This window comes from Roseateles sp., assembly GCF_052436255.1.
Lineage (GTDB): Bacteria > Pseudomonadota > Gammaproteobacteria > Burkholderiales > Burkholderiaceae_C > Pelomonas.
In genome coordinates, this window is sequence record NZ_JBQVNP010000014.1 from 1 (window position 1) to 57,671 (window position 57,671).

40 protein-coding genes and 1 tRNA gene are annotated in these 57,671 nt (G+C 68.4%); 20 read left to right on the forward strand and 21 right to left on the reverse strand.

Going from position 1 to position 57,671, the window contains the following annotated elements:
* The 3 genes from ACT6S0_RS05635 to ACT6S0_RS05645 form a co-directional block, all read right to left on the reverse strand.
* The coding region (locus ACT6S0_RS05635) for a leucine zipper domain-containing protein (protein ID WP_444762914.1) at positions 1 to 188 on the reverse strand (188 nt) is incomplete at its 3' end.
* 86 nt (positions 189 to 274) lie between these two features.
* Positions 275 to 3,673 carry a response regulator gene (locus ACT6S0_RS05640; RefSeq protein WP_444762915.1) on the reverse strand — a complete coding sequence of 1,133 codons (3,399 nt, stop codon included), beginning with the start codon at positions 3,671 to 3,673 and terminating at the stop codon, positions 275 to 277.
* Positions 3,670 to 6,270, reverse strand: coding sequence for a TonB-dependent receptor (locus ACT6S0_RS05645; RefSeq protein ID WP_444762916.1), 2,601 nt, complete (start codon positions 6,268 to 6,270; stop codon positions 3,670 to 3,672). The genes ACT6S0_RS05640 and ACT6S0_RS05645 overlap by 4 nt, the downstream gene beginning before the upstream one ends.
* A gap of 197 nt (positions 6,271 to 6,467) precedes the next feature.
* On the opposite strand from ACT6S0_RS05645, the gene ACT6S0_RS05650 reads away from it, so the two are divergent.
* From ACT6S0_RS05650 to ACT6S0_RS05675, 6 genes are all read left to right on the forward strand, one after another.
* Positions 6,468 to 7,622 carry a serine hydrolase domain-containing protein gene (locus tag ACT6S0_RS05650; protein WP_444762917.1) on the forward strand — a complete coding sequence of 385 codons (1,155 nt, stop codon included), beginning with the start codon at positions 6,468 to 6,470 and terminating at the stop codon, positions 7,620 to 7,622.
* 105 nt (positions 7,623 to 7,727) lie between these two features.
* On the forward strand, positions 7,728 to 8,327 hold the full coding sequence (locus ACT6S0_RS05655; protein ID WP_444762918.1) for a DNA-3-methyladenine glycosylase: 600 nt from the start codon (positions 7,728 to 7,730) through the stop codon (positions 8,325 to 8,327).
* Positions 8,328 to 8,711: 384 nt separating this feature from the next.
* Entirely contained in the window at positions 8,712 to 10,067 is a 1,356-nt protein-coding gene (gene chrA / locus ACT6S0_RS05660) for a chromate efflux transporter (RefSeq protein WP_444762946.1), read from the forward strand.
* Between the two features lie 175 nt (positions 10,068 to 10,242).
* Positions 10,243 to 10,485 (forward strand): hypothetical protein, encoded by a 243-nt coding sequence (locus ACT6S0_RS05665; protein ID WP_444762919.1) that lies wholly within the window; start codon positions 10,243 to 10,245, stop codon positions 10,483 to 10,485.
* Positions 10,486 to 10,582: 97 nt separating this feature from the next.
* A complete protein-coding gene (locus ACT6S0_RS05670) occupies positions 10,583 to 11,584 on the forward strand; it encodes a diacylglycerol/lipid kinase family protein (protein WP_444762920.1) in 1,002 nt (333 codons plus the stop codon).
* Positions 11,581 to 12,375: a metallophosphoesterase family protein gene (locus ACT6S0_RS05675; protein WP_444762921.1), complete on the forward strand. Its 795-nt coding sequence runs from the start codon at positions 11,581 to 11,583 to the stop codon at positions 12,373 to 12,375. The genes ACT6S0_RS05670 and ACT6S0_RS05675 overlap by 4 nt, the downstream gene beginning before the upstream one ends.
* On the opposite strand, the gene ACT6S0_RS05680 is transcribed toward ACT6S0_RS05675, so the two are convergent.
* On the reverse strand, positions 12,376 to 12,642 hold the full coding sequence (locus tag ACT6S0_RS05680) for a hypothetical protein (protein ID WP_444762922.1): 267 nt from the start codon (positions 12,640 to 12,642) through the stop codon (positions 12,376 to 12,378).
* A 116-nt stretch (positions 12,643 to 12,758) separates the two neighbouring features.
* On the opposite strand from ACT6S0_RS05680, the gene gmk reads away from it, so the two are divergent.
* The 5 genes from gmk (at position 12,759) to ACT6S0_RS05705 (ending at position 21,445) form a co-directional block, all read left to right on the forward strand.
* A complete protein-coding gene (gmk, locus tag ACT6S0_RS05685) occupies positions 12,759 to 13,379 on the forward strand; it encodes a guanylate kinase (protein WP_444762923.1) in 621 nt (206 codons plus the stop codon).
* A gap of 23 nt (positions 13,380 to 13,402) precedes the next feature.
* Positions 13,403 to 13,606 (forward strand): DNA-directed RNA polymerase subunit omega, encoded by a 204-nt coding sequence (gene rpoZ / locus ACT6S0_RS05690; protein WP_056264690.1) that lies wholly within the window; start codon positions 13,403 to 13,405, stop codon positions 13,604 to 13,606.
* Positions 13,607 to 13,681: 75 nt separating this feature from the next.
* Positions 13,682 to 15,940 carry a RelA/SpoT family protein gene (locus ACT6S0_RS05695; RefSeq protein WP_444762924.1) on the forward strand — a complete coding sequence of 753 codons (2,259 nt, stop codon included), beginning with the start codon at positions 13,682 to 13,684 and terminating at the stop codon, positions 15,938 to 15,940.
* A gap of 256 nt (positions 15,941 to 16,196) precedes the next feature.
* Positions 16,197 to 19,925 (forward strand): TonB-dependent receptor, encoded by a 3,729-nt coding sequence (locus tag ACT6S0_RS05700; RefSeq protein ID WP_444762925.1) that lies wholly within the window; start codon positions 16,197 to 16,199, stop codon positions 19,923 to 19,925.
* 14 nt (positions 19,926 to 19,939) lie between these two features.
* Complete coding sequence (locus tag ACT6S0_RS05705) at positions 19,940 to 21,445, forward strand: hypothetical protein (protein ID WP_444762926.1); 1,506 nt, start codon at positions 19,940 to 19,942, stop codon at positions 21,443 to 21,445.
* On the opposite strand, the gene greB is transcribed toward ACT6S0_RS05705, so the two are convergent.
* Complete coding sequence (greB, locus tag ACT6S0_RS05710; RefSeq protein ID WP_444762927.1) at positions 21,446 to 22,021, reverse strand: transcription elongation factor GreB; 576 nt, start codon at positions 22,019 to 22,021, stop codon at positions 21,446 to 21,448.
* 14 nt (positions 22,022 to 22,035) lie between these two features.
* On the opposite strand from greB, the gene ACT6S0_RS05715 reads away from it, so the two are divergent.
* Entirely contained in the window at positions 22,036 to 23,079 is a 1,044-nt protein-coding gene (locus ACT6S0_RS05715) for a CaiB/BaiF CoA transferase family protein (RefSeq protein ID WP_444762928.1), read from the forward strand.
* 199 nt (positions 23,080 to 23,278) lie between these two features.
* Here ACT6S0_RS05715 and ACT6S0_RS05720 read toward each other — a convergent pair.
* The 10 genes from ACT6S0_RS05720 to ACT6S0_RS05765 form a co-directional block, all read right to left on the reverse strand.
* Positions 23,279 to 23,355 (reverse strand) — tRNA-Arg (locus tag ACT6S0_RS05720).
* Positions 23,356 to 23,432: 77 nt separating this feature from the next.
* Entirely contained in the window at positions 23,433 to 24,680 is a 1,248-nt protein-coding gene (locus tag ACT6S0_RS05725) for a heme biosynthesis HemY N-terminal domain-containing protein (RefSeq protein WP_444762929.1), read from the reverse strand.
* A 2-nt stretch (positions 24,681 to 24,682) separates the two neighbouring features.
* A complete protein-coding gene (locus tag ACT6S0_RS05730; protein ID WP_444762930.1) occupies positions 24,683 to 25,816 on the reverse strand; it encodes a uroporphyrinogen-III C-methyltransferase in 1,134 nt (377 codons plus the stop codon).
* A 16-nt stretch (positions 25,817 to 25,832) separates the two neighbouring features.
* Positions 25,833 to 26,564: a uroporphyrinogen-III synthase gene (locus tag ACT6S0_RS05735; protein ID WP_444762931.1), complete on the reverse strand. Its 732-nt coding sequence runs from the start codon at positions 26,562 to 26,564 to the stop codon at positions 25,833 to 25,835.
* Between the two features lie 5 nt (positions 26,565 to 26,569).
* Positions 26,570 to 27,496 carry a hydroxymethylbilane synthase gene (hemC, locus tag ACT6S0_RS05740; RefSeq protein WP_444762932.1) on the reverse strand — a complete coding sequence of 309 codons (927 nt, stop codon included), beginning with the start codon at positions 27,494 to 27,496 and terminating at the stop codon, positions 26,570 to 26,572.
* Positions 27,497 to 27,522: 26 nt separating this feature from the next.
* Positions 27,523 to 29,766: a DUF6445 family protein gene (locus ACT6S0_RS05745; RefSeq protein ID WP_444762933.1), complete on the reverse strand. Its 2,244-nt coding sequence runs from the start codon at positions 29,764 to 29,766 to the stop codon at positions 27,523 to 27,525.
* 5 nt (positions 29,767 to 29,771) lie between these two features.
* Positions 29,772 to 30,755 carry a cupin-like domain-containing protein gene (locus tag ACT6S0_RS05750; protein ID WP_444762934.1) on the reverse strand — a complete coding sequence of 328 codons (984 nt, stop codon included), beginning with the start codon at positions 30,753 to 30,755 and terminating at the stop codon, positions 29,772 to 29,774.
* A 4-nt stretch (positions 30,756 to 30,759) separates the two neighbouring features.
* A complete protein-coding gene (locus ACT6S0_RS05755; protein WP_444762935.1) occupies positions 30,760 to 31,455 on the reverse strand; it encodes a SapC family protein in 696 nt (231 codons plus the stop codon).
* A gap of 17 nt (positions 31,456 to 31,472) precedes the next feature.
* A complete protein-coding gene (locus tag ACT6S0_RS05760) occupies positions 31,473 to 33,041 on the reverse strand; it encodes a tryptophan halogenase family protein (RefSeq protein ID WP_444762936.1) in 1,569 nt (522 codons plus the stop codon).
* Positions 33,042 to 33,197: 156 nt separating this feature from the next.
* Positions 33,198 to 36,254: a TonB-dependent receptor gene (locus ACT6S0_RS05765; RefSeq protein ID WP_444762937.1), complete on the reverse strand. Its 3,057-nt coding sequence runs from the start codon at positions 36,252 to 36,254 to the stop codon at positions 33,198 to 33,200.
* An 801-nt stretch (positions 36,255 to 37,055) separates the two neighbouring features.
* Here ACT6S0_RS05765 and ppc point away from each other — a divergent pair.
* Positions 37,056 to 39,854, forward strand: a complete 2,799-nt coding sequence (gene ppc, locus ACT6S0_RS05770) for a phosphoenolpyruvate carboxylase (protein WP_444762938.1) — start codon at positions 37,056 to 37,058, stop codon at positions 39,852 to 39,854.
* Positions 39,855 to 39,871: 17 nt separating this feature from the next.
* Here the strand turns inward: ppc and ACT6S0_RS05775 are convergent, their stop codons facing one another.
* From ACT6S0_RS05775 to ACT6S0_RS05785, 3 genes are all read right to left on the reverse strand, one after another.
* Complete coding sequence (locus ACT6S0_RS05775) at positions 39,872 to 40,948, reverse strand: glycine zipper 2TM domain-containing protein (protein WP_444762939.1); 1,077 nt, start codon at positions 40,946 to 40,948, stop codon at positions 39,872 to 39,874.
* A gap of 171 nt (positions 40,949 to 41,119) precedes the next feature.
* On the reverse strand, positions 41,120 to 41,587 hold the full coding sequence (locus tag ACT6S0_RS05780) for a hypothetical protein (protein ID WP_444762940.1): 468 nt from the start codon (positions 41,585 to 41,587) through the stop codon (positions 41,120 to 41,122).
* Positions 41,584 to 42,099 (reverse strand): hypothetical protein, encoded by a 516-nt coding sequence (locus ACT6S0_RS05785; RefSeq protein WP_444762941.1) that lies wholly within the window; start codon positions 42,097 to 42,099, stop codon positions 41,584 to 41,586. The genes ACT6S0_RS05780 and ACT6S0_RS05785 overlap by 4 nt, the downstream gene beginning before the upstream one ends.
* A gap of 31 nt (positions 42,100 to 42,130) precedes the next feature.
* Between ACT6S0_RS05785 and ACT6S0_RS05790 the strand changes: the two genes are divergently transcribed.
* Complete coding sequence (locus ACT6S0_RS05790; protein ID WP_444762942.1) at positions 42,131 to 42,295, forward strand: hypothetical protein; 165 nt, start codon at positions 42,131 to 42,133, stop codon at positions 42,293 to 42,295.
* 122 nt (positions 42,296 to 42,417) lie between these two features.
* Here the strand turns inward: ACT6S0_RS05790 and ACT6S0_RS05795 are convergent, their stop codons facing one another.
* Together ACT6S0_RS05795 and ACT6S0_RS05800 are read right to left on the reverse strand one after the other, a co-directional pair.
* On the reverse strand, positions 42,418 to 43,242 hold the full coding sequence (locus tag ACT6S0_RS05795) for a LytR/AlgR family response regulator transcription factor (protein ID WP_444762943.1): 825 nt from the start codon (positions 43,240 to 43,242) through the stop codon (positions 42,418 to 42,420).
* Positions 43,239 to 44,300: a sensor histidine kinase gene (locus tag ACT6S0_RS05800; RefSeq protein WP_444762944.1), complete on the reverse strand. Its 1,062-nt coding sequence runs from the start codon at positions 44,298 to 44,300 to the stop codon at positions 43,239 to 43,241. Before ACT6S0_RS05800 ends, ACT6S0_RS05795 begins: the two co-directional genes overlap by 4 nt.
* A gap of 147 nt (positions 44,301 to 44,447) precedes the next feature.
* Between ACT6S0_RS05800 and argH the strand changes: the two genes are divergently transcribed.
* The 6 genes from argH to ACT6S0_RS05830 all read left to right on the forward strand — a co-directional run bounded on the left by argH (position 44,448) and on the right by ACT6S0_RS05830 (position 57,223).
* On the forward strand, positions 44,448 to 45,899 hold the full coding sequence (gene argH, locus ACT6S0_RS05805; RefSeq protein WP_382155055.1) for an argininosuccinate lyase: 1,452 nt from the start codon (positions 44,448 to 44,450) through the stop codon (positions 45,897 to 45,899).
* A 45-nt stretch (positions 45,900 to 45,944) separates the two neighbouring features.
* A complete protein-coding gene (locus ACT6S0_RS05810) occupies positions 45,945 to 51,893 on the forward strand; it encodes an alpha-2-macroglobulin family protein (RefSeq protein ID WP_444687255.1) in 5,949 nt (1,982 codons plus the stop codon).
* A complete protein-coding gene (gene pbpC, locus ACT6S0_RS05815; RefSeq protein WP_444687256.1) occupies positions 51,890 to 54,046 on the forward strand; it encodes a penicillin-binding protein 1C in 2,157 nt (718 codons plus the stop codon). Before ACT6S0_RS05810 ends, pbpC begins: the two co-directional genes overlap by 4 nt.
* A complete protein-coding gene (locus ACT6S0_RS05820; RefSeq protein WP_382321498.1) occupies positions 54,030 to 54,920 on the forward strand; it encodes a LysR substrate-binding domain-containing protein in 891 nt (296 codons plus the stop codon). Before pbpC ends, ACT6S0_RS05820 begins: the two co-directional genes overlap by 17 nt.
* Positions 54,921 to 55,047: 127 nt before the next feature.
* A complete protein-coding gene (locus ACT6S0_RS05825; protein WP_444687257.1) occupies positions 55,048 to 56,202 on the forward strand; it encodes a mandelate racemase/muconate lactonizing enzyme family protein in 1,155 nt (384 codons plus the stop codon).
* Between the two features lie 34 nt (positions 56,203 to 56,236).
* Entirely contained in the window at positions 56,237 to 57,223 is a 987-nt protein-coding gene (locus ACT6S0_RS05830) for a Bug family tripartite tricarboxylate transporter substrate binding protein (protein WP_444687258.1), read from the forward strand.
* A 29-nt stretch (positions 57,224 to 57,252) separates the two neighbouring features.
* Here ACT6S0_RS05830 and ACT6S0_RS05835 read toward each other — a convergent pair whose 3' ends face one another.
* Entirely contained in the window at positions 57,253 to 57,564 is a 312-nt protein-coding gene (locus ACT6S0_RS05835; protein ID WP_382321505.1) for a DUF4124 domain-containing protein, read from the reverse strand.
* Positions 57,565 to 57,671 lie beyond the last annotated feature (107 nt).

The window sequence follows — 57,671 nt, forward strand, 5'->3', positions numbered from 1 at the left end:
TGAGGACGGGAGCTGCGGTCGAGCAGCCCAGTGGGGCCTTCGAGCGCGTGACGCCGATGCCAGCGCGCAGCGGTGCGCCGGCTCACGCCTGCCGCCTCAGCAGCAAGCTTGCAGCCTTGAGTGGCGACGTTCTTAACCAAATGTGCGCGACCTCGCGGCGTCAATGAGGCATTCTTATGGCTGTTCATCCGAGGGTTCCCCGTGTGGCGATGGGTTGGTGTGAGAACCCTCATCTTCCACGGCCTCGGGTGAACAACCTCTTGGGAAACGACAGTTAGGTCACGCCGGGACCGGGCTCCGACAACGCCCGCAGCAGCGGCTGAAGCAGCCGGTTGACGTCGGTCAGCAGCGGCGCGATGACCGCCTCATCAACACCCTGTGCGCACGCTGCCTCAAGCGCCGCCGCTGCCTGCTGCAGGGCTTGCATGCCCAGCGTGCCGGCGACGCTCTTCAGATCGTGGGCACAGCGCAGCGCGGCTCCCGCATCGCCGCGTGCGCAGGCCTCGCGCACGCGCGCCGCGAAGTCGACCTCCCGCTCGCGGAACATGCCCAGCAGCCGCCGGTACAAGGCCTCGTTGCCGTCCACGGCCGCCAGGCCGGCGCTGACGTCCAGGCCCGACACCGACGGCAAGGCCCGGGCTTCGGGCTGTGCCACCACCGGGCGCACCCAGTACGCCAGCGTCTCGAACAGCTCATCCACGCGGAAGGGCTTGGCGACATGATCGTTCATGCCGGCTGCCATCACCTTCTCGCGGTCGCCAGCCATCGCGTTGGCGGTCATCGCGATCACGGGCAGGTCCTTGAGCGCGGGGCGCTGACGCAGCGCGCGTGTGGCCTCGTAGCCATCCATCACCGGCATCTGGCAATCCATCAGCACGGCATCGAAACCCTCGATGTCCAATGCCGCGAGCGCCTCGCGGCCGTGGCCGGCGATGGTGACGACGATGCCCGCGCGTTCCATCAGGCTGCAGGCCAGCTCCTGATTGATCGCGTTGTCTTCAACGAGCAGGATGCGCGCGCCCGCCAGGCTGGCCTGGTGCGCCTGCAGCTTCTCCTGGCGCTGCTCGCTGCGCCGTGGCAGCGCCGCCTTGACGCCGAGGGCCGTGACGCAGGCGTCGAGCAACGCCGACGGCGTGACGGGCTTTGGCAGCAGCGCCGCCACCTGCAGGCCGCGCGCCTGCAGCTGGTGCTCGGCCTGATCGCGGCTGAAGGCGGTGACCATCAGCACCGTCGGCGGCGCATGGCGGCCAATGATGGCGGTCAGCCGCGCCAGGCACTCCACGCCATCCATGCCGGGCATGCGCCAGTCCAGCAGCACCAGCTTGAAGGGGCGGTCTGAGGCATCGGCGTTCGCCACGGCCGCCAGGGCAGCCTCGCCATCGGCCGCCACCTCGGCATTCAGACCCAGCGAGGCCACCAGGGCGCACAGCAGCTCGCGCGCCGCCGGGTGGTCGTCGACGATGAGCAGCCGGGCGCCGCGCAGTTCAGCCGTGTCGAGCACCGGCTGTGCACCGGGCTGCAGTTCAAAGGGCAAGGTGAAGTGGAAACTGCTGCCGCGGCAGGGCTCGCTGTCCACCCAGATCCGGCCGCCCATGCGCTCGACGAGGTGACGGCAGATCGCCAGGCCCAGGCCGGTGCCACCAAAGCGCCGGCTGGTCGAGGCATCGGCCTGCGTGAAGGGCTGAAACAGGCGCTCGCAGGCCTCGGAGCTCAGGCCGATGCCGGTGTCGCGCACCTCGAAGCCCAGCGTCGCGGGGCGGCCGGCGCGCTCCCCCAGCGACACCGCCACCGTCACCTCGCCGCGCTCGGTGAACTTGATGCCGTTGTTGACCAGGTTCAGCAGAATCTGGCCCAGCCGCGAGGGGTCGCCGACGAGCGCGGTGGGCAGCTCGGCCGGCAGCACGAACAGCAACTCCAGACCCTTCTCCTCGGCCGGCATGCCCGCCAGGTTGGCCAGTTGATCGAACACGTCGCCCAGCTGGAAGGGAATGGCCTCCATCTCCAGCTTACCGGCCTCGATCTTCGAGAAGTCCAGGATGTCGTTGATGATGCCCAACAGCGACTCGGCAGCGCGATGCACCTTCTCGACATAGTTGCGCTGCTTGGCGTCCAGGCCCGTCTGCAACGCCAGGTAGGACATGCCAAGGATGGCGCTCATCGGCGTGCGGATCTCGTGGCTCATGTTCGCCAGGAACTCGCTCTTGGCCTGGGTGGCCGCCTCGGCGGCATGCTGGGCGCGCTCCAGCTGCCCGGTGCGCTCTTGCACGCGCTGCTCCAGCGTGTCGGCCAGGCGGCGCACCTCGGCGCGCGAGCGGCGCAGCCGCACGAGGAAGGCGACAGTGCCGCCCAGCGCGAACAGGCTGCCCGCCAGCACCGTCCACAGCCAGCGCTCCTGCAGCCCGCGGGCTTGCAGCTCGGCAGTCTGCTGCTGGCCGCGGCGCTGCAGCTCGGCCAGCTCGCGTCGGCGCGCCTCGTCACGGCGGCGCTGCGCGGCTTCCAGCAGGCGTTCCGCGCTGCGCTCGGTGCTGGCACGCGCCTGCATGTCGGCGGCGTCGATGGCCAGCCGGTAGGCGCGCTTGAAGTCACCGGCCGCCGCCTGCAGCTGCGCGAGCCGGCGCGCGGCGCTGGCAATGTAGAGCGGCTGCCCAAGGGCGAGCGACTCGGCATAGGCGTCCTCGGCCTCTGCAAGCGCCGCCGCCGGATGTCCCAGCGCCTCCTGGATGCGGCTGCGCTGCTGGGCGCCGTGGAAGCGGCCGGTGCGCAGCTGTGTCGTTGCGAGGATGGCGCGCGCGCGTTCGCTCTCGGCCAGCGCTTCCTGCAGCCGCCCCTGGTTGAGCAATTGCTCGGCGTGGTTGTGCAGGGCGTTGGCGAGGTTCACCGGTGTCGCCACCGCAGTGAAGGCGTCGATGGCCTCGGCGACGAGCCTCTCACCCTCGCCATGGTCCTTGCGCCGGTGGGCTTCGTTGGACAGGCCCAGCAGCGCGAAGCCTTCCTGCAGCTTGGAGCCCGCGGCCTGCGCCTGGCGGCGCATCTGCTCCAGCTGCTCGCCCGCCTCGACGAAGCGCTCGCTCTGCATATAGGACACGGCCAGGCCATGGTGGGCATAGGCCAGCGCCAGCGGGTCGCCCGAGCGCTGGGCCGCGTCCATGGACTGCAGTGCCATGGTGGCCGACTCCTCGAACCGACCGACGCGGCGCAGCACCAGCGCGCCGCGGAACAGGGCCTCGGCGAGCAGGTCCGGCCGGTCGACGCCATCAAGCACGGCGATGCTGTGCGAGGTGACCTCGACCAAGCGCTCGACATGGTTGAGGTTGACCGCGCCCAGCGACAGGTTCATGTCGGCCTCGGCCTGGCCGGGGCGATCGTTGGCGGCCGTGGCCTCGCGCATCGCCAGCTCGGCGCGTGCAATGGCTTGCGCCGACCGCCCGAGATGGATCTCGATACGCGCCAACAGGTTCAGAGCGCGGGCGCGGTCTGCCGCCGTTGCGTCTGGTGGCAGCTCGGCCTGCAGGCGCTGCGCCTGCGTATAGGCGGCCGGGGCGTCGTTGTCGGCCAGCTTGCGCACGGCGGTGGCGCGCTGGCGCCAGTCGTCAATGGGCGCGGCCACGGCGAGTGTCAGCCACAGCAGCCAGGCTGCGGCGGCACCCACCCATCGCAAGCCGAGCAACTTCATATGCGCAGGCTCAGGCTGGTGCCGACCTGGCGGTCGTTCACCCAGGCGTTCTGCGGCCGCGTCTGGACGCCGAAATGGGAGCGCCGCAGCGTGCCGAGCAGGTTGCCGCCGTCGAGCGACCAGGTCAGCTGGTCGGTGATGCGCCAGCGCAGCGAGGCGTCCAGCCAGCCATAGGCGCGCGTGGTGGTCTGCAGCGCACCCAGGCCCACGACGCTGACCGTGCCGCTGGGGAAGCTGCTGCGCCAGTTCCAGGCCAGCCGCGCCGACCAGGCGCCGTGCTCATACAGGCCGATGAGATTGGCGCTGCGGCGCGACAGGTTCTGCATCGCCACATTGGCGCGCTGCACGCGGTCGTAGGTGCTGCTGTCGACGAAGGTGGCATTGGCCTGCAGCCCCAGGCCACGCCAGGCGCCCGGCAGGAAATCGAGGAAGCGCTGGTAGGACAGCTCCGCGCCCTGGATGCGGCCAGCATCGGCGTTGTAGGGCCGGTTGACCTGATAGAGCTGGCCATCATGCGTCTCGGCCTCGCTGCGCGTGGCGACGAAGCCGTCCACACGTTTCCAGAACAGCGTCAGTGAGGCGGCGTGGCCGGCGCCGAAGTCGCCTTCCGCGGCCAGGTCGACATTCATCGCCCGCAGCGGCCGCAGCGCCGGGTTGCCGGCCGTGCCCTGGTTGAGTTGCGGGTTGATGCTGTTGGGCGTCAGCGTGATCGACGGCGACAGCAGGTTGAAGTCGGGCCGGGTGATCGTGCGCGATGCCGCAGCACGCCACTGCCAGGGCCCGCTGGCACGCCAGCGCAGGCTGGCATTGGGCAGCCAGTCGGTCGTGGTCGTGTCGATGGCCAGGGGCGCGATCATGCCGGTGGAGGGTACGCTCTGATTGCCGGACAGCGTTGCCCGCGTGCGCACCAGGCGCAGGCCGGCCTGGGCATCAAGAGCCAGTGCGGGCAGCTTCCAGCCCGCCTCGGCATAGGCCGCGTCGGTGGCTTCGCGGATGCGCCACACACCCAGCGGGCCGCCCGCAGTCGGCAGTGGTGTCGTGATGCCAAAGGCCTGGCGCGCCGCCACCGGGTCGCGGGCATCGGCCAGCGTGTCAGTGAGGTACCCCTCGATGCTGCTGGTGCGCGCATCGAGCATGGGCGAGTAGGGGTAGACGGCGGTGCGGCTGCCCTGCGTGGCCGCGGGCGTGCCCGGCAGCGCGATGTCGCCAAAGATCAGGTTGGGCGCGTTGTCGGCCTCGCGGCGCGCATGCCGCCAGCCGATGGCCACGCGCTCCAGCAGGCCGCGCTCCAGCTGCCATTCGGCGTCGACGCGCCCGGCCAGCAGGCTGCCGCGCAGCGGCCTCACCCGGTAGGCCATGGACACATAGCGCAGGTTGGCGGGGTTGGCGAGGTCCGTGCCCAGGACCGACGTGGCTGGCACGTCGCTCGCCAGATCGTGCGTGAAACGCGCCGCCGTGGCGGCCAGCGTGGGGCCGGCAAAGAACAGGTGGTTGAGGCTGCGCGTGTGGCTGAGGTCGGTGCTCAGGCGCAGCTCGCCGGCCGACCAGGCACCGCCGACGGCCAACTGGCGCGTGCGGTCGATGGTGTCGCGCGCGAAGCCGAGGACGGAGACAGGCGCATTCGTCCACGTGATGCGCTGCACGTCCCGCGTGCCGGCGAAGAGCCTGACGCTGGCGGGGTCGAAGCCGCTGCCGGCCGCGAAGTTGGGGCCGATATTGAGCTGCTGCGTGTCCTGCCTCGTCTTCAGTTCCGCGAAGTGGGCTTCGGCGTAGAGGTCCAGGTCCGCGCCCGGCCGCAGGCCCAGCATCAGGCTGGCCGCACTGCGGCGGCGACGGCCGAGGTTGGCGCTCTCGCTGCTGCCGGCGGGCACGACGGTGTCCTCGCCGGGCACCAGGTCCTGCCGGCAGCCCGAGGTGGCGCGGGCGCTGCACAGCATGGGCGAGTTGGTGCTCTTCTGGTCCTCGCGGTAGGCGCGGTCCTGCAGCACCAGGTTCACCAGCAGCGCCGCCTCGCCCACACCGGTGGCAGCGCCGCCGCCGTAGAGCAGCGCGAACTGGCCGGCCCCCCTGCCGACGAGATCGCCGTGCAGATGACGTGCCGTGAGTGCCAGCATGGGCTTGCGGAAGTCGAAGGGGCGGCGCGTGCGCAGGTCCACCGTGCCACCCAGCCCGCCCTCGATGCGCGAGGCCGCCGAGGTCTTGTAGACATCGATGCCGGCCAGCATGTCGCTGGGCAGGTCGGCATAGTCCAGCGCCCGGCCGAAGCCCGCGGTGAACAGCTCGCGGCCGTTCAGCGTGGTCTCGATCTGCCCCAGTCCGCGCACCGTCGCCACCGAGGCCTCACCCCGGTCGCGCGTGATCTGCATGCCGGTGATGCGCTGCACCGCATCCGCCACGCTCAGGTCGGGCAGCCGGTTGATCTCCTCGGCCAGGATGCCGTCAACGATGTCGGCGCTGCTGCGTTTGCGCTCGGCAGCGGACTCGACACTGGCCCGCACCCCCACGACGACGACGGGTTCGAGCTTCTGTGCCAACAACGCGGCGGGCGCCAGCAGAGCAAGGCTGGCGGCTGAAATGACCTGACCAAGCTGCTTCATGTGGTCTCCCTCCGTTGAGTGGTCTCACATATGGCGAGGCCCGACCGCTTGATCGCCGCGTTAGGCGCTAACGCTGCATGACGGACAGGGTCTGAGTCATCTTTTATCCCTATTCCAGCGATCTCGACAGTGCCACCCGCTCATTTCTCAGCGGTCCAGGCAAGCTATTGCAGTGCATCATCTCCGAGAATTTACCGATGAGAAGCTCCGTCGCCCTGTGGCTGCTGGCCCCTGCCCTGCTGAGCGGCTGCGCCATCCGACCTACGTTGGCACCCGCGCCGCTGGCGCAGGCCGACCAGGCCGTCGAGCGCCTCATCGCGCTGCGCCAGTTGCCGGGCGCAGCGGTCTGGATCGAGCGCGTCGGCCACGGCAGCCATCACCGTGCCTATGGCCAGCGCGCCGTCGACCCGCAACCGGAGCCAGTGGACGAGGCCACCGTCTTCGACGCCGCGTCACTGACCAAGCCAGTCGTCACCGCCACGCTGGTGCAGCTGCTGCGCGAGCGCGGCCAGCTCGACATGGAGGCACCGCTGCAGCGCTACCTACCGGGCTGCGGCGGCGGCGACAAGGCCGGCATCACGCTGCGCCACCTACTGACGCACAGCTCCGGCCTGCCGGCCAGCCTGCCGGGCAATGGCGCTGGCGACTGGGCGGGCCCCGACGACGCCGAGCGCATCGCCTGCGGCCTGCCGCTGACCGCGGTGCCGGGGACGCTGTTCCGCTACTCCGACGTCAACTTCATCCTGCTGGGTCGCATCGTCGAGCGCGTCAGTGGCATGCCGTTGGCGCCGTATGCGGCACAGGCCTTGTTCGAACCGCTGGGGATGGAAGACAGCGGTTACGTGCCCCTGCAGCGCATCGACGCGGCGCGCATCGCGCCCACAGAGCGCCTGCCCGACGGCCACTTGTTGCGCGGCGAGGTGCACGACCCGACCGCCCGCAAGATGGGCGGTGTGGCGGGCCATGCCGGCCTGTTCACGACCACGGCCGACCTGGCCCGGTTTGCGCGCATGCTGCTGGCCGGTGGCTTGGCCGAGGGTGGCCGCCGCCTGTTGTCGCCCGAGAGCGTGGCGTTGCTGACGACGCCCCAGTCACCCGCTGCGTTGGCAGAGAAGCGCAGCATGGGCTGGGACATCGCCTCGCCCTTCTCGAGGCCGCGCGGCAGCCTGTATCCGCCTACCAGCTTCGGCCACACCGGCTTCACCGGCTGCGCCTTCTGGCTGGACCCGACCAGCCGCAGCTTCTTCGTGCTGCTGTCCAACCGCGTGCACCCGGGGCTGGGGACGAATGTGTTGCCGCTGTATGGCGAGCTCGGCACGCTCGCGGCGCAGGCGGCGGGAGTGACGCCTTGAGTGCCGAGAAGTGATTCGACGAAGCGCGTCAGCGAACCACCGTCGCCATTCGAGATCCCAGCGCAGCGCTCAAAGCGGGATGGCAAATTGCCCTAGCCTTGGCATATGCGCATCGATTTCAAGGGCGGCCCCGTCGACGTCGCCCGCCAGCTTCTCGGCTGGACGCTACTCGTCGGCGGGGTGGGCGGCGTCATCGTCGAGACCGAGGCCTACGACGCCGACGACCCGGCCTCACACAGTTACCGCGGCCCCACCGTCCGCAACGCCGCCATGTTCGGGCCACCCGGGCATGCCTATGTCTACCTGAGCTACGGGCTGCACTGGTGCCTGAACTTCGTCTGCTGCGGGCCGGGCCATGGCGCGGCCGTGCTGATCCGTGCGCTGCAGCCCACCCATGGACTGGACGTGATGCGGGCACGGCGCGGCGTGGAGGCGCTGCGCTTGCTGGCCGCAGGGCCGGGGCGGGTGGGCCAGGCGCTGGGCATCGACCGGTCCTTCGATGGCCTTCCGCTCGACCGGCCACCCTTCGACCTTCGGCCGCCAGCGGGCCCTGTCGACGTCGCCAGCGGCGCGCGCATCGGCATCACCAAGGCCGCCGAGCAGCCGTGGCGCTTTGCCGTGGCGGGGTCGGCCTTTCTCAGCAAGCGCCTGCAAGCGAGCCCCCAAGAAAAAGCCCCTCGGCCGGCGGGCGGTTCGAAGGGCTGAAACCACCCACGCGGGTGGAGGAGACAAACAAGGGCTCGACGTTAGCGCGGCGGCCACTCGCGAAGCAGTCAACTTGGCGACTGAAACGATGAGGAAATCGCCAAGGCCCATAAGCTGCGGTAAAGCCCACGCCGCGCCGGCCGCTACCGGGCCCTGCGCCAAGACCGCCCCAATCGGGATGAGGCAACGACCTCGCTGGTCGCGACCGGCCGAGCAGCCGGAACCCCTGCGCTGGACCGCCGCCGCCGACCCGCGCGGCTTGGCGGCGGGCTTGGCGCCGCAGAATCGCGGCAGCGGGGCCACTTAGCGCTCACCGCTCAGGCTGAATTGCGCAACGCGCCCACTACATTGCGGCCTGCGCCCATCCACCATGCAGGACCGCTTCTGAACGACGCTGCCACACCGCCCGCCCAGCGCACGCCCGACATCGGCTTCTGGGCCGCCGTGCGTTTCTGGCTCAAGCTGGGCTTCATCAGCTTTGGCGGCCCAGCCGGGCAGATCGCGATCATGCATGCCGAGCTGGTCGAGCGGCGGCGCTGGATCAGCGAGAAGCGCTTCCTGCACGCGTTGAACTACTGCATGCTGCTGCCCGGCCCCGAGGCCCAGCAGCTCGCCACCTACATCGGCTGGCTGATGCACCGCACGCGCGGCGGCCTGGTCGCTGGCGCGCTGTTCGTGCTGCCCTCGCTGTTCATCCTCATCGCGTTGTCCTGGATCTATCTCGCCTGGGGCACGCTGCCGGTCGTGGCCGGGCTGTTCTACGGCCTCAAGCCGGCGGTGACCGCCCTGGTCGTGCACGCCGCCCATCGCATCGGCACGCGGGCGCTGAAGAACGGCTGGCTGTGGGGCATCGCCGCTGCGGCCTTCGTGGCCATCTTTGCGCTGGACGTGCCCTTCCCCGTCATCGTGCTGGCCGCCGCCCTCGTCGGCCACCTCGGCGGGCGCTGGGCGCCGCAGGTCTTTGCCCTGGGGGGCGGCCACGGCACGGCGGCGCGCAGCCATGGCCCGGCGGTGATCGACGACCACACGCCGACACCGCCGCATGCGCGCTTCAGCCGCGCGCGGCTGGCGCGCGTGCTGGCCGTCGGCCTGGGCCTGTGGGGACTGGCCCTGGCCGGCCTGGTCCTGACGCAGGGCCTGGACAGTGCGCTGGCACAGATGGGCTGGTTCTTCACCAAGGCCGCGCTGCTGACATTCGGTGGCGCCTATGCCGTGCTGCCCTATGTCTACCAGGGCGCCGTCGAGCAGCATCAGTGGCTGAGCGGCGCGCAGATGATCGACGGCCTGGCCCTGGGCGAGACGACGCCCGGCCCGCTCATCATGGTGGTGGCCTTCGTCGGCTTTGTCGGTGGCTGGACGAAGCAACTGTTCGGCCCCGATGCCCTCTTCCTCGCCGGCGCCACCGCCGCTGCCGCGGTGACCTTTTTCACCTTCCTGCCGTCCTTCGTGCTGATCTTCGCCGGCGGGCCGCTGATCGAGTCAACCCACGGCAAGCTGAAGTTCACTGCACCGTTGACGGCCATTACCGCCGCCGTGGTCGGCGTCATCCTGAATCTGGCGCTGTTCTTCGCCTATCACGTGATGTGGCCGCAGGGCCTCAATGGACGCTTCGACTGGGTCTCCGCGCTGATCGCCATGGCCGCCGGCGTGGCGCTGTTCCGCTTCAAGCTCGGCGTCATGCCACTGCTGGCACTGTGCGCCGTGGCGGGGCTAGCCGCCTTCCTGCTGCGGGGCTCCTGAAGCGTAGGGCTGCGCCTACCTGACCGCGCGGCGTCGAGGCATGGCGCGCCCGGTGCCCCGGGCTTAAATTGGAACTGTCGCGAGCCGAGTGGCATCTGATGAAGGTGCTCTACAAGCAGACCGACATGGGACCCGGTGCGAAACGCACCGGGTCTTTTCTTTCCAAGGAGCCGCCGTGAGCAACCCGTTGAGCCAGGTGGGACAAACCCCACACCCCGAAGCGTCTGCAAACCCCGACAAGCCTTCCGGTGCAGCGGGCAATCCGGCGCTTCAGCATCCTCAGACCACCAACGAGAATCCTGCCCCTGCGTCTTCCGGACAGCAGCAACCCGCAGCCACCCCGGCCCCGCCGCGGAAGACCGAGATCGTCGACCTGAAGCCTGGCGAGCCGCCGCCGGAATCCAGCGCGGGATCCTGATCCGCTGCGCAGCAGCGCCGCCGCACCGCTGAGTTAGCAGCAGCCGCGCAGGTAGTGGAAGATGCGGCCTCGCCGTTGGCCGCTTGCCGGGGAGTGCATGGAAAGACGCGAAGTTCACAAAGACCTGCCTGCGCCGCTCTTCGTCGTGTTCAACCGAGCCTCTGGGCGCGGCGACCGCGACGAGGTCGGGCCGGCCGTCGAGGCGGCCTGTGCGGCGGCAGGCCGACCTTGCGAGCTGTTCCCTGTCGACAAGCCGGGCCGCCTGGCCGAAACCGCAGGCCGGGCCGTGCAGCGGGCGCGCGAGACCGCCGGCATCGTCGTCGCCGCAGGCGGCGACGGCACGATCAACGGCGTGACCCAGGCTGTGCTGGGCAGCGGCTGCCGCTTCGGTGTGCTGCCGCGCGGCACCTTCAACTACTTCGCGCGGACGCATGGCATACCGGTCGACCTGGAAGGCGCGCTGCAAGTCCTGCTGACCGAGGACGCCGTCGCGGTGCAGGTCGGGCTCGTGAATGGACGCGTATTCCTCGTCAATGCCAGCCTGGGCCTGTACCCGCAACTGCTGGAGGAACGCGAGGCGTGGAAGCAGCAGTTCGGCCGCAGTCGGCTGGTGGCCCTGGGCGCCGGTATCCGCACCCTCATGCGCGGCCATCGCAGCCTGCGGCTGACCATCGAGCAGGGCGGCCAGGCGCGCCAGGTTCGCACGGCGACGCTGTTCGTCGGCAACAACGCGCTGCAAATGGAACAAGTCGGCCTGCCCGAGTCGCAAGCGATCGACGCGGGCTGCCTGGCCGGTGTGATGCTCAAGCCGGTGGGCCGCTGGACCCTGCTGGCATTGCTGGCGCGTGGCGCCTTCGGCCAGCTCGGTGAGGCCGATCAGGTGCAGAACTTCGCATTCCGCCGCCTGACGGTGACGGCGCGCAGCTTCGGCGCCCGTCGCATCAAGGTCGCCACCGATGGCGAGGTGCTGCGCATGTCGATGCCATTGCGCTTTGAGGTGTCGGCACATCCGCTGATGCTGATCCGCCCGGCCGGGCTGGCGCAGGAGCGGCGCGAGGCCCAGGCCGCCGCTGCGGCATCCGCTGAGGCGGGCGCATGACGGTGGTGCTGCAGGTCTCCGACACCCACTTCGGCACCGAGCGGCCAGTCGCCGTGGTCGCGCTGCAGCGGCTCAGCGCCGAGCTGCGGCCCGACCTGCTGCTGGTGACGGGCGACATCACGCAGCGCGCCCGCCCCGCGCAGTTCGCGCGCGCCAAAGTGGTGTTCGACCAACTCGGCGTGCCGGCCCAGCTCATCATCCCGGGCAACCACGACATCCCCCTCTTCAACGTCTTCGCCCGCGCCTTCCACCCCTATGGCCGCTTTGCCGAGGTCTTTGGCAACGCGCTGGAAGGCGAGTACGAGCGCGACGACCTGCTCGTCATCGCCATCAACACCACGCGGCGGTATCGGCACAAACACGGTGAGGTGTCGCCCGAACAGATTGACCGTGTGGCCGAACGCCTGTCCCGTGCCAGACCGGGTCAGCTGCGCCTGGTTGCCGTTCACCAGCCGGTGGCCGTGACGACAGAGTCCGACATCAACAACCTGCTGCGCGGCCATGAACGCGCGGTGCGCCGCTGGGCCGTGGCCGGCGTCGACGCCGTCATCGGCGGCCACATCCACCTGCCCTATGTGCTGCCGCTCAAGCAGACCTGGCCCGACCTGCCGCGCGCCGTGTCGGCAATTCAGGCGGGCACGGCCGTCAGCCACCGCCTGCGCGGCGGCATCTCCAACTCGGTCAACGTGATCCGCACCGGCCCCGGCGCCGTCGTGGAGCGCTGGGACCTGGACGAGGGGACAGGCAGATTCAGGTTGGTGCAGTCGACGCCGCTGGACGTCGAGCGCTGATCAGTAGCCGCGCGTCCGCCCCTCGGCGGAGGTGGACTGCGGCAGCACCAGGCGCGGCTTGAGCATCTCCTCGCTGGCGTCCAGCATGCGATCAGCCTCGCCAGCGCCTGTTCGCTCAATGGCTCCGCTCTGCATGTCCACCGTCGTCAGCGTGGGCGTGCTGAAGCGGACGAAGGGGATGTCGCCGAAGCCCGCGACCGAAACCGACGCCTGCGCCATCGCGACGATGCACACATCAAGGCCCATCAGATGGCGGACATGACCCACCGCCTCTCCCAGCGCTGAACTGCGTCACGTTCGGGGCAGTTTCGGCAGCCGCTGCGACGGCCGCTGCACCAAGACGCAAGATAAAGTCCGGCCGCTTCGCCCACCCTCGCGTCCCCATGGAATATCCCGGCAATCTCTTCGTCGTCGCCGCACCCAGCGGGGCGGGCAAGTCCAGCCTCGTCAAGGCACTGCTGGAGCTGGACGCCAAGCTGGCCGTCTCCATCTCGCACACCTCGCGCGCACCGCGAGGCCAGGAACAGCATGGCCGCGAGTACTGGTTCATCACGCCGGATGAGTTCCGCGCGATGGCCGAGCGCGGCGACTTCTTTGAGTGGGCCGAGGTGCACGGCAACCTCTACGGCACCTCGCGCGCGGCCATCGAGGCGCGCATGCAGCATGGCGACGATGTCGTGCTGGAGATCGACTTCCAGGGCGCGCTGCAGATCAAGCAGCTGTTCCCCTATGCCGTGCTGATCTTCATCCTGCCGCCGAGCTGGGACGAGCTGCAGTCGCGCCTGAACCGACGTGGCGACACCCACCCCGAGGTCATCGCCAGGCGCATGGCCAATGCGCGCGTCGAGGTGGCGCAGGCGCAAAACTTCGATTTCGTCGTCGTCAACGCGGTGTTTGACACCGCCGTCTTCGACCTCAAGGCCATCGTGCACGCGCAGCGGCTAAAATACGCGGCTCAGCGCCGTAACCGCTCGGCCGTCTTTCAGGCGCTCGATCTGCCCTGATCACCGAAATACCTAGGAACACCATGGCCCGCATCACCGTCGAAGACTGCCTGACCAAGATCCCGAACCGCTTCCAGCTCGTGCTGGCCGCGACCTACCGCGCGCGCATGCTGAGCCAGGGCCACAGCGCCCGTATCGAGAGCAAGAACAAGCCGGGCGTGACCGCGCTGCGCGAGATCGCCGCCGGTGAAGTCGGCATCGAGATGCTGCGCAAGGTGCCGGTCTAATTCGGCCTCTGCTGAACATGAAACGGGCGTCCTTGGACGCCCGTTGCCATTTTTCCTTCGGCTAAATTCGGGCGTATGGCTCAACGCTCCCTCACCGCCTGGTTCACGCTGCCTGGATTGCGCCAGCCAGCGCCTCCCACGCCGGCGGAGGCCGCCTCCTTCGATGCCCTTGCGCCCAAGCTCGGCTACTTGAGCAAGGCCGAGGTCAAGCGCGTGCGCGAGGCCTACAAGTTCGCCGATGAGGCCCACCTGGGCCAGAAACGTGCCACCGGCGAGCCCTACATCACCCACCCCATCGCCGTGGCGGGCATCTGCGCCGAGTGGCGGCTGGACGCCCAGGCGTTGATGGCGGCGCTGATGCACGACGTCGTGGAAGACTGTGGCGTCTCTAAGACCGAGCTGATCGAGAAGTTCGACGCAACGACCGCCGACCTGGTCGATGGCCTGACCAAGCTGGACAAGCTGCAGTTCTCCACCAAGGAGGAATCGCAGGCCGAGTCCTTCCGCAAGATGCTGCTGGCCATGGCGCGGGACCTGCGCGTCATCCTCATCAAGCTGGCCGACCGCCTGCACAACATGCGCACCATGGGCGCGATGGCGCCGCAGAAGTCGCGGCGCATCGCGCGCGAGACCTTCGACATCTATGCGCCCATCGCCCATCGCCTGGGCCTGAACCAGACCTTCCGCGAGCTGCAGGACCTGTCCTTCCAGTATTTCCACCCCTGGCGCTATTCGGCGCTGAGCAAGGCGGTAGGAAAGGCGCGCGGCAACCGGCGTGACCTGGTGTCGCGCATCGAGGGCGAGATCCGCGCCGCCTTTGCCAAGGCCAGCCTGCGCGTGCAGGTGCAGGGCCGCGAGAAGACCGTGTATTCGATCTACAAGAAGATGCGCGAGAAGGGCGGCCTGTCCTTCGCCCAGGTCAGCGACATTTTCGGCTTTCGCATCATCACGGAGGAGCCACTGCAGTGCTACACGGCTGTCGGCGTGCTGCACCAGCTCTACAAGCCGCAGGCCGGGCGCTTCAAGGACTACATCGCCACGCCCAAGGACAACGGCTACCAGTCCCTGCATACGACGCTGATGGGGCCGCTGGCCACGCCGCTGGAGTTCCAGCTGCGCACCGAGGGTATGCACCAGATCGCTGAACAAGGCGTGGCGGCGCACTGGATCTACAAGAGCCGCGGCAAGCAGACCTCGGCGCTGGTGGCCCAGCAGGCCAATGCGCGCTGGCTGCAGAGCCTCATCGACATCCAGGACGAGACGCGCGACGCCAACGAGTTCCTGGAGCACGTCAAGATCGACCTCTTCCCCGACGCGATCTACGTCTTCACGCCCAAGTCCAAGATCATGGCCCTGCCCAAGGGTGCGACGCCGGTGGACTTCGCCTACGCCATCCACTCCGACGTTGGCGACCACTGCGTGGCCGCCCAGGTCAACGGCGAGGCCGTGCCGCTGCGCGCGGAGCTGCGCAGCGGCGACATCGTCGAGATCATCACCGCCCCCGGCGCCAGCCCCAACCCGGCCTGGCTGAGCTTCGTGCGCACCGGCCGGGCGCGCTCCAAGATCCGCCACTACCTCAAGGACCTGGAGCATGAGGAGTCACGCGAGCTGGGTGAAAAGATGCTCGCCCAGGCCATGCGCGTTGAGGGCCTGGGCCTGCCCAGCCTGGAGCTGGACGACCCGGCGGCCAAGATCTGGCGCGAGCTGGCCGCCTGGGCCGGCAGCGCCGGCACCGAGCAACTGCTCGTCGACATCGGCGCCGGCCGCAAGATCGCCACCATCCTCGCCAAGAAGATGGCCCGTCTGATGGCCGAGCTGGGGCAAAGGCCCGATGCGCTGTCGCTGACGCTGGGTCGCTTCACCGAGGCGCCGGCCGACCAGGGCAGCGTGACCATTGATGGCAGCGAAGGCGCCTCGGTACAGCTGGCCAACTGCTGCCGCCCCATCCCGGGCGACGCCGTGCATGGCTATCTCGGACGCGGCGAGGGCCTGGTCGTGCACACCCACGACTGCCAGGTCGGCAAGCGCCTGTTCCAGCGCGACAGCGAACACTGGATTCGCGTCGAGTGGGCGGAGGAGCCGGGCCGCAGCTTCGAGGCGGCCATCACGCTGCTATTGAGCAACGGCAAGGGTGTGCTGGCCCGCGTGGCCCAGGCGGTCGCCCAGGCCGAGGCGGACATCACCCACATCTCGATGAGCGATGACGCGCCGCTGCGGGAGACGGCGGAAATGACGCTGCTCATCGCCGTGCGCGACCGCCTGCACCTGGCTGACGTGCTGCGCGTGCTGCGGCGCACCTCGCCCGTGCAGCGTGTTTGGCGCGTCAAACCCTAGCCACCACGCCCCTTGAGGACGCTGCGGCCGATCACGGCCGTGAGTGTTTCCATTCGCGCCCCCGGGTTAACCATTGTTTCTGGGCCCGGTATTTCTTTTCGGGATAGCAAACCGGGGAAAACGAATTTCACCGAGTTACGGCCGCTGCTTAACGTCGCGCCGCCGCCAGCAAAGAGGGCCAGCAGCCTGACCTTCTTTGCTCGGCGAGACGACCAACAACAAGCCCGGTGCCCTCGACCGGAACGCGGAGACAGACGTGGACAAGTTCAGCAAACCGGCGGTGGTGACCGCCGTTTCCCTGGCTCTGGCCTTGATGGCCCAGCAGTCGGCCCAAGCCCAACAGGCCGACGCCGGCAAGCCCCAGGACGCCCAGCCAGCCGCACGCAAGCCCGAGGCGCCGGTGCAGGAACTCGAGACCGTCCTGGTCGTCGGCACGAGGCAGTCGCAGCAGTCGGCCATCAGCCGCAAGAAGAACGCCGCCACGGTCCAGGATTCCATCGTGGCCGAAGATGTTGGCGCCTTCCCGGACCGCAACATCGGCGAGGCCATCTCCCGCATCGCCGGTGTCGCACTGGACCGCGGCGATTACGGCGAAGGCGTGAGCGTGAATATCCGCGGCAACGGCCCCGAATCGACCCGCGTGGAAATGGACGGCGTGGGCGTGTCCTCGGGCGCCGGCACCAACCTGCTGGGCGGTGGCGATGGCCGCGGCACGGAGTTCCGTGAGCTGTCGTCCGACCTGATCAAGAGCGTGGACATCGTCAAGGGCGCCACCGCCTCGATGACCCAGGGCTCCCTGGGCGCCAGCGTCATCATCGAGACGCGCAACGGCCTGGACTTCGACAAGCCCTACTACTCGTTCAGGCTGGCCGCCAGCAAGAGCGACCTGGCCAAGAAGACGACGCCGGACGCCAACCTGATCTGGACGGACAAGTTCTTCGACAACAAGCTGGGCGTCATGGTCAACCTCAACCGTGCCAGCACTCTGCGCGAGAACCACTCGATCAGCCAGGGCGGCGCGAACGGCCAGCAAGGCCTGGTGCGCCTGGCCGACTTCGACAACTCGCCGGAGAAGACCTTCTCCTACGCAAACAGCCTGGCCGCACTGCTGCCCAGCATGGCTGATACGCCGCACACCACCAACGGCACATGGCAGTCGCTGACGCACAGGCAGCTCCTCGAAGGCGCCGCAAAGGCAAGCACCAAGGCCGAGTGCCTTGCGACCTTCCCCACGCTGACCCCCGCGCAGGTGGCAGCGATTCCGTCCGCAAGCCGCACGGCAGCTTATGGCGCACGGCTGAACGAGCAACTCTCCTGCCTGAACCAGTGGAACGACTACACGCCGTCGCACACGGTCGGGCCGCGCTACAACTTCCGGTCCAACGACGACACCCGCACCGGCGGTGACATCCGCCTCGACTTCAAGGTCAACAGCCAGCTCTCCGTCTACGGCAAGTGGATTCAGAACCGCCGCCATGTGGACGACACGGTCGGCTTCCTGAGCATGGGCGGCGCCCCGGTGTTCAACGGCGCCGGGACATTCACGGACAACCTGGTCGCCAACACCCGCTCACTGACGCCCGGCGCCTCGGGCTCCGCGCTGCCTGCGAGCTATGCCTTTCGCGCCAACAACCAGCCGCTGATCCAGGGCGCCACCACCAACCTCCTGCCGGGCTACCAGGTGGACGGCAGCCACCACGTGACGAGCTACTCGACGGATGGCAACTTCCTCGGCACCGACACCATCTTCTCCAGCATCGACACCACGAACAAGACCATGCAAGCCGGCGGCGAGTACCGCGACGACCGACTGCGTGCCAAGTTCATGGCGAGCTACAACAAGGGCACCGGCCTGCGCTATGACCGCCGGGCGTCGTTCAGCTCTGCCTACGGCGTGGGCAACTTCGAGCTGCAACCCAACGGGCTCTGGGACTTCACGCGGCCGGGCGGCGCGGCGATCGACCAGCTGGGCAACCTGGCCGGCTACGCGTCGCTGAACCCTGCCGTGGCCAGCACGGCCATCAACGTCGACAACCTCAACCCGGTGTTCACGCCGGCCTACACGGCCGCGCAGCGCGCCCGGTACACCAACAACACCCAGCTCAACGTCATCCGCTCGTTTGACAACGAGAACACCGAGAAGCAGGCGAAGCTCGACCTGACCTACAACGTGGTCGACAAGCTGCCGTTCCTGACCGCGCTGAAGACCGGCCTGCAATTGATCGACTACGGCGCCACCACCTGGAGTGGTGGCGGCGGCGAGATCAAGTCGCCGCTGGGCACGGCTGGCCAGCCGGGCTTCCAGCCCGGCGTGTACCTGCCGTCGGTCAACGGCCGCTGGAATCTGATCGGCTGCGAGGACACGGCAGGCTCCCTGGCCACGGGCGGCCAGCCCTGCGCCTACGGCGTCGTGAAGAACCCGCGCTACGACGCTGGCGTGGGCGCCGTCGTGGGCGGCACCACCACACTGACCCCGGTCCAGTACCAGGAGCTCGTGCGCCAGACCATGACCCTTGCACCGAGCAGCCAGTTTTACGGCGGCGCCAAGGACCGGCCGGCCACGTTGCTGAATGGCTGGAGCCAGATTGACATCGACAAGCTGTTCCAGCAGGTCGGCTTCAACGTGCCGCTGGACTGCTTCCGCTCCTGCACAGCCAGCGACGGCAAGGTCTATGAGCAGCCCAGGACCGGGCTGCAGGACAAGCAGACGGCGGGCTACCTGCAGACCGACTTCGAGATCGACCGGCTGCCGTTCACGGACCGCCCCCTGCCCTTCGGCCTGGAGCTGGCCGGCAACATCGGCGTGCGCGTGGTGCGCACCGACATGAGCAGCACGGGCTTCATGGTGTTCCGCTCCATTCGCAAGAACGCCAACTGGGTCGATGGCAACGGCGATACGACCAATGTGACGACCGCCCAGGTCAGCCAGAACGTCGACTTCAAGGGCAGCCGGACCGATGTGAGCCCCTCGCTGAACCTGGCCCTGTGGCCGGTGCCGGACAAGCTGGTGACCCGCTACTCCTGGAGCAAGCAGATCGCCCGCCTGCCGATGAGCCGGGTCGCGCCGGTTGCGGATGGCACCATCACCTGCACCTTGAGCGAGATCATCGAAGACCGCCCGCTCGAGGATGACGGCTCGGTCGCCGACCAGGGCTGCAACCGCATCTTCGGCAACCCGGCCATGAAGCCGCAGACCAGCATCAACCAGAACCTGTCGCTGGAGTGGTACGTCAACCGCGACACCTCGCTGTCGGTCTCGACCTTCCTGCAGCGTGACCTCGTGGGCGCACCCAACCTGCGCGTCGGCCGCTCGGACGTCCGCCTGTTCGAAGGCAGCAATCTGCTGGACCCGCTGACCGGCTTGCCGCTGCGTGACCTGGAGTTCTCGTTCGCCCAGTGGGACAACACCACGCCGTCCAAGCGACGCGGTGTCGAGTTCGGCTCCAAGACGGCCTTCACCTTCCTGCCGTCCGTGCTGCGCTACACCGGCTTCGACGCCAACTACAGCCGCCTGCGCAACTCGGCTGGCGCGCCGGCCATCGACCAGATCAGCGGCGAGACCCTGCCGCTGTCCGGCCAGCCCAAGTACTCGTACAACGCCTCGCTGTGGTACGACGACGGCGCCCTGCAGGTCCGGCTCGCGCAGCAGGTGGTGTCCTCGCGCTACCAGACCTTCTCGCCGAACACGAACACGAACGTGGGCGTCAACAACTTCCCCGGCGAAGGCATCTCAAGCTGGCGCGTGCCCTACAACCCCGGCGCGCCCATCTTCAGCAAACGCACCGCGTTCGTGGATGTCAAGGCGTCCTACCGCTTCAAGAGCGGCATCGAGCTGTTTGCCGACGTACGCAACCTGACCGGCGAGCGCAATCAGGCCAGCACGGGCGGCTACCAGAGCTATGAAGGCGGCATCCCGAGCATCTACACCGACAACTACTACGGCCGTACCTACTATGTGGGCCTGACGTACCGCAGCCCGCGCTAATTCAGGGAGACACCATGACGCAGGCCGTCCGGCGCAGCTCAACCTTGAGCCGGACGGCTTTTGCCGTCCTGGCTCTGTCTTCAACGCTCGCTGCCGCGCCATTGCAGGCCCAGCAGACACCCGCACCCGCCCCGGCACCCGCCGAGATGCAGTCCCTGGGCGCGGTCGAGGTCACCGGCCAACGCCGCCGCTCCATCGATCCCAGCGCCGTCATTGCGGCCAAGAACAAGGTGCTGTCGAGCCAGTTCGCCTCGTCCTGCGGCTTCATGGGCGGCTACAGCGCCGCCGATGACGACGTGACGCTGGCCTACCTGCGCGACTTTGGCTCGATCGATGAGGACTTCAGCGACCTGTCGCCCGACGGCGGTGCCGCAACGCCGTCGGCATCTGCGTCGAGCCCTGCGGCCGGGGAATTTTCGCCGACACCCTCGGTCGCCTGCTCGGGCTCGGACCGCCGCTTTGCGGCGGGTCGCAACTGGATCGCCCGCAAGGACAAGTCCCTGATGCAGGCCTTTGATGCCTACGAGGCGGGCAACTACGTCGAGGCTCGCGCCCGCTTTGAGGAAGGCTGGAAGAAGCTGGGTTACGAAGAGGCCGCCCTGATGCTCGGGCGCCTGCACCTGCTGGGCCTGGGCACGCCCGCCAACACGCCGAAGGCGATCGAGTGGCTCAACGAGGTCATCGGCGCCCGCTATCACCCGGTCAATGACCGGCTGCGCTACGACCCCAGGAAGCCCGACCAGATCAACACCCGCATCGAGGCAACGCTGCTCATGGCACGCGTACAGCTGAGCGGCCAAGGCATGAAGCGCAACCCCCAGGAAGCACTGCGCCTGTGGCGCAAGGCGCTGGACTTCGGCTTCGAACCCGCCAACACGCTCATCGGCCAGGCTTATCTCAGTGGCGTGGGAACCCCTGTGGATGGTCCCAAGGCGGTCGAGGCGCTCACCGCCGCCGCCGCCGCCGGCCACACGCCGGCCATGACGCTGCTGGGTCAGCTCTACCACCACCGCGTTCCCAAGCAGCCGGCCGGGATTCCGCTGGACCTGGAGAAGGCCGGCGCCTACTACGGCGCCGCGGCCCGCGCCGGCAACCTGGAGGCCACCTACGCGTTCGCCCGCATGCTGGACCTGGGCGAAGGCACCCCGAAGGCGCCCGAGAAGGCCGTGGTGCTTTACAAGGAGGCTGCCGTGAAGGGCCACGTCGAAGCGCAGAATGCGCTCGCCACCTTCTTCTACAGCGGCGAGGTGGTGCCGCAGAACCACGCCACCGCGCGCCAGCTCTTCCAGGCCGCTGCCCGAGGCCGGCAGCCGGATGCGATGTTCAACCTGGCGGTCATGCTGGCCCAGGGCCAGGGCGGCGACAAGGACATGGCCGCCGCCTACGCCTGGTGCACGCTGGCCAAGGCCCAGGGCCACGAGCAGGCCGCCGCCGCCCTGCCCGTGCTGGCCGCCAAGCTGAGCCCCGAAGAGAAGGCCCGTGCCGACGCCATGCTCAAGCCCTCGCCGAAGAAGTCCTGATCAGTCTTTGGACGACGACGGAGCGGGGTACTGCACCTCCACCACCTCGATTTTCTCCACGCCCACCGGCGTGACGAGCTGCAGCTCGTCACCCACGCGAGCCTTCAGCAGGGTGCGCGCGATGGGCGACACCCAGCTGACCTCGCCGGCCAGGCTGTCGGCCTCGTCGATGCCGATGATGGTGATGGTCTTCTCGTCGCCGCGCGCGTTGGCATAGGTCACCGTCGCGCCAAAGAAGACCTGCTCAGAGCCATGGTGCACGCTCGGGTCGACGACCTCGGCGATGTCCAGCCGCTTGGTCAGCAAGCGCAGCCGGCGGTCGATCTCGCGCAGCCGCTTTTTGCCGTAGAGGTAGTCGCCGTTCTCCGAGCGGTCGCCGTTTTTGGCCGCCCAGGACACCGTCTCCACCATCTTGGGCCGCTCGACGTCGATGAGCGCCATGAACTCGGCGCGCAACCGCGCATAGCCGGCCGGCGTCATGTAGTTGCGCGTGCCGGCCGGCAGGGCCGGCAGCGCGGGGCCGTCGCCGTCATCGTCATCGGCCGCATCGGTTTCCTTGGTGAAGGCCTTGCTCATGCCAACATTGTGCGATGCAAGCCCCCTCCCCCATCGGCCCCTTGGCCGGACTGCGTGTCGTCGAAATGGACGGCATCGGCCCCTGCCCGCTGGCCGGCATGCTGCTGGCCGACCATGGCGCGGAGGTCATCGTCATCGAACGCCCCGGCGGCCAGGTCCTGGACACCGGCACCGCACTGGACCGGCGGAAGCGGCGCGTCTGCATTGACCTCAAGTGCCCCGAGGGCCTGGCCGAAGCGCGGGCGCTGATCGAGGCATCTGACGCCCTGATCGAAGGCTTCCGCCCCGGTGTCATGGAGCGCCTGGGGCTCGGCCCCGACACCTTTGAAGCCAGCCACCCTCGTCTCGTCTACGGCCGCGTCACCGGCTGGGGCCAGACCGGCCCGCTGGCGCAGGCGCCGGGCCATGACATCAACTATGTCGCGCTGACCGGCGTGCTGTCCGTCGCCGGCCGTGGGGGCGTGGTGCCCAGCATCCCGGCGACGCTGATCGGCGACATGGGCGGCGGCGCGATGTTCCTGGCCTTCGGACTCATGGCCGCGTTGTGGGAGGCGCGGTGCAGTGGGCGCGGCCAAGTGGTCGACGCCGCGATGGTCGACGGCGTCGGCCTGCTGTCCAGCCTGCTGCACTCCATGCGCGCGGCAGGCCGCTGGAGCGACGCGCCGACCCAGAACTTCTTTCTGCACAGCTCGCCGTTCTACGACTGCTTCGAATGCGCCGATGGGCGGTTCGTGTCGCTGGGGGCGCTAGAACCGCAGTTTTATGCCGAACTGCTGCAGCGCCTCGGCCTGGGCGATGTCGAGCCCGGCAGCCAGCACGACCAGGCGCTGTGGCCGGCGCTGCGCGAGCGTGTCGCAGCACGCCTGCGTGAAAAGACACGCGATGAGTGGACAGCGCTGTTGGAAGGCACAAATGCCTGCTTCGCTCCGGTGCTGACCTTGGCGGAGGCCCCCCTGCATCCCCATGCCCAGGCGCGCGGCAGCTTTATCAAGAATGCAGACGGCCAATGGCAACCCGCTGCCGCACCGCGGTTCTCCCGAGGCAGTGACGTCATGTGACGCCTGGCTCATCGGAGCTGGACTCAGAGGGCTTCCTGCCGTCGTGCAGACAACGCCGTCCGCAATAGCGAGCTTGGAAGGCGCCTCTCGACAGTGCCTCGCATAGACCACCAAGAGTGGCACATCGCGTAGGCGCGACCGCAAAAGGAAAACGGGTTAGCACCATGCGGTGCTAACCCGTTGTTTCTCTTCTTATTTTTGGTGCGGCTGGCAGGATTCGAACCCACGACCCCTTGGTTCGTAGCCAAGTACTCTATCCAACTGAGCTACAGCCGCTGAAGCCTCACAGTATAACCAGCTTTTTCAGCCTTCATCAAGAGTTGGCACGGTTTCTAAAAAATATCGCGCCGACGTCAAGGCAGCCGGGCGGCGGCCTCGTAGCAACGCGCACGCCGGACTTCGTCGCCCTCCTGCTCCGCCAGTGCGGCCAGGGCCAACCAGCTTCGCCGGCGCGGCGGGCTGGGCATCGTGGCGTCTTCAGCCACCGTTTCCAGCATCAGCCTTGCCTTGCCCCAGAGCTGACGTTCAGCCAACCCATGGCCCAGTGCATAGGCCAGCGACCGCTCCCGCGGAAAGCGCGACTGCGCAGACTCCAGTCGTTGTAGCCAGTCCGGCCCGCAGCCGGCCAGCACCGGCACAAGGGCGGTGGCCAGCGCGGCGCGCTCGTCAGATTGGAGCTCGGCCAGATCATCGAAGAACGGACGTAGCCAGCCGCGGCCATCATCAGGCGCACCAAGCTGGCCGGCGCACTGCGCAGCTCGGGCAGCGACGAGCGGGTCTCGGCGGTCGGCCGGGTCGAGCTGATGCCAGATCGACCGCAGCTGGTCGACATCACGTGCGCCGTCAAGCGCCTCGAAGGCCAACGAGCGCAGCAGGCCCTGGGCGGCGACTTTGGAGAAGGCCTGGTGCTTGGCCAGCAGACGGGCGGTGCGCAGCGCATCCAGGGGTTGCTGAGCGAGGCGCGACGCCTGCAAGCGCAGTCGCAGCGCCTGCGTGCGACGAGCGACGCCGGGAGCGAGTTCACCCAGGACACTCAGCGCGCGCGCGGCATCGCGATCATCCAGTGCCCATTCAGCCGCCAGCAGCCGGGCGCCGTCCTCCTGGGCGCGGGCGCCCCCTGCGCGGCGGGCCAGCTCCAGCGCGCGTGTCAGCTGTTCGTCACGATGGCGGCGGTCCTGCAGCCGGTGAGCGCTGGCCGCGGCAAGAAGATGAGCCAATGCCATGAAGGACTGGTCGGCCGCCAGCTCGGGCGTCGCGGATTGAATGTTGAGCGCCTTCTGTGCCGCCTTCTGCGCGCGGCTGAAGCGCGCACCGAAAAGCTCGGCCAAGGCTTCCCGCAGGGCCAACTGAGCGCTGCGCTCACGCTGGGACAACCGCCATTCGCGGGCGCGCTTGGGCAAGGTGGTCAGCGCCTCGATGGCCTGGATGGCCGTGACCAGGGCGAAGCAGCTGGCGACCAGCAGCAGCAAGAAGAGGTTGAGCGAGATGTCGACCCGCCAACCGGCCCAGTAGAAACTGGCGAGGCCGTCGTTGTTGCCCAGGGTCAGCGCTGCGACGACCGCGGCGATGAACAGCAGAACCAGCCAGATCACCAAGCGCATGATCAGCGTCCGGCAGCGGCCGCAGTCAAGGCAGCCAGCGTGTCATCCGGCCGCGGCACACTGACCTGGCGCGCCTGGCCAGCGACCTGGCGCAGCAGTTCGGTCACGCTGCTGACCTTGCGCGAGCGCGTGTCGAAGTAGCGGTTCAACATCTCCTGGCAGTCACGCAGATCGGCCTGGACGGTGTCGAACTGGCGGCTCAGCAGCGCAAGGCGGGCGTTGAGCAGCCGCAACTTCAGGTTCTCCCGCAGGAAGAAGCTCTGGTCGGGCGAAACCAGGGCGGCTTCAGGGTGCTCGATGCGGGTGACACGCAGCAGCGTGCGGGCCTCGCCCCAGATCACGCCCGTCCAGTTCGACAGTTGCTGCGTAGCCTGCCACCACCACAGCGACACCTTGCCATCGCCTGCCGCAGCGGCTTGCTCGCGTTGCAGTTTCAGCGCGCGCTCGCGCTCCTTCGCGGCGTCAGCATGGCGCTCGTCGCGCGGCCGGGGCGCAGCGTCACTGCTGGACACCAGCGGCAGTTCGTCCGCCATGCGCACGACTTCGTCGAGCTTGATGGTCAGTGTGGACACATCGACGACGGAGACGGCCTTGACGCGATCAAGATCGCGGGCCACGGCGCGGCGCACGCCTTCCATGCGCGGCTGCTTGTAGCGCAGCAGGCGCTCGTCGGCCTGCTTGAGCGTCGCGACCAGCGGCTCGGCGCTGCCGGTGATCTGCGTTTGCTGCATGGCCACGCGGATGGCGGCCTCGATGTCGCCGACGACGTTCTCGTCGCGCGAGCGGGACATGGACTGGATCAGCTCCTCCAACTGGCCGCGCTGCAGAGCCACCTCGGCAAGCCGGGCCTCCAGCAGCGAAACCTTGGCGGCCGTGTCGCGCACCAGCTCGGTCGACTGCTTGGCTGCCAGTCGGGCTTCGGTGGCCTCGGCCTGGCTGGCCTCCTGACGGCGCACCAGTTCCTGCTCCAGAGACTGCTGGCGCGACAGGCTTTGCCAGGCCAGCACGATGCACAGCAGTACCGCCGCCCCCAGCAGGGCGAGCAGCCACGGCAGCCAGGCCGGCAGGATGGGGGCGTTAGGGGGCGGCGCGGCCGCAGGCTCGGTGGCGGGTACGACGGGAAGCGGCTCAATCACAGTGCGCCAGATTCTGTCAGAGCGCCCGGAAGGCCCGAGTCACCGCTTCAGGGTCCGGTCGCGCCAAAACCACAGGCGCAAAGCCGGCGGTACGTGCGGCCTCAGCGATGCGAGGGTGTGTGGCCACCGCGCGCTGGCCGTTCAGCGCCATGCCCTGCAGATGACTCACCGCCTCGGCGCTGCTGAACAGCCAGACAAAGCCCTGCGGATCCGCCAGCGCCTGGGTGAGCAGGGCACGCTCTCCAGCGTCGAAGCGCGGGCTGCTGCGGTGATAGACGGTGACCGCCTCGACGCTGGCCCCGGCTTCGGTCAAACGCTCGGCCAGCCACTCGCGACCACCGTCACCACGCAGCAGCAGGACGCGTGCGCCGGCCCAGTCACGATGCGATGACAGCCGCTCCCAAAGGTGTTCGGAATCCAGGCTGGCGGCGTCAGCGGCCGGCTGGACGACCTGCGCAGCAGGCACGCCTCGCTCGACCAATGCCTGCGCACTGCCGGGGCCGACGCAGGCGGCAAGCGTATGCGCCGGCCAGTCGCCGCGGTGGGCGAAAAACTGCTCGACCGCATTCGGGCTGACGAAGACGGCCAGGTTCACCGCCGGCAGGCTGGCCCAAGCGGCCCGTACCGGGCCGGGGTCGCGCGCCGGCAGGATCTCGATCAGCGGCAGCGCGGCGGCATTGACGCCGAGCGCTTCAAGCCGCGCCAGCCATGCGGCGCATTGCGGCCGCGGCCGCGTGACCAGCAGCATGGGGCTCATCCGGGCAGGTAGGAGCTGGCGCCCAGCTCGCGCAGGCATGTGGCGGCTTGCTGGCCAAGGCTTTGCGCCGCGGTAACGTCGCCCACATCGGCCGTGACGCTCGCCCGCAGCAACGGCGAGGCATGGATCTCGGCATGGCCGATGGCCGCGTCGAGACAGAGCGTCGCGCCCTCCCAGTGGGCGTGAGCAGCCAACGGCAAGCTGCAGCTGCCGCCCAGCGCGCGCGACACGGCACGTTCGGCTTCACAGGCCAGCAATGTCGGCATGTGGGTCAGCCTGGTCAGTGCGGCAGACAGCGCCGCGTCGTCGGCACGGATCTCGATGCCGAGCGCGCCCTGCCCTGCGCAGGGGAGCATCTGGTCGATCTCGAACACCCCCCGCACGCGGCTGGCGAGGCCAAGCCGCTTGAGGCCGGCGGCGGCCAGCACGATGGCGTCATAGCCACCTTCGTCGAGCTTGCGCAGGCGCGTGTCGAGGTTGCCGCGCAGCGGCTCCACCCGCAGATCCGGGCGCCGGCTCAGCAGCTGGGTCACACGGCGCAAGCTGGAGCTACCGACCACGGCGCCCTCGGGCAGGTCCGCCAGGCTGGCGTGGAGGTTGGAGACAAAGGCATCGCGCGGGTCTTCGCGCTCCAGCACCGCGGCGAGCGTGAAGCCGTCCGGCAGCTCCATTGGCACGTCCTTGAGCGAATGCACGGCGATGTGGGCGCGACCTTCGGCGAGCGCAGTCTCCAGCTCCTTCACGAACAGACCCTTGCCGCCGATCTTGGACAATGTGCGGTCGAGGATCTGGTCGCCACGCGTCGTCATGCCAAACAACGTCGCGGCGATGCCAAGTTCCTTGGCCAGGCGCGCCTGCACATGCTCGGCCTGCCATAGCGCCAGACGGCTCTCGCGCGTGGCGATGATGAGGTGAGTGGTCATAAGGCCCCGATTATCGAGGCTGGTTCTCAGGCGCCCGGCCGGTGGCTCTTGAAGAAGGCGTTGATGGTCAGCCGGCCCAGCCCTTCCAGGTAGCCCGCCTTGTGGCCCGCCCATTGAATGTCGCCGGAGTGGAAGATGCCGCCGCTGTAGAAGATGGCGCGGTTCCATTTGGCGGGCACGCGGCCGATGACTTCGAAGTAGCGGTTGCTCTCGGTCATGTAGCCCGGGGGGAGGCCGTACTTGTCAGTGAACACGCTGGCATCGAGCGTGTTGGCATCGCGGCGGAACGCCGCCGTGTCGGCCTCGGACATGAGCGAGCGGAAGAACACGGTGCCCCCGAGCTGTTCGTCGGTGAACAGGTAGTGCACGCAGGCCGACATCAGGTGCTCGGGGTCGAGGCCGGAGTCGTCACGGTGGCAGATGCGCTGGCGGGCATCGAGCGTCGCCGGGTCCTGCACGACACGCGAGAAGCGGCCGAACATGCCCAGCGGCGCGCCAAGCCGCAGCGGTGCGGCCAGATGCTGGCGAAAGAAGCGGTCCAGTTCGGCGGCCAGGCCGTCGGGGAAATTGAGCTGCGGGCCAGGGTAAGGATGTCCGACCGGCGTCTCGAACTTGTCCGCGTTCGCCTGCACGAGCGCGACGAGGGCGTTGGGGTCCTGCACGAAGTCGTCGACGACGTAGACCTTCGCGCCGTCGGCGAGTTCGACGACATCCAGCTTGGCCTGCGGATTGATGTGCAGTGCCGGGCCGCCCATCGGCTCGGCGCTGACCATGTCGATCCTGGGCGCGGGGCAGAACTGGCTGATGAATTGCTGGTGCTTGGGCAGCTTCATCAGCGTGCGCGCCACATCCTTGCGGATCTCTCCCAGGAAGTCCGCCAGGTTGCGGTTGTCCATGTTGCGCGTGATGGGGTGGTGGCTGGCGGGCTGGATGCCCTGCCCCATCATGACCTGCACCCACGAGTTCTCGGCGAACAGCTCCCCCTGGCGCAGCATGACGCGTGCGGTGTCGCGGAAATGCTGGATGCGGTGCTTGAGCAGCGGCGGCACCTCCATCTCACGGCAGCCACGCCAGAAGGCCGAGTCGTCGCGGTTGGTGACGTGGTAGTGCAGGATGATGAAATCGCGAATGATCTCAATCTGCTCGCGCGTCTGCAGGTTGTATTCGTCGATATCGCTCTGGCGGACGCCGTCGGTCGGGAAGAGTTCCACCAAGCGGGTCAGGCTCTTCTGGATCAGGTGGATGCTGGTCGACTCCAGCGGCTCCAGGAAACCGCTGGCCAGGCCGATGGCGACACAGTTCTTCTTCCAGACCTGCTCGCGCTGGCCCGGCGTGAACTTGATGACGCGCGGCTGGCGCAGCACCTCGCCATCAACATTGGCGAGCAGCGCGGCCTTGGCCTCGTCTTCGCTGATGTGCTTGCTGCTGAACACGACGCCATTGCCGACGCGGTGCTGCAGCGGGATGCGCCACTGCCAGCCCCAGGGATGGGCGATGGAGCGGGTGTAGGGCACGGGCTCGCCGGCGAGCGTGGTCTGCACGGCCAGCGCGCTGTCGCAGGGCAGCCAGTGCGACCAGCTTTCATAGGGTACGCCCAGCGTCTGGCCGACAAGCAACGCGCGCATACCCGTGCAGTCGATGAAGAAATCGCCTTCGACCAGCGCGCCGCCATCGAGCTGCAGGCCGGTGATGTCGCCACTCGTGGCGTCGGTGTGGACCTTGGCGATTTTGCCCTCGATGCGCCGCACGCCGAGGTTCTCGGAGAAGCGGCGCAGGTGCTGGCCGTACAGCGTCGCGTCGAAGTGGTAGGCGTAGTTGATGCCGTTGTCGGGCAGCAGCGCGAAGCGGTTGTCCATCGCGGCGCGCAGCTCCAGGCAGTAGTCGCCATAGCTGCTGGCCAGGCCGCGCTTGCGGGCCTCCAGCCAGAAATGGTGGAAGCCGGCCGTCCAGTGGCCCTTGCCGGTCTTGCCGAAGGAGTGGAAATAGTCTTCCCCGACATCGCGCCAGTTCTCGAAGTTGATGCCGAGCTTGAAGGTGGCTTGCGTCGCCTGGATGAACTCTTTCTCGTCCAGGTCCAGGATTTCATGCAGCAGGTGCAAGGTCGGAATGGTCGCCTCGCCGACGCCGACGGTGCCGATCTCTTCGGATTCGACCAGGCGGATGTCGATCTGCTTGCCCAGGCACTTGGACAGCCCGGCGGCCACCATCCAGCCGGCCGTGCCGCCGCCGGCGATGACGACGCGTCGAACGGGTTTGGAAGCAGTGTTCATGAGCGTTATCGGTTGAGTCTGTTGCGCAGTGCCGCGCGGAGCTGGCGGGCGCTGTGGTCATCCATCGGCGCGAGGATGCCGCGCGCAGCGGCTGGAATGTGCGCCGCCGTCTGCTCGTTGGCGTCGAAGACGTAATGGTCGAACAGCGCACGCCAGGCATCGCGCTGGGCCGGCGGCAGGTCGCGCAGCGATAGCAGCGCCATCATCAGCGTGTTGAGCGGCGTGTCCATGAACGACGGAGATTGCCGCCACCAGAAATTGACGAGCGCGTTGATGGGCTCGAGAGAGTGCACGCCATGCCACCACTGGCTGGGAATGTAAAGGGCATCGCCCGGCTGCAGCTCGAAGACCAGCGCCCGCTCCAAGGCCTGCGCGTAGCGCGGGAAGCGCGCCAGGTCAGGCTGCGTCACATCGACCAGGCTGATCGGCTGGCCGGCCGGGGTCAGGTCCAGCGGGCCGACGTAGAGGTTGGCGACCTGCTCCGGCGGAAAGAGCGTGAAGCGACGCCGGCCCGCGACCACGCAGGCGATGTTGTCGGGCAGGTCGAAATGGGGCGCCACCTGGGTGCGGTTGCCCAGCCACAGGCTGACGAGCGGGTCGAACCGGGCCAGAACCGGCAAGTCGTTCTGCTGGCGCAGGCCGGGGAAAGCGGTGTCGAGCTCCGTCGAGCCAAGATAGAGCGCGTCAGGCGAACCGGCCAGCAACTCATCCAGCAAAGCGCCGAAGGCGTTGACCTGACGCTCGAAGTTGAAGCCCGTGAAGTCCGCGTCGTAGAAGAAGCGCCCGTTGATCTGCGGCGCGCCGCGCCACAGGGCCAGGCGGGTTTGCGGACCGAACGCGCGCAGGTAGTCGCAAAAGTCAGCGTTGGAGCGCCGCGCCGCCTGCACCAGCGGCCAGTGGCGCACCAGGCCGCGTAGCAGCACGGGCTCGGTCGACCGGAGCACGTCCGCCGGGATGGCTTCGGCGTTCACATCGCTGCGCTCCACCATGGGCTCAGGCTTCGCGGGCGAGGTGGCGGCGGATCAGCTTCGGAAAGTTGGATAGCGACGCAATCGCCATGTAGATCGGTTGCAGGTAGTCGGCCTGATGCAACAGGCTGACGGTGCCGGCGTCCAGGGCCGCCAGGCGCTCCTCGTGGATCATGTAGAAGCCCACCAACTCGCCATGCGAGCCGTCGGGCCGCTGCACGTCCAGCACGAAAGACTCCAGCAGCTCGTGCGCCATCAGCGTCTGGATGAACTCCGGCGTGGCCTGTAGCCCTTCGTGCAGCGTATGCAACACCGAGTTGGCGTGCTCAGTGAAATCAGTCGTGCCGCCGTGCGGCAGGAACACCGCCTCGCCCTCGGCGCCATCGCTGATGCGCTTGCTGGACATGTCGACCATCATGCGCAGTTCGTCGTCGGCCACGCCGATTGAAAACGGGATGCGCTGCACCGACAGCGGCAGATAGTCGGCGTCCCAGCCGTCCTCGGTCAGGTAAAGGTTCTCGCCTTCCCGCAGGCCGAACAACACCGTCGGCAGGAAGCTGCCCTTGCCGTCGGGCTGGAAGACGATGGGGTAGTGCGCCTGGAGCTTGCGGAACTCGTCGGGCGTGGCGGGGGCCGACATGACATCGTCGCCCCACTTCGCGCCGCGCTGGGTGACGATGCGCAGGTCCTTGTGCTGAATGTTGTTGAGCAGTTGAAGCATGGGTGTCGGTCTGAAGGTCACGCGGCAGCGGCCATGCCGTGGGCGTGGATGTGTTGGATGAGATCGCGATGGCGAGGCATGGCGCCCAGCAAACGTCGGGTGATTGTCGGCACGTCTTTCAAGCCGGCCTCGGCTGCGGCGAGCTGAGGCGGGCGCAGCGGCCGCAAAGCCGGTTTGAATTGCATGCCGTAAAGCACGTACTGGTAGCTTGCCGCCGGGAAGACTTCATCGTGGCGGTAGAAGTCGTTGCGCGATGGGGCGCGGTGTGCCCAGAGTTGCAGCAGCTCGCGCAGTGACTCGGGCTGCGTGCTGGCCTGCCGATGCGCACGCCAATAGTCGCCATCGTCACGCCGGCTCAGCACGTAATGCAGCTTGAGGAAGTCGATGACGCGAGACCAGCGGTAGGCAAAGGCATCGTTGAATCGCCTGGCCACCAGGTCCATGTCGGCCCGGTTGGCGGGCATCTCGTCGCGGATGAAGGCGCCCGACAGCTCCACCAGCGCCAGTGCCGACGCTTCAAGCGGCTCAATGAAGCCAGCGGCCAGGCCGACGGCCACGCAGTTGCGATGCCAGAAGCTTTCGCGATAGCCCGGGCTGAAGCGGATGCAGCGCGGCGGCGCGGCGGCGTCGGCCTGGGACAACCCGCTGCGCTCAAGGTAGTCCGACAAGACACGCTCGGCGGACGCATCGTCCGTTTGGCTGCTCGAATAGACGAAACCGATGCCGCGGCGCGTCGGCAGGCCGATGTCCCAGGTCCAGCCTTCGGCGTGGGCTGTGGCAATCGTGGCGGACGCCAATGGCGCCTGCGCATGGGCATGCGGCACCTGGATAGCCAACGCACTGTCGTTGAACAGCACGCCCTTCTCGGAGCGGAAGCGGACGCCGTAATGCTGGCCCAGCAGCAAACACGCCAGACCCGAGCAATCGATGAAGAGGTCGCCTTCCACGTCCCCATGCTGACGGGTGACGAGTGCGGCGATGTCCCCGTTTTCGTGGGATCGCACAGCCGCGAAATGGTCAGCAACATGGCGCACGCCGAGCAGGGTCGTGGCATGCCGGCGCAGCAGCAGCCCAAGCTTGACTGCGTCGAAGTGATAGCCGTAGTTCAGAACACCACCGAAGCCCGGCGTCGTCGTCTGCTTGGGTGCAAGTTGGGCGTCGCACAGATGCGGCTGCACGCTCACGCTTTCGGCGAAGGCTTGCGACCGCCCGCCCTGCAGCCAGGCGCCGGTGAGGTCCACCTCGCCGAAGTGGTGCGGCAGCGTGAACGGGTGGTAGTAGCGGTCATCCGAACCGCCACGCAGCCAACCGTCGAAACGAGAACCCTGCTTGAACGAAGCGTCGCATTCGCGGATCAGATCGAGTTCGCTGAGCCCGATGCGACGCAGCGTGCCGCGCATCGTCGGCCACGTGCCTTCGCCGACGCCGATGGAGGGCACGTCGGGCGACTCAATGAGGGTGATCCGCAATGCGTCGGGGCCATCGCCACCCAATTCGGCGGCCAGCGTCGCGGCAGTCAACCAGCCAGCGGAGCCACCCCCCAGCACCACGATTCGTCGAACTGCTCTCGTCACCTCGGGACTCATCTTGGAAAGTATGGGCCGTGCGCGTGCCATCCACGTCGCCTGGCCAATGGCTACGGCAAAGAAATATGGCCGAGGTGGGCGTTGCGCGCCCACCTCGGCCAATCACCCGGTGAAACACCCCTGCGAAGGCGAATCGCCGAGCGCAGCGCCTATCGCTCAGAAGCGGTAGCGGGCACCGATCAGGTAGCGACGGCCCGTCTGCTGGGCTGAGACCAGCATTTCCTTCGTGCGGCTGTGCTGACGGATGTAGCCATCATTCAGATTCAGCAGGTCAGCCTGAAGGGTCAGGTTCTTGCCGATCTTGTACCCGATGGACACGTCCACCTGACCATAGGCCTCGGTGTAGACCGGGTCGTTGGAGTTGTCGTACGTACGCTTTGCAAGGAACTGATCGCGCCAGTTGTATGCGCCGCGGATAGACCACGACTCGTTTTCGTAGAAACCAACCAAGTTGGCCGAATCGCTGAGTCCGATCAGCGGAGCTTGCGTACCCGTGCTGGTGTTATCGAACTTCAGGCCGCTCTTGACGTAGGTGTAGTTACCCGAGACACCAAAGCCGCTGTTGCCGAACATGTGCTGGAAGTTGAACTCCAAGCCCTTGATGTTGTCGCCAGCACCATTGGCATAGCTGTTGATCCGGAAAACCATCGGCTGCGCGCCGGCAACCGCCCCGGAGATATTGCCAATGATGAAGTTCGGATTGGTGCCGTTGGTGACGGTCACCCCAGGCTGACCCGCGTAATTGTTGAAGATGTAATTACGAATGGCGATCGCCGACGTCAAACCCGCCGCCTGAGCAGCGTTGTAGTAGGTTCCGCTGGCAGGCTGATTCAACCCGGCAACTGTCGTGGTGACAGTCGTCGCACCGATGAAGTCGGAAATCTTCTTGTAGAAGGCACCGACAGCAGCGTAGCTGGACTTGGCGTAGTAATACTCGGCGGACAGATCGAGATTCTTGGACTTCAGCGGCTTCAGCGCCGGGTCGCCCGTCGAACCGTTACCGCCGGTCGAGCGGTTGGCGACATTGTTCAGTTGCACGCCACCGAGCATTTGATCCCAACCCGGGCGACCAATATTGACGCCGTAACTGGCGCGGACCTTGATGTTGTCAGCCAGGTCAGCATCCCAATCGATGCTGGGCAGCCAGTACGAGTACTTACCGTCCTTGCTACCGAAACTGCTGGCGCCGCCGGTGAGAATCACCTCATTCTCGGCGTTCCAGTTCGTACCCGAGTAAGCGGTAACCTTGGACGAAGATTGAACCTTGGTGGTTTCATAGCGCAAACCGACCGACAGGTTCATCGGAATGGCGGTATCAAACGAATGGTCCCACTGGCCATAGGCCGACGTGGTCTTTTCCGTGGTACGCCAGTCTCTGGCGTCAGGGCCGCTGTAGTCCGGCTGCGCGCGGAAGTAGGCTTCAGCCTGCGCCCGCGTGAAAGGCACATTGTTGGTGCTCTGAGTGCCAGAAATTTGCGAGTTGGCAATCGACTGCTTCAGCACCGCATCGAAGTCAGGCGTGAAGAAGTGCGGGAACAGCCGGGGATCATCATGACCTGGAATGCGATTGAAGAAACCGCCTAGGCTGTCGATGGCCACCGGGACGTTCTTGAACGAGCCTTGAGGACCGACACCGCTCCAGTCGCCATGGAAGTTATTCACGCTGGCCGAGCGATTCTTCAACTTGGCAAAACCAAGGCCTGCAATCAACTTGTCATCGGCGCTCAACCGATAAACACCACGCAGCTGGACTTGATCGACAGCTTGATCGCTCAAGTTGCTGTTGAACTGAGAACCCGTCACCGTGGTCTTGTTGGGGTCGTATGTCAGACCCGGCGAGCTCATGATCGGCAGGTCCTTGTCATAGTATGCGGTCGTATTACCCTGGTTAAACAAGGCGAGGTCGAGAATCGCATACGTACCGTAAGGACTGTCCGGCGACGTCTTGGCTTTTGACTTGTGCACATCGAGGTCAAACCTGAGCGCATCATTGACCTTCCAGTCCACGTTGAAGCCCGTGGAATTCAGCTTGCTCTTTTGGGCAAACTGACCAATGTTCATCCCGTAGTCGTGCGTTCCATTCCAAATCACGGTTTGGACGATGGGCGCCTGGACCGGACCTGTCGTGAACTTGGTTACCGGGCTATTTCCCAAGGCACCGGAAAACTCATTGTTGAACCAAGCCGAATTCTCTGAATTCTTTGCGCCGACCGTATTGACGGCCATGGTGTGATCGACCGTGAATTTCAGGTCCTTCGTCGGCGCGAACTGCAGCGTCGCCTGACCGTTCATCCGCTCTCGGTCCAGCGCCGTGATCGAGTAGCGCATGTCGTTCGTCGTCGCATACAGACTCGTCGGCTTGACCGGAATATTGCTGGACGGCGTGACAGTCATGACGCGGGCGTCATTGGTGTGCCAGCCGTTTTGCGTGTAGGCATTGTTGGAGCCGGAAACACGCTTGGAGTAGCTGCCGCTGATGGCGATGCCAAGGGTGCGATTGCCGAAGGTGTCGCTGTAGATACCGGAGATTTCCGGCGTCACCTTGTCACCCTTGAACGACTCGGGCAGGCGGTTGTTGGAGTCGTCGTAATTGGCCTTGATGCCGATGCTGGCGACTCGCTCGCGCAAATCAAGAGGACGCGCGGTCTTCACATTGATCGTGGCACCGATGCCGCCCGTCGGGGTTTCAGCGCGGGCGGTCTTGTAGACCTCCAGCGCCGAAATCGAGTCGGAAGACAGGTTGGCGAAGTCGAACGCGCGCGAACCGCTGGCACCTTCGTTCAACGGGTTAATGGCGGCAGTCGGCATCTGGCGGCCGTTCAACATCACCATGTTGAAGTCCGGGCCGACACCACGCACCGTCACCTTCGAGCCTTCGCCGCTGGAATTGCGGTCAATGGATACGCCTGCGATGCGCTGCATCGATTCGGCAAGGTTGGTGTCGGGGAACTTGCCGATGTCTTCTGCAACGATGCCGTCGACAAGACCACGCGACTCCCGCTTCAAGGTGACAGCGCTGTCAAGCGACCTGCGGATGCCGGTGACGATGACCGTCTCCAGTGCTGTTGCAGTAGGGGTCGCTGCACCGGCTTCCTGCGCTTGCGCAGCGGCTGCGCCAGTGAACAGCGCGATCGTCGACGCCCAAGCGACCGGATGGAGTCGGCCAGGCGTTCGCGCCTTGTGACGCGTGATGGAAATCTGGGAATGTTTCATTTGTCTCCTTGCTTGCTCTGACGGCTCATGATTGAGCCGATTGACGAACTTGTATGGTCGGGGTCGCCAAAATGTTAGCGATACCAGACCGCCATGAAAAAGCACCACCACAACGCCGACCTGACTGTATTTTTTGACGGGCGCCTTTTGATCTAGGGTTTACGCCCGCAAGCTGTGACATTTGCGCAACCGTCAAACCCCAGTCATAAAACCAGGGTCGGGCACCCACGCACACAGCAATAAACAACCCCGACTGGTAGCGATCTCACCAGCCACGCCATCGGGGCCCCTAGGCTCTACGAAAGTGGAATTGACAACGTTGTCTACGTTAAGCGATTCGGCGTCTGGTTTCAACACTTAGTCGTCTGTGGTTTTCCCGCACACGGTGCGCGTGCACCAACAGGGCTTTGTCAACTGCCGCCCGTGGTGCGCTCCACGCTGATGGGCACCGGACCATGGCTGCCGACGCAGCACTGTTCAGATCTACGCCCTGTGCCGCTACGAGCATTGCGACCGCTCGGAGTGCGGCTTTGCAGCGAGCGCCGCACCGATGACCTTGCGTTCGGTATCGAGCACGAAGGGGCAGCGAGCGCCATCAGACACCGGCCTTCGCACGCGAACCAGTGTCGGATTCCGTAGCAAGAAGACGCACCCCCGTCGAGTAGCTCGCACGCACAACAAGCGACATCGAGATGAGGCGCCCGGCCCCGGCGGTGAGGCGTTTCCACGAAGAAACTGCTAGAGTCACATTCAAGTAACTTGGTTACCTTTTCAATCGCGCATTTCTTCGGACGCCCCGTCATGCCCTCACGAGCCGCTACCGCACGCCCTGAAATCGACAAGAAGGCCGACAAGAACGAGCCTCTGCTGGCCGACATTCGGCTGCTTGGGCGCATCCTCGGAGACGTCATTCGCGAACAGGAGGGCCGCACGGCTTATGAGCTGGTCGAGCGCATCCGGCAGCTGTCGGTGGCCTACCGTCACAAGCATGACAAGGAGGCTGGCAAGCGCTTCGACAAGCTGTTGAAAGGGCTGTCGGGCGAGCAAGCGGTCAGCGTCATCCGCGCTTTCAGCTACTTCTCGCACCTGGCCAACATCGCCGAGGACCGCCATCACATCCGCCGCCGCGATGTGCACGAGCGTGCCGGCAGCCTGCAGCCGGGGTCGCTCGCCTTTTGCCTTGAGCATCTGCACGAGGCCGGCATCCGCCCGACCGAGATCGCCGAAGTGCTGCAGCGCGGCTTCATCTCGCCGGTGCTCACGGCTCACCCGACCGAAGTGCAACGCAAGAGCATCCTGGATGCAGAGCGCGCCGTCGCCGGCCTGCTCGAAGCGCGCGACCGCGCCAGCACCGAACGCGAGCTGCGCGATACCGAAGCCCTGCTGCGCGCCCGCATCACCCAGTTGTGGCAGACGCGCATGCTGCGCTATTCGAAACTGACGGTGGCCGATGAGATCGAGAACGCGCTGTCGTACTACCAGTCGACCTTTCTGCGCCAGATTCCCAAGCTCTATGCCGAGCTGGAGGAGCATCTGCCCGGCGAGACGTTGCCCAGCTTCCTGCGCATGGGCCACTGGATAGGTGGCGACCGCGACGGCAACCCCAACGTCGGTGCGGCCACGCTGAAGCGCGCGATGCAGCGGCAAAGCGAAGTGGCGCTGCGCCACTACCTGACCGAGCTGCACGAACTGGGCGCCGAACTCTCCATCTCGCTGCGGCTGACCGGTGTCTCCCCGGCCATGCAGGCCTTGGCGGAGCGCAGCCCCGACCAGAACGCCCACCGGATGGACGAGCCCTACCGCCGCGCGCTGACCGGCATGTACGCGCGGCTGGCCGCCACACTGCAGGCACTGACCGGCACGGAGGCGCTGCGCCACGCCATTGCGCCCCAGGATCCCTACGGCTCACCCGACGACCTGCTGACCGACCTGCGCACCATCGAGGCGTCCTTGAAGAGCCATCACGCCGAGGCCCTGATCGCACCGCGGCTGAACCCGCTGATCCGCGCCGTGCAGGTCTTCGGCTTTCACCTCGCAACCCTGGACCTGCGCCAGAGCAGCGACCAGCATGAACTGGTGCTGGCCGAACTGCTGGCCACCGCGCGCATCGAAGCCGACTATTCGGCGCTCGATGAAGACGCCAAGCGAACGCTGCTGTTGAGGCTGCTCAACGACGCCCGCCCGCTGCGCGTCATTGGCGCGAGCTACACCGACAAGACGCTGTTCGAACTCGCCACCTTCGAGGCCGCCCGCGAGGCGCTGGCCCGCTTCGGTCGCGAGGCCCTGCGCCACTACATCATTTCGCACACTGAGTCGGTGTCCGACCTGCTGGAAGTCGCCCTGCTGCTGAAGGAGACCGGCCTGCTGCGCGGCGTGCTGTCCGAGTTCGCGGTCAGCGACCTCATCATCGTGCCGCTGTTCGAGACCATCGGCGACTTGCGGGTGGCGCCGGACATCATGCGCGAGTTCTATGCCCTGCCGGGCGTGCGCGGCCTCGTCGACCGAAGCGGCGGCGAGCAGGACATCATGCTGGGCTATTCGGACAGCAACAAGGACGGCGGCATGTTCACGTCGTCGTGGGAGCTCTACCGCGCCGAGATCGCGCTGGTCGAGCTGTTCGATGAGTTGAAGCGCGTCGGCCCCATCACCCTGCGTCTCTTCCACGGCCGCGGTGGCACGGTCGGCCGTGGTGGCGGCCCGAGCTACCAGGCCATCCTGGCCCAGCCCCCGGGCACCGTGAACGGCCAGATCCGCCTCACCGAGCAGGGCGAGGTCATCGCCTCCAAATACGCCCACCCGGAGATCGGCCGGCGCAACCTGGAGACGCTGGTGGCAGCCACGCTGGAGGCCACCCTGCTGCACCCGACGCAGAGCGCGCCCAAGGGATTCTTGCAGGCCGCACAAGCGTTGTCGGATGCGAGCTTCGCCGCCTACCGCGGCCTGGTCTACGGCACACCCGGCTTTGCCGACTACTTCTTCGCGTCGACGCCGATCCGCGAGATAGCTGAACTCAACATCGGCTCGCGCCCGGCCTCGCGCAAGGCCACCCGCGCCATCGAAGACCTGCGCGCCATCCCCTGGGGCTTCTCCTGGGGCCAGGCCCGCGTGGCGCTGCCGGGTTGGTGCGGCTTCGGTTCGGGCGTCGAGGCCTTCCTCGGCGAAGACCCCATCCAGCGTGCCAAGAACCTGGCCCTGCTCAAGCGCATGCTCAAGGGCTGGCCGTTCTTCCGCGCCGTGCTGAGCAACCTCGACATGGTGCTGGCCAAGACCGACCTGGCCCTGGCCGAGCGCTATGTCGAACTGGTCGAAGACAAGAAGCTCGGCAAGCGCATCTTCACGGCCATCAGCGCCGAGTTCGAGCGCACGCAAGCCGCGCTGAGCCTGATCACCGGCGACGACAAGCGCCTGGCAGCCAACCCCTCGCTGGCCCGCTCCATCGAGCACCGCTTTCCCTATATCGACCCGCTCAACCACCTGCAGGTCGAGCTGATGCGCCGCTACCGCCGCATCTCGGCGGACGACCCGGCGATGGAGCGCGTGCAGCGCGGCATCCACCTGTCCATCAACGGCATCGCGGCGGGGCTGCGGAACACGGGTTGAGCGGCACGCGCAGCTGATCAGCGCTGCAGCTCCAGCGTCTCGCCGACCAGCCGCACGCGGTCGCCGGCGCGCAAGTTGGGCGGCTCCGCATAAATGACGGTGCGCTGCTGCCCATCGTTCATGCGCACGACAACCTCGTACTGCGTGCGTTCGTTGTGGCGCTTCTGGATCTCGCGTCCCAGCAGCGCGCCGCCGACCGCCCCGGCCACGCCGGCCGCCGTGCGCCCATCGCCCTTGCCGAACTGGCTGCCGACCACGGCGCCCAGCACGCCACCGGCCACCGTGCCCAGCACCCGCCCTTCGCCGTCGACCGTGACCTGGTTGACCGCCTGCACCGTCGCGCAGTCGTAGCAGGTCGCCTCGGGCCCGCGCGAGTTCAGGTTCACGCGCGCGTAAGCGTCCGGCACGCTGCTGCGCACGCTGCGGTCACCGATGCGCAGCTGCGCGACCAGCGGCTGCTGGGTGTCGACCCAGGCGCGCTGCGGCAGCACGTAGGTGCCGACATATTCACCGCGGCGCACTTCGTCCAGCACCAGGTTGCGGGACTCGCTGCCCTGCAGCAGCACCGACGCCTGGCCCCCCGGCGTGCCGCGCACCGTGTAGCGCAGCGCCTCGGCACGATCCCGGCCGGGCTCGCGCACGACAGCGACGGATTGGATCTCAGGCATCAGCGCCGTGTCGCCCGGTATCGGCCAGCCCACCTGCAGCGCCTCGCCCAGCAGGGCGGTCGCCACGCGGTTGTCGCGGCGCAGGTTGGCGTGCACGCGCGACTCCGGCCCGACGCGGTCCGAGCGCCCGATGACATAGGCACCCTGGTAGCGGCCCGGCTGGGTCTCTTCCAGGCGCACCGTGCGGCGGCTGCCGTCGATCTGCAGCAGCACCGTCGCACCGGCCGTGCCCCAGACGGTGAAGTTCAGTTCGGCCCCAGGCTCGAGCCGGTCCACCTGCTCGACGTCGAAGCCCGTCACGCGCAAGGGCGTGGCCGCGATACGGCTGCTGCCGGCCTGCGCCACGGCCGGGACGGCCATGAACGGCGAGCCGGCCAGCAATGCGCAAGCCAGTGCCGCCGTTGAAAGACGTTGGGAGTGCTTCATGCGCCTCTCCTGGAGTTTGAGGTGCACAACAGCCTAGGGGGTCGGGGCCGGGCGTTGGGTCGGCTATCGGCCTGCCCAGGGGTAGGCACAGGCCTACTCCGGCAGGCGTGAAACTGCAGCCAAGCCGGAACGCGACCACCCCAGTGTCGGCCGCATGGGCAAGCCGTCGCGTCAACGCGGTGGCGCCGATGCCAGCCCGGCCTGTTTCAAATAAGCCCTCACCCAGGCCAACTCGCCCTCGCGTCCCAGCGCAACGGTCTGGCGTCCCATGCGGCTGATGTTGGCGCAACTGGGTTCCGCGAGCAGGCGCACTCTGTCCTCGGCGAGGGCCGTCAGTGCACGCGAGACCTCCTCCTGGGACAAGGCCTCGGGACTCTGCGGCAGGCCCAGGCGCCGCTCCAGCATGTGCAGCGCGGACGCATCCAGCGCCTCGTTCAGCATGCCCGGCATGCGGCGCACCACCTGCTCGCACAACTGGCGCCGGTTCGCGTCCCGCAACGAGGCCTCGCGGCACGGACGTCCGACTGCGACGAGCGAGGCATCGATCTGCGCCATGTCCGTGCCGAGCGCCGTGATCAGGGCCATGACGCCCCCCGGCGTCGGCTCGTCGCCAACCACTTCGGCCACCACATTGCTCAACGCCGCCGATTGGCGGAGAGTCTGTTGCGCTGCGCGATCTGGTACAGCGCCTGCGAGATGCCCGCTTCGTCGCGGCGCGAGATGCTGTCGTTCAGGCGCGCCAGCCACGGCCAGGCATCATCCGGTGCCAGCTGCTCCAGCCGCTCCAGACTCAGCGCGGCGCAGGCATGCGGCACCGGTCCGAGCGCCGGCATCTCCGGCAGCACGAAGCCGCTGGCCGCCGAGGCGGGGGGCATCGCGCGAACGCCGGCATGGGCCCGCCGGGCGCCGGCGTCCTTGCGGCAGGCGCGCAGCGCCATGCGATAGACGCCGGCGTCGTCGGTCCCCATCGCCATCAGGGCCGCGGCGTCGGCGTCGCCGCGCAGGGCCGCTGCAGCCACGCGCTGCTTCAGCGAACCGGCCGCCAGGCGTTGCTGCACGGCGGCCATCTCCTGCTCGCTCTGTGCCTCCAGCGTCTGGAGCCAGGCCGGTGGCGGCTGGCCCTCCTTGATCTCCAGTTCGCTCCGCTTCACCTGGCCCACACCGCAGACTTCGACGGAATCCGTGGGCGGCCCGCATGGTGGCGATGCGCAGGCCGATACCGCAGGCATCGTCATGGCGGCAGCGGCCATCGAGACCGCTTCGCGCGCAGCCGGCATCGACGCGGAAGCCGGTTCGGAAGAGGACGAAGCCAGCGGCACTGCTTCAGCGGCGGGTGGGACTGGCTGATAGGCGCGCCAACTCCACAAGCCGGCAGTCGTGGCCGCCAACACCACTGCTACCAGCAGCACCCGACGCAGCCCTCGCCTCAACGCAAGCACCTCCTCACTGGGCCGCGCCGATGATGGCTCTCACCGCCCCAACCCCGCCAGCGCCTCCCGCACCGCCGCCACCTGCCGGCGCGACACGGCCAGCCATTCGTCGACGTGGACGATGCGCACCGCCCAGCTGTCGGCCGCCTCGGCAGCGTCGCCGCCATCCAGGTCGCCAAATGACGTCGGCGCATGACGCTCCAGTTCGCGCACCGCCCAGCGCGCCACCAGCGCATTGCGATGCACGCGCAGGAAGCGTGCGCCCAGGCGCTGCTCCAGGTCGGACAGCGCGCCGTCCATCACATGGCTTTCGCTGGCAGTGCGCAGCGTCAGGTACTTGAGCTCGGCCTTGAAGTACAGCACCTCGCCGACGGGGATGCGCAACAGGCGGCCTCGGTCGGTCAGCGTGATGAAGTCGGCATGGTCGGGCGTCCCCGGCGCATCGGGCGGCAGCGCGGCCTGCACGGCAGCGCGCTCGGACAGGCGCTGGGCGGCGCGGGCCAGTGCGGCCTGCAGGCGCTCGCGGCGCACTGGCTTGGTCAGGTAGTCCAGCGCATCAAGCTCGAAAGCGCGCAGCGCATGCATGGCGTGCGCGGTGACGAAGATGACCAGCGGCACCGGCAGGCCCTGCTGGCGCTGCGCCAGGCCGTCGGCGAACTGCAGACCGTCGGCGCCGGGCATCTGCACGTCCAGCAGCACGATGTCGCAGCCATGCTCGCGCAGCCAGCTCGCGGCCTGCGAGCCGGTGGCCGCTTCGGCGATGACCTCGCAGCGCGGCTCCTGGATGGCGCCCACGAGGCCGCGCAGGCGCAGCCGGGCCAGGGGTTCATCGTCGACGACAAGGACACGCAATGCACTGCTCATAACGGCACCAGGATGCGCAGCGCAAAGCGCTGCTCGGTGGATTCCAGCTCGAAGCGAGCGGCGACATCGTGCATCAGCTTCAGGCGCTGGCGCACATTGCGCAGCGCCAGGCCGTGCCCGGCGGTGCGGGCCGGCGCACCCACCGTGTTGACAATGCGGATCTCGACTTCGGCGCCGCGCCGCATCGTGCTGACCTCGAGTTCACCGCCCTCCTCGTTCGGCTCGACACCATGGCGGACCGCGTTCTCCACCAGCGGCTGCAGCAGCAGCGGCGGCACGCGCGCAGCGTCGGCCTCGGGGTCCAGATGCCAGACGATGCGCAGCCGCTTGCCGAAGCGGATCTGCTCGATGGCGAGGTAACGCCGCGCCAGCTCGACCTCCTCGGTCAACGTGACCGAGGCGCTGGCGTCGGCGAGTGCCACGCGAAACAGCTCGGCCAGGTCCTCGAGCACGCTCTCGGCCCGCGCCGGGTCCACCTGCACCAGGGCGATGGCGCTGTTCAGCGTGTTGAACAGGAAATGCGGCCGGATGCGCGCCTGCAGCTCGGCCAGGCGGGCCGTGGCGCCGGCCGGTCCGCGCGCCTTGGAACGCCACATCAGCGCGGCCACCAGCACCGCCGACACCAGCGCCCCCGAGGCGGCGCTGGCCAGCCAGGGCGAGGGCTCCACCAGGCCCATCCAGACCAGCAGGCCGCAACCGTAGAGCCCCGAAAGCGCACCAAACCCGACCGCCGCCGCCCATTGGCCCGGAATCGGCAGCAGGCCCAGCTGGCGTTTGAGGCCGCACACGGTCAGCAGCCAGGCCAGCACGGCGGGCAAGGCCGCGCCGGTGTAGATGGCCAGTTGCGTGACCCAGGCAATGAAGGTCTGGGCGCCGAACAGGGCCGCCACCGCCACGATGGCCTGCACGAACAGCACCGCGCGCAGCACCGTGCCGACCTGGCAGGTGTCGAACACCTGCACCCGCGCGCGCAGGTCCTCGGGCATGTCCGCGATCGGGCGCGCACCCGCGGCATGCGCCAGTTCCTGGAAGCTCGATAAAATTCTGGAATCTTTCATGGGAAGCACATCCGTCTTCGGGTCGGCCCCGTGAGGGCCTCTACAGGGGTCTGCCGCGCCGCCAACCGGCCCAGGGCCCACTGCCCCAAGCCCCATCCCTGGCGCACTCGCGCTCCTTCCTTTTTCCATCCAGCCGCTGGTAACACCATGTCCACCAACCAACTCGACAAAAAATCCGAAGCCTGGTCCGCCCTATTCTCGGAGCCCATGAGCGAGTTGGTCAAGCGCTACACCGCCAGCGTCTTCTTTGACAAACGCCTGTGGCAAGCCGACATCACCGGCAGCCTCGCCCACGCCGAGATGCTGGCGCACCAGGCCATCATCGGTGCCGCCGACCTCGAGGCCATCCAGCGCGGCATGGCCCAGATCACGGCCGAGATCGAGTCCGGCGAGTTCGAGTGGAAGCTCGACCTGGAGGACGTGCACCTCAACATCGAGGCCCGCCTGACCCAGCTCGTGGGCGACGCCGGCAAGCGCCTGCACACCGGCCGCAGCCGCAACGACCAGGTCGCCACCGACGTGCGCCTGTGGCTGCGCGGCGAGATCGACCTCATCGTCCCGCTGCTCGACGAGCTGCAGACCGCGCTGGTGGCGGTGGCCGAGAAGAACGTGGACGTGATCCTGCCCGGCTTCACCCACCTGCAGGTGGCGCAGCCGGTGAGCTTCGCGCACCACCTGCTGGCCTACGTGGAAATGTTCTCGCGCGATGCCGAGCGTTTCGCCGACGTGCGCCGCCGCACCAACCGCCTGCCGCTGGGCAGCGCCGCGCTGGCCGGCACCACCTACCCGCTGGACCGCGAGCGCGTGGCGCGCACCCTGGGCATGGTGGACGAGCGCGGCGAGCCGCAGGTGTGCCAGAACAGCCTGGACGGCGTGAGCGACCGCGACTTCGCGATCGAGTTCACCGCCGCGGCCAGCCTGTGCATGGTGCACATCAGCCGCTTCAGCGAGGAACTCATTCTCTGGATGAGCCAGAACTTCGGCTTCGTGAAGATCGCCGACCGCTTCACGACCGGCAGTTCCATCATGCCGCAGAAGAAGAACCCCGACGTGCCCGAGCTCGCGCGCGGCAAGACCGGCCGCGTGGTCGGCCACCTCATGGGACTGATCACGCTCATGAAGGGCCAGCCGCTGGCCTACAACAAGGACAACCAGGAAGACAAGGAGCCGCTGTTCGACACCGTGGACACGCTCAAGGACACGCTGCGCATCTTCGGCGAGATGGTGGGCGGCCAGCTGAACCCGGCCACGGGCACCAAGGAAGGCGGCATCACCGTCAACGCCGTGGCGATGGAAGAAGCCGCCAAGAAGGGCTACGCCACGGCGACCGACCTGGCCGACTACCTGGTGAAGAAGGGCCTGCCCTTCCGCGACGCGCACGAAACGGTGGCGCACGCCGTCAAGGCCGCCGTCTCGCACAACTGCGACCTGTCCGAGCTGCCGCTGACCGTGCTGCAAGGCTTCAACGCCTCGATCGAGAAAGACGTGTACGAGTGCCTGAGCCTGCGCGGCAGCCTGAACGCGCGCAACACCCTGGGCGGTACCGCGCCGGCCCAGGTGCTGGCGCAGATCGCGCGCCACCGCAAGCGCCTGGGCTGAGGCCCCCGAAGAGCGGCGAGGTTTCCGCTACCCTTGGCGTCTGCCATGGAGGAAGCCTTGAAAAACAACATCCCGCTCCGCTTTGCCGCCACCGCGTGGCTGGCCATCGCCCTGCCCGCGTCCGCGCTGCAGATCACCAGCGTTTCACCCCAGGGCGAAGTGGCCCGGGTGCGCCAGGTGGTCGTCAAGTTCAACGACAGCGCCGTCAACTTCGGCGACGCCAAGGCCCCCGCTCCCGTGTCGCTCAGTTGCAGCGACGCCCAGGCCACCCGGGGCAACGGCCGCTGGACCAGCGACCGCGAATGGGCCTTCGAGTTCGAGAACGACCTGCCGCCCGGCGTGAACTGCACAGTGCAGGTGAAAAGCGGCTTCAAGTCGCCCAAGGGCTTGGAACTGCCCGTGACCCGCACCGGCTTCAACACCGGCGGCCCGTTCGTGCAGCAGGTGCGCCCGGGCCCCTCGTCGCGCATCGACGAAGAACAGTATTTCGTGCTGCGGCTCAACGGCGCGGCGACGGCGGCCAGCCTGCAGTCCCAGGTGTGGTGCGCGGTCGAGGGCCTGGGCGAGCGGGTGCCGATCCGGCTCATCGAAGGCAAGGACCGCGGCGAGCTGCTGAAAGCCAACGGCTGGGACAAGCTGGCGGACAAGGAGCCGCAGCGTTATGTGACGCTCTCGTGCAACCGCCGCTTCACGCCCGACACCAAGGTCTCCCTCGTGTACGGCAAGGGCGTGGCCACACCCTCGGGCATCGCGAACACCGTGGAGAAGCGCTTCGACTTCCAGGTGCGCGAGGCCCTGACGGTCGGCTTCAGCTGCGAGCGCGAGAACGCTCAGGCCGCCTGCCTGCCGATCCGGCCGATGACGCTCAACTTCAGCGCGCCCGTGCCGCGCAAGCAGGCCGAGGGCATCCGCCTGAAGTCGGCCCAGCAGACGCACAAGCCGGTGTTCGAAGAAGAGAACGCCGACGGCGACAGCGTGGTCACCGAGTTGACGTTCAAGCCGCCTTTCGCCGAGCAGACCGCGTTCACCATCGAACTGCCCAAGAACTTCAAGGACGACGCGGGCCGCACGCCGGCCAACGCCGACAGTTTTCCGTTGCCGGTGGCCACGGGCGCCATGCCCCCGCTGGCCAAGTTCGCCGCCTCGCCCTTCGGCATCGTCGAGCGTTTCGCCGAACCCGGCGGCACCCCGCTGCTGCCCGTGACCCTGCGCAACGTCGAGGCCGCGCTGCAGGTGCAAGGCCTCAGCCCCGGCCAGGTGAACGACCTGCAGCCCAAAACCGACGCGGAGATCATTGCCTGGTTCCGCAAGCTGCAGCGCTACGACCAGTTCAACGTCTCGCGCAAACAGGCGCAGGCCGACACGGTGGGCCCGCTGCCCAAGGTGCTGGAAGACCGGGACAAGCGCTGGGTCGAGTCGCGCGCCGTGTCGCTGCTCAAGGGCCAGGCCGGCGTGAAGGCGATGAGCCTGCCCCAACCCGCCGCCAGCGACCCGCGCCCCTTCGAGGTGGTCGGCATCCCACTCACGCCGGGCTTCCACGTCGTGGAGATCGCCTCGCCTGCCCTGGGTGGCGCCCTGCTGGACGCGCGCTATGGCGGCTCGCGCACGATGTACGTGCGCACCTCCGCCTTGGTGACCAACCTGGGCGTGCACTTCAAGCTGGGCCGCGAAAACGCGCTGGCCTGGGTGACGACGCTGGACAAGGGCAAACCCGCCGCGGGCGCCCTGGTGCGCGTGTCCGACTGCGCCGGCAAGGAAGTGGCCACGGCCACCACCAACGCCCAGGGTGTGGCCGAGCTCAAGGGCGTGCCGCCGCAAGCACCGCGCTGCAACAGCGGAGACGGTGAAAGCACGCAGGCCTATTTCGTCAGCGCGCGGCTCAAGGACGGCGCCACGGAGGACATGGCCTTCACCTGGAGCGACTGGTACCGGGGCATCGAGCCCTGGCGCTTCAACGTGCCGACCAGCCGCGATCCGCGCCCGGACGCGCGCGCCCACACGGTGTTCGACCGCACGCTGCTGCGCGCCGGCGAGACGGTGTCGATGAAGCACCTGATCCGCACCGAAACCAGCCAGGGCTTCGGCCTGCCGGAAACCCTGCCCGACACCCTGGTGATCACGCACACCGGCAGCGGCCAGCAGTTCACGCAGCCCGTGGCCTGGCGCAAGACGGCCACGGGCGGCCAGAGCGCGGAAAACAGCTTTGCCGTGCCGGCCGGAGCCAAGCTGGGCAACTACGAGGTCGTGCTCAAAAGCGCCGACGAGCGCCAGCGCCAGTACAGCAGCGGCGAGTTCCGCGTGGAGGAGTTCCGGCTGCCGGTGCTCGAAGGCCGCATCGCGCCGCAGGCGAGCCAGGCGCTGGTCAACGTGAAGACCGTGCCGACCCGGCTGCAGGTCAGCTACGTCTCGGGCGGCGGCGCGGCCAACCTGCCGGTGCGCGTATCGGCCCTGGTGCGCGACAAGGCCCTGAGCTTCCGCGACTTCGACGGCTTCAGCTTCCAGCCGCCCCGCGCGGACGGCGCGCCGGGGCATGAAGACGGCGAGGAAGAAGCCGCCGCCTCGCAGGACCAGCGCGTCATCGCGGACAAACTGCCCGTCACGCTGGACCGCAATGGCGCGGGCGCGCTCACCATCGAGCAGATGCCCACCGCCCCTCAACCGCAGGAACTGCTGCTGGAGGCCACCTACGCCGACCCGAACGGCGAGGTGCAGACGCTGCGCAGCGTGTCCACCGTGTGGCCGGCGAACGTGGTGGCGGGCATCAAGACCGAAGGCTGGGTGTCGGCCAGCCAGAAGATCAAGTTCCAGGCGCTGGCGCTGGACCTGGCGGGCAAGCCCGCGGCCAAGGTCGCGCTGAGCGTGAAGGCCGTGGCCCACATCACCACCACCAGCCGCAAGCGCATGGTGGGCGGCTTCTACACCTACGACAACCAGACGCAGACCAAGGACCTCGGTACGGTCTGCAGCGGCCAGAGCGACGCGCGCGGCCTGCTGCTGTGCGAAACCAAGCTCGACGAACCGGGCGAGGTGGAACTCATCGTGACCGCGCAGGACGCGGCGGGCCTGAGCATCCAGGCCGCCAGCTCGGTGTGGGTGACGCGCCAGGGCGAGCTCTGGTTCGGCGGCGAGAACCACGACCGCATCGACCTGCTGCCCGAGAAGAAGAGCTACCAGCCCGGCGAGACCGCGAAGTTCCAGGTGCGCATGCCGTTCCGCTTCGCCACCGCGCTGCTGACGGTGGAGCGCGAAGGCATTCTCGAATCGCAGGTGGTCCAGCTCAACGGGCAGGACCCGACGGTGCAACTGAAGATCCAGGAAGGCTGGGGCCCCAACGTGTACGTGAGCGTGCTGGCCCTGCGCGGCCGGCTGCGCGAGGTGCCGTGGTACTCGTTCTTCACCTGGGGCTACAAGGCCCCGCGCGAGTGGTGGACCTCGTTCTGGTACGAGGGCCGCGAGTATGTGGCGCCGACCGCGCTGGTGGACCTGAGCAAGCCGGCGTTCCGCCTGGGCCTGGCCGAGATCCGCGTCGGCACGCGGGCGCACCAGCTCGATGTGAGCGTCAAGGCCGACCAGGAGACCTACCCGGTGCGCGGGCAGGCGAAGGTGACCATCAGCGCGAAGCTGCCCAACGGCCAGCCGGCGGCGAACGCGGAAGTGGCGCTCGCGGCGGTGGACCAGGCCCTGCTGGAACTCCTGCCCAACCGCAGCTGGAACCTGCTCGACGCCATGCTGCAGCAACGCGCCTGGGGCGTGGAGACGTCCACCGCGCAGATGGAGATCATCGGCCGGCGGCACTACGGCCGCAAGGCGGTGCCGGCCGGTGGCGGCGGCGGCAAGAGCGGCGCGCGCGAACTGCTCGACACCCTGCTGCTCTGGAACCCCAGGGTGACGCTGGACGCGAAGGGCCAGGCCGTCGTCACGGTGCCGCTCAACGACGCGCTCACCACCTTCCAGATCGTCGCCGTGGCCGACCTGGGCACCGGCCTCTTCGGCACCGGTCAGACCAGCGTGCGCGCCACGCAGGACCTGCAGATCATCAGCGGCCTGCCGCCGCTGGTGCGCGAGGACGACCAGTTCCGCGCGCAGCTCACCCTGCGCAACACCACCCAGAAGGCGATGAAGGTGGCCGTGTCGCCGCGCGCCACGCTGCTCGAGCTCGCGCCGCAGACGGTGGACATCCCGGCCGGTGAGGCGCGCGAGGTCGCCTGGACGGTGACCGCGCCCGCACAGCTCACGCAGACGCGCGCCGAGGCCATCCTGTGGGAGATCGAAGCGAAGGACACGCTGGGTGGCGCGAAGGACGCGCTCAAGGCCCGGCAGCGCATCGTGCCCGCCGTGCCGCTGGCGGTGCAACAGGCCACGCTGGTGCAGGTCGATGGCGCGTTCAACCTCGACGTGGCGCCGCCAGCCGGCGCGCTGCCGGGCCGGGGCGGCCTGAAGCTCGCGCTGCAGCCCAAGCTGGCCGAAGGCCTGCCCGGCGTGCGCGACTGGTTCGCCAACTACCCCTTCGTCTGCCTGGAGCAGAAGACCAGCAAGGCCGTGGGCCTGCGCGACGCCAGGCTCTGGCAGGGCGTGGTGGCGCAGCTGCCCAACTACCTCGACGCCGACGGCCTGGCCAACTACTTCCCGCCGCGCGAAGGCGATGCCAACCGCGGCAGCGACATCCTCACGGCCTACCTGCTGGCGGCCACGCACGAGGCGGCCACCATCGACCCGGCCTTCGGCCTGCCGGACGAGGTCCGCGCGCCGATGGAGCGCGGCCTGATCGCGTTTGTCGAAGGCCGCATCTCGCGCGAGTTCTGGAGCCCGCGCAAGGACCTGGACGTGCGCAAACTCGCCGCCATCGAGGCCCTCTCGCGCTACGGCAAGGCGCGCGGCCGCATGCTGGGCAGCGTCACCCTCGCGCCCAACCAGTGGCCCACCAGCGCGGTGATCGACTGGGTCAACATCCTCCAGCGCGTGAGCGACGTGCCGCAGCGCGAGCAGCGCCTGGCCGAGGCCATGCAGGTGCTGCGCGCGCGCCTGAGCTTCCAGGGCACGAAGCTGGTGTTCAGCACCGAGCAGGACGACTACTGGTGGTGGCTCATGGCCAACGGCGACGTGAACACCGCGCGCCTGATGCTCACCGTCATGAACGACCCGGCCTGGCAGGACGACATGGGCCGGCTGGCCAGCGGCTTCATCGGCCGCCAGCAAAGCGGCGCCTGGCACACGACGACCGCCAACCTCTGGGGCGGCCTGGCGCTGGAGAAGTTCTCGGCCAGGTTCGAGGCCACCCCCGTCGCGGGCACGACGCGCGCCACCCTGGGCACGGGTGCCGCCGCGATCGACTGGGCCAAGGTCGATCGGGTGAAAACCACCGATGCACTCGGCGCACCGAACCAGACGACCTGGTTCGGCGCCCCCGCCGGCCCGGGCAACCTGAAGAACAACACCGGTTTCCTGCCCTGGTTGGCCGACGGTGGCAAGGGCACCCTGAGCGTGGCCCACCAGGGCAGCGGCAAGCCCTGGCTCACGCTGCAGTCCCTCGCCGCCGTCCCGCTCAAGGCGCCGTTCAGCGCGGGCTACACGATCAAGAAGAGCATCACGCCGGTGGAACAGGCCGTGAGCGGCACGCACACGCGCGGCGACGTGTGGCGCGTGGCGCTGGAGGTCAACGCCTCCGCCGACATGACCTGGGTGGTGGTCACCGACCCGATCCCGGGCGGCGCGACCATCCTCGGCGGCGGGCTGGGCCGCGATTCGCAGATCGCGACCTCGGGCCAGAAGAGCCCGACCGGCAACGCCTGGCCGGCCTTCGAGGAACGCAGCTTCGAGGCCTACCGCAGCTATTACGAGTACGTGCCCAAGGGCGTGTTCAAGATGGAATACACCGTGCGCCTGAACAACGTCGGCGAGTTCTCGCTGCCGCCCAGCCGCGTGGAGGCGATGTACGCGCCCGAGATGTTCGGCGAAACGCCGAACGCCCGCGTGAAGGTGGAGGCCGTGCGGTGAACCTGCGCCACGCGCTCGCGGCGACCGCGCTCGGCCTGGGCCTGGCGCTGCCGGCACAGGCCTTGCCAAGCTTCGCCGAGGTGCACGCCGGCTGGCGCTCGTCCGAGGCGCGGGTGCTCGATCGCCAGGGCGAGCTGCTGCAGCGCGTGCGCATCGACCACCAGGTGCGCCGGGGCGAGTGGATCGCGCTGGCCGACGTGTCGCCCGCGCTGCGCACGGCCCTGGTGCTCAGCGAGGACAAGCGCTTCCACGAACACAGCGGCGTGGACTGGCGCGCCGTCTCGGCCGCGGCCTGGGGCAACCTCTGGAACAGCCGCACGCGCGGCGCCTCGACCATCACCATGCAGCTGGCGGCCCTGCTCGACGAGCCCGATGGCGAGCTGCAGCGCGGCGCGGGCGGGCGCCGCCTGACGCAGAAGCTCGGCCAGGCGGTGGCCGCGCAGCAGCTGGAGCGGCGCTGGCGCAAGGACCAGATCCTGGAGGCCTACCTCAACCTCGTGCCGTTCCGGGGCGAACTGGTCGGCATCGATGCGCTCTCGCGCACGCTGTTCGGCAAGGCCGCCCACGGTCTGGACGAGCGCGAAGCCGCCGTGGCCGCCGCCCTGGTGCGCGCACCCAACGCGAAACCCGCGCAGGTCGCGCAGCGCGCCTGCGGCGTGCTCCAGCTCATGCAGGCCGGCACGCCGGTGGACTGCGGCGAAATGAAGATCCTGACCACCATTGCCCTGCAAGGCCGCGAATTCACCGCCAGCGAAGGCATCGCGCCCCACCACGCCCGGCGCGTGCTGGCGGCCGGGCCCGCGCAGACGGTGCGCTCCACCGTGTCCGCCCCGCTGCAGCGCTTCGCCGTGCAGACGCTGCAGCGCCACCTGCGCGAGCTCAAGGGCCGCCACGTGCAGGACGGTGCGCTGGTCGTGCTCGACAACGCCAGCGGCGAGGTGCTGGCCTGGGTCGGCTCCTCGGGCGAGCTGAGCGCCGCGTCGGAGGTGGACGGCGTGACGGCGCCGCGCCAGCCCGGCTCCACGCTCAAGCCCTTCCTCTACGCCCAGGCCATCGCCGAGCGGCGCATGACGGCCGCGTCCCTGCTGGAGGACTCGCCCGCCGCCATCCCCACCACCAGCGGCCTCTACATCCCGCAGAACTACGACCGCCGCTTCAAAGGCTGGGTGTCCGCGCGCACCGCGCTGGCCTCGTCGCTCAACGTGCCGGCGGTGCGCGCGCTGGTCATGGTCTCGCCCGACGCGTTTCACCACCAGCTTGGCGCGCTCGGCCTGCCCCTGCGCGAGCCCGCCGGCTACTACGGCTACAGCCTGGCCCTGGGCAGCGCCGAGGTGCCGCTGCTCGCGCTGACGAACGCCTTCCGCACGCTGGCCAACGGCGGGCGCTACGGCCCCGTGGGTTCGCCGCCGCAGGCCGCGCCGGCCATCGACCCGCGCGCCGCCTTCATCGTGGGCGACATCCTGAGCGACAGCAACGCGCGCGCGCGCACCTTCGGCACGGACAGCATCCTGGCCACGCGCTTCTGGGCCGCCGTGAAGACCGGCACCAGCAAGGACATGCGCGACAACTGGGCGGTGGGCTGGTCCGAGCGCTTCACCGTCGGCGTGTGGGTGGGCAACGCCAGCGGCGCGCCGATGTGGGATGTGAGTGGCACCAGCGGCGCGGCACCCGTCTGGGCCACCGTCATGCAGCACCTGCACGCCCACACGCCCAGCCGCGCGCCGCGGCCACCGGCCGGCCTGGTGCAGGCGCGCGCCTCGTTCGAAGGCACGGATGGCGCGCGGCCGCTGGAAGCGGCGCGCAGCGAATGGTTCCTCGTCGGCACCGAGCAGGCCCGCTTCGCGATGGACACGCCGGCCCCGGCGAGGGCGCCGGGCAGCGCGCTGCGCATCCGCAGCCCGGCCCCGGGCACCATCGTCGCCCTGGACCCGGACATCCCGCCCAACCGCCAGCGCCTGAGCTTCGTGGCCAGTGGCGCGGGCGGCCGCTGGCGCCTGGACGGCAAGCCCCTGGGCCAGGGCACCCGGCTGCAGTGGCTGCCCTGGCCGGGCCGGCATGTGATGCAACTCACCGATGCGCGCGGCACGGTGCTGGACGAGGTGCGTTTCGAGGTGCGCGGCGCGGGAGTGAAAGAGCATGCAAGAAGCCATTGACCTGAGCACCCTGCGCGTCGTGGTGGCGGCGGCCGACCTCGGCTCCATCAGCGCGGCCAGCGAGCGCCTGCAGCTGGCGGTGGCCGCCGCCAGCTCGCGCATCACGGCGCTGGAAGAATCGCTCGGCTTCCGCGTGTTCGAGCGCTCGTCGCGCGGCGTGCAGCTCACCCCGGCCGGGCAGATGCTGGTGCAGCGCAGCCGCGCGCTGCTGACCGACGCCGACCGGCTGGCCCAGCACCTGCGCGGCTACAGCGAGGGCCTGCAAGGCCATGTGCGCGTGCTGGCCAACACCTCGGCCCTGCTCGAGGTGCTGCCGCAGCGGCTGGCGCAGTTCATGAAGGCGCACCCGCTGATCCGCATCGACCTGGAGGAGCGCGGCAGCCCCGAGATCCCGCTCGCGCTGATCGAAGGCCGCGCCGACTTCGGCGTGGTGGACCTGCCCGTGCCGCCCGCCGGCCTGGCCTTCACGCCCTTCTTCAGCGACACCCTGGTGCTGCTCACGCCGCGCGCGCACCGCCTGGCGACGCGCCGCCGGCTGCGGCTGGCCGACGCGCTGGACGAGCCCTTCATCACGCTCACCGACGGCACCGCCCTGTCCAACCGCCTGCTCGCCTCGGCCGCCGACGCGGGCCAGCCGCTGCACGTGCGCATGCGCATGCGCGGCTTCGACGCCGTCTGCCGCATGGTGGCCGCCGGCCTGGGCGTGGGCGTGCTGCCGCTGGAGGCGATCGCGCCTCAGCTGGCGCACCTGCCGCTGGCGGCGGTGCCGTTGTCCGACCCCTGGGCGCGGCGCACCCACCACATCGCCACCCGCACCGACGCGCCGCCGGCACCGGCCGCGCTCACGCTGATCCGCGCGCTGACCTCCCGCTGATCGGGCTTTCGCGAAACGCGAAAGCAGCCTTTGCCGCACGCCATTGCGGCCCACACGGGGCCGTTCCTACACTGGCCCCCAGACCCCACAACACAAGCGCCGCCGCCCCGGCCGCGCCGGAGACTTCATGAAAATCGCCCGCGTCAGCGCCACGCCGCTGAACCTGCCCGTCACCGTGCAATCCCCCAGCCGCAGCCAGACCACCAGCCTCTCGGTCTGTCTGGTCACCATCGAAACCGACACCGGCCTCATCGGCACCGGCATGACCGCCATCACCGAAGAAGAGGTGATCGGCAGCATCGTCAACGACATCGCCGCGCACCACCTGGTGGGCATGGACCCGATGCGCCACGAGCAGGTCTGGGAGCGCCTCTACTGGCTGCTCACGCCGCGCGGCCAGTCGGGTTACGCCAGCCACGCCATCGCCGCCATCGACCTCGCGCTCTGGGACATCAAGGGCCAGGCGCTGGGCGAACCCTGCTGGCGCCTGCTGGGCGGCGCGCGCGCCGAGGTGCCGGTGTACGCCACCTTCGGCTTCAACTTCTTCGACCGCGACGAGCTCGCCGCCGCTGCGCGCGAGTGGGTGGGCCGGGGCTTCTCGCGCCTGAAGATGACGGTGGGCCACCACGCGCTGCAGCGGCGCGACGAACCCCGCCCGCTGGACCAGGTGATCGCCGAAGACGTGCAGCGCATCCGCGCGGTGCGCGAGGCGGTGGGGCCGGACGTGCAGATCTACATCGACGCCAACTGCAGCCTGGACTACTTCCACGCGCTGTCGCTGGCCAGGAAGGTGGAGCCCTACGACATCAGCTTCTTCGAGGAGCCGGTGTCGCAGAACGACATTCCCAACCTCGCGCGCCTGCGCGCCAAGACGTCCATCCCGCTGGCCGCCGGACAGAACGAAGGCCTGGCCTCGCGCTTTCGCGACATGCTGGTCGCGCAGGCGGTGGACGTGGTGCAGCCCAACGCCTGCATCAGCGGCGGCTTCACGCAGTGCAGCCGCATCGCGGGCATGGCAGCGGCCTTCAACACGCGCTTCGCCAACGGCGGCGCCTGGCCGCACCACAACATGCACCTGCACGCCGGCCTGGCCAACGGCTCGCTGGTGGAATACCACTCGGTGGCCGTGCAGTGCTGCGAGCTGGTCTTCGACGACCTGCCCAAACCCGAGCGCGGCGTGCTGCGCCTGCCCGAGACACCGGGCCTGGGCTTCAAGCCCAACCCCGAGCGGCTGGCGGAACTCGCCAGGCGCCCGGGCTCGCGCGGTGCCGGCAAGGCCTGAAAAAGATTCCCCACGATAAAAACGGAGACAAGACATGCAGAACCTCAACAACCGCTTCTCCCTGGGCCGGCGCTCCGCGCTGGTCCTGGCCCTGGCCGCGACCCTCGGCACCAGCGCCTGGGCGCAGGCCTGGCCCAGCAAGCCGGTGCGCCTGCTGGTCGGCTACTCGGCGGGCGGCGGCGTCGATGCCATGGCGCGGCTGATCGCGCCGCGCCTGTCCACGCTGCTCGGCCAGCAGGTGGTGGTGGACAACCGCACCGGCGCGGCCGGCCTGATTGCGGGCGACGCGGTGGCGCGCGCCGCGCCGGATGGCTACACCCTGATGCTGGGCGACAGCTCGCTGCTGATCGCGCAGCACCTGCAGCCGCGCATGAGCTTCGACCCCATCAAGGCCTTCACGCCGGTGGCGGGTGTGTTCACCCTGCCGCTGGTGATCGTGGCGAACAACGAGGTGCCCGCCAAGACGCCGGCCGAGTTCGTGAAGCTGCTCAAGGACAACCCCGGCCGCTACTCCTACGCCACCTCGGGCGTGGGCACGGTGCACCACCTGGGCTTCGAGATGCTCAAGGGCCAGGCGCGCACGTTCGTCGTGCACATCCCTTACCGGGGCGCGTCGCAGATCGTGCCCGACGTGATGAGCGGCCAGGTGCCTTTCGGCGTGGTGAGCGCGACCTCGGCCATCGCCCAGGCCAAGGCGGGCAAGCTGCGCGCCGTGGCCGTGATGAACCCGGTGAAGCTGGCCGGCGCCGAGGACATCGCGCCGCTCTCCGACGCCCTGCCCGGCTTCTCCGCCGTGCCGCGCCTGTACGTGCTGGCGCCGGCAGGCACCCCCGCGCCCATCGTGGAGCGGCTGAGCGACTCGCTGCGCACCGTGATGGAAGCGCCGGACATCGCGCAGATCGCCGCGCAGCAGGGCGCCGTGCCGGCCTACATGCCGGCCGGCCCCCTGGCCGCCGACATCGTGCGCGAGTCCGCCGAGTGGGGCAAGGTCATCCGCGAGCAGAAGATCACCGCGCAGTGACCCCCCCGTGGCCCGACTCGGGCCCGCGCTCAGGTGCAGGGATCGGGCTGGGGCACCTCGGTGCAGCGCCGGTAGGCCTCGGGTTTGAGGCCGCCGCCGACCACGCGGTACTGGTCGAAGCAGGCGGCGCTGGCCAGGTAGCGGTGCCAGCGCGCCTCGCACGCGCTGGTGCCCGGCGGCAGCGGCGCATCGGCCGGCACGGCCCGGGCCCGGTGCTGCGGCGGCACCTGGGTGCCGTAAACGGTCTGGCCGCGCTCGTCCACCCAGCGGAAAACATCGGCGGCCAGGGCCGCGCCGGGCAGCGCCAGGGCGACGACAAGGGTCAGGGCGTTCAGCTTCATGGCGGTGGGACTCCCGCGACCCGGGGGCGGTTCCGCCGTCCATCCCCCCGGCGCTGCGGCACCGCAGCAAAAATTTCAAAGCCGCGCCACCCGCTTTCACAAGCGAG

Coding starts and splice junctions, on each gene's coding strand:
- ACT6S0_RS05830 (WP_444687258.1), top strand. CDS start 56,237: ATGCAGAACCTCAACAACCGCTTCTCCCTGGGCCGGCGCTCCGCGCTG.
- greB (WP_444762927.1), bottom strand. CDS start 22,021: ATGAGCAAGGCCTTCACCAAGGAAACCGATGCGGCCGATGACGATGAC.
- ACT6S0_RS05765 (WP_444762937.1), bottom strand. CDS start 36,254: ATGAAACATTCCCAGATTTCCATCACGCGTCACAAGGCGCGAACGCCT.
- gmk (WP_444762923.1), top strand. CDS start 12,759: ATGGAATATCCCGGCAATCTCTTCGTCGTCGCCGCACCCAGCGGGGCG.
- ACT6S0_RS05675 (WP_444762921.1), top strand. CDS start 11,581: ATGACGGTGGTGCTGCAGGTCTCCGACACCCACTTCGGCACCGAGCGG.
- ACT6S0_RS05735 (WP_444762931.1), bottom strand. CDS start 26,564: ATGCTGCTGGTCACGCGGCCGCGGCCGCAATGCGCCGCATGGCTGGCG.
- ACT6S0_RS05760 (WP_444762936.1), bottom strand. CDS start 33,041: ATGAGTCCCGAGGTGACGAGAGCAGTTCGACGAATCGTGGTGCTGGGG.
- ACT6S0_RS05725 (WP_444762929.1), bottom strand. CDS start 24,680: ATGCGCTTGGTGATCTGGCTGGTTCTGCTGTTCATCGCCGCGGTCGTC.
- hemC (WP_444762932.1), bottom strand. CDS start 27,496: ATGACCACTCACCTCATCATCGCCACGCGCGAGAGCCGTCTGGCGCTA.
- ACT6S0_RS05755 (WP_444762935.1), bottom strand. CDS start 31,455: ATGCTTCAACTGCTCAACAACATTCAGCACAAGGACCTGCGCATCGTC.
- ACT6S0_RS05835 (WP_382321505.1), bottom strand. CDS start 57,564: ATGAAGCTGAACGCCCTGACCCTTGTCGTCGCCCTGGCGCTGCCCGGC.
- ACT6S0_RS05715 (WP_444762928.1), top strand. CDS start 22,036: ATGCAAGCCCCCTCCCCCATCGGCCCCTTGGCCGGACTGCGTGTCGTC.
- ACT6S0_RS05745 (WP_444762933.1), bottom strand. CDS start 29,766: ATGAACACTGCTTCCAAACCCGTTCGACGCGTCGTCATCGCCGGCGGC.
- ACT6S0_RS05645 (WP_444762916.1), bottom strand. CDS start 6,270: ATGAAGCAGCTTGGTCAGGTCATTTCAGCCGCCAGCCTTGCTCTGCTG.
- rpoZ (WP_056264690.1), top strand. CDS start 13,403: ATGGCCCGCATCACCGTCGAAGACTGCCTGACCAAGATCCCGAACCGC.
- ACT6S0_RS05810 (WP_444687255.1), top strand. CDS start 45,945: ATGGAGGAAGCCTTGAAAAACAACATCCCGCTCCGCTTTGCCGCCACC.
- ACT6S0_RS05775 (WP_444762939.1), bottom strand. CDS start 40,948: ATGAAGCACTCCCAACGTCTTTCAACGGCGGCACTGGCTTGCGCATTG.
- ACT6S0_RS05670 (WP_444762920.1), top strand. CDS start 10,583: ATGGAAAGACGCGAAGTTCACAAAGACCTGCCTGCGCCGCTCTTCGTC.
- ACT6S0_RS05640 (WP_444762915.1), bottom strand. CDS start 3,673: ATGAAGTTGCTCGGCTTGCGATGGGTGGGTGCCGCCGCAGCCTGGCTG.
- ACT6S0_RS05825 (WP_444687257.1), top strand. CDS start 55,048: ATGAAAATCGCCCGCGTCAGCGCCACGCCGCTGAACCTGCCCGTCACC.
- ACT6S0_RS05695 (WP_444762924.1), top strand. CDS start 13,682: ATGGCTCAACGCTCCCTCACCGCCTGGTTCACGCTGCCTGGATTGCGC.
- ACT6S0_RS05705 (WP_444762926.1), top strand. CDS start 19,940: ATGACGCAGGCCGTCCGGCGCAGCTCAACCTTGAGCCGGACGGCTTTT.
- ppc (WP_444762938.1), top strand. CDS start 37,056: ATGCCCTCACGAGCCGCTACCGCACGCCCTGAAATCGACAAGAAGGCC.
- ACT6S0_RS05800 (WP_444762944.1), bottom strand. CDS start 44,300: ATGAAAGATTCCAGAATTTTATCGAGCTTCCAGGAACTGGCGCATGCC.
- ACT6S0_RS05750 (WP_444762934.1), bottom strand. CDS start 30,755: ATGGTGGAGCGCAGCGATGTGAACGCCGAAGCCATCCCGGCGGACGTG.
- ACT6S0_RS05795 (WP_444762943.1), bottom strand. CDS start 43,242: ATGAGCAGTGCATTGCGTGTCCTTGTCGTCGACGATGAACCCCTGGCC.
- ACT6S0_RS05820 (WP_382321498.1), top strand. CDS start 54,030: ATGCAAGAAGCCATTGACCTGAGCACCCTGCGCGTCGTGGTGGCGGCG.
- ACT6S0_RS05650 (WP_444762917.1), top strand. CDS start 6,468: ATGAGAAGCTCCGTCGCCCTGTGGCTGCTGGCCCCTGCCCTGCTGAGC.
- ACT6S0_RS05655 (WP_444762918.1), top strand. CDS start 7,728: ATGCGCATCGATTTCAAGGGCGGCCCCGTCGACGTCGCCCGCCAGCTT.
- argH (WP_382155055.1), top strand. CDS start 44,448: ATGTCCACCAACCAACTCGACAAAAAATCCGAAGCCTGGTCCGCCCTA.